Origin of the sequence: Shewanella sp. SM87 (assembly GCF_025653705.1) — a bacterium.
In the GTDB taxonomy this organism is placed as follows: domain Bacteria; phylum Pseudomonadota; class Gammaproteobacteria; order Enterobacterales; family Shewanellaceae; genus Shewanella; species Shewanella oncorhynchi.
Genome location: NZ_JAKKSC010000022.1, coordinates 1 through 57671 on the forward strand (window position 1 = coordinate 1; position 57671 = coordinate 57671).

Sequence of the window (57671 nt, forward strand, 5' to 3'; positions counted from 1 at the left end):
GCTTTTAACCAATTGGTCGAAGGTTCGAATCCTTCACGACCCACCACTTATTATTCGCATTGTTGATGCCAAAATAAGTGAACATTTTTATCGTAATACCTAGATGGGTCGTTAGCTCAGTCGGTAGAGCAGTTGGCTTTTAACCAATTGGTCGAAGGTTCGAATCCTTCACGACCCACCACTTATTATTCGCATTGTTGATGCCAAAATAAGTGAACATTTTTATCGTAATACCTCGATGGGTCGTTAGCTCAGTCGGTAGAGCAGTTGGCTTTTAACCAATTGGTCGAAGGTTCGAATCCTTCACGACCCACCACTTATTTTTCAGCTGTATCTCTCTCGAATTTCTCCCTGAATGTCCCTCGTTAAACTCCAATACTGAGTACCGAATTTAATACCTTCGTTTTACTTATTCCACTGCAAAATATTTTTCTAACATAATTATTGGCATTAGCAAGTTCGACTAATGCAGCATCTTTAAAAAGAAATGTATCTTGAGTTTGGCGATTATATTAAAGCTGACATTATGTGCAGTGATGATGACAATGGTGCGTATAATTCTGGGGGGGTCTAGGCAGTTTATGTACCGAGCACTATTTATGGAAAGCTCTAATCCCACTTGGTTGTGATAAAGACTAAAAAGGAGACCTTAGGTCTCCTTTTGCATTAAGCGGATCACATATCTATAGAGTTTAATCTAACAGATTGTTTTCGCGAACATATTGTTCGAAATCTGTGCAGCCACCTATGTGCTTCTCATCGACAAAAATCTGCGGTACGGTTTCAACTGGCTTACCGACAGTTTTTTCTAAATCTGCTTTAGAGATGCCTTCTGCATGGATATCGACATATCTGAACTTAAAGTCATCACGTTTTTCAACGAGTTGCTCAGATAATTGCACAGCACGAACGCAATAAGGACAGCCTGGACGGCCAAAAATAACAACGAACATAATAGCTCCTTAGGATTACTTTAGTCGTTTTATACCATAGGCCTAAGTGAATTGATAATGTCAGCCACGTTTATTTTCAGTTTGATAGCGACCTTGATAATCAAAATAGCTTTCGAGCAGATCCCAGCCTTTTTTATGTTTCTTCAGCAGCAAGAGATCGGGCATGCGGAATTTATCCGCGTCGCTGATTAACTCTGTCACCTTAGTGTATTTTTTCGGTTTTAATCCCGGTGTACGGCTATGGGGAAAGATGAATAAGGCATATAGGGCTCGCCACTGGGCCGGTGTTTGTAATTTAAAGCGGCGATTGAATTCATTACCGTCGATATCGAGGTACTGCACTTTCAGATTGCCGTCATCGTCGATGAGGCTCATATGCTGGCAGCGGAATAAATGATGGTGCTGCAGGCTGAGCACTTGGCGTAGGCGTTTATCGGGATCGATGAGGGTCGATTGGCAGTGCTGGCAAATGCGCGCCGCGATATCATTCTCTTCGCCGCAATCAGGGCAAGATTTAGATCTAAATCGAAAGTCGCACTGCAGCTTTTTACCTTGCAGTTCGACTATGCCCTGACAGCGGCGACCAAAGTGTTCGATAATGTCGCCATCGTCGTCCGTGAGTCCCCAGAATATATTGGCAAAATCGCATACTGGGCAATGCACTTGCACGGGGACCGATTTACTGTTGGGTTTCGCTTGGCCGACCTCAGGGAAATACAAGTCATAACCATTGGCAGCATAGTCGATGATAAGACAATCTTTTTTGCCTTCAGCGATTCGCAATCCACGGCCGATCATTTGTTGAAACAGACTGACTGAGGCGGTAGGGCGCAAAATTGCAATCAAATCCACATGGGGCGCGTCGAAGCCTGTCGTCAACACAGCCACGTTGACTAAAAACTTAAGCTCTTGGGCTTTAAAGCGTTCAATCGTCGCGTCACGTTCATTGTCGTGCGTTTGTGCTGTGATAATGGCACTTTGTGCAGCGTGAGCTTGGTTGAGTAGGTCAAAAATCTCATTAGCGTGGCGCACCGTTGCCGCAAAAATGATAATACCTTTTCTATGTTGGCTCAGTTCAATGAGTTGTTTCACAATCGCAGTGGTCGCGCGGCCGTAATGTCCCAGTAAATCGTTAACCTCGGCTTCGGCATATTCGCCATTCTCGTTTGCTTTAAGTTGGCTGAAATCGTACTGGGCACTGAGGCCATCAAACAGGGTTGGCGCTGTGAGGTAACCTTGCTTAATGAGCGGCCTTATGGGCAGCTCGAACACACAATGTTTGAACACGGCATGTTCGGGAGACCCCACTTTGCCGTGATAGTGTTGCTGATAAATCCAGCCAGTGCCAAGGCGATAGGGCGTGGCGGTGAGACCGAGCAATCTTAATTGGGGATTTTTCGTGCGTAAATGGTTGAGTACTTGCTGATATTGGCTGGTTTTTTCTAGGCTGACTCTGTGGCATTCATCAATAATGACTAACGAGAACGGCTGATCGAACTGCGTTAATCCCCGCGCTGCCGATTGAATACTGGCAACGACGGTTTTTCCGTCGGTGGCTTTTTGATTGAGTCCCGCCGCATAGATACTGGCTTGTGCTGTGAGGAGGCCGACTTTCTCGGCATTTTGCGCAACTAATTCTTTCACATGGGTGAGCACTAAGACTCTGCCTTTGGCGATGCGCGCCAGTTCGGCGATCACTATGCTTTTGCCGGCGCCTGTGGGCAATACAAGTACGGCGGAAGCTTGGCTTTGCCTAAAATGGGCGATGGCGGCATTAACCGCTTGCTGTTGATAGTCTCTGAGTTTGACTGACACGCTGATAAAAAATCTATGCTGAATAAAAGTGAAGTTGCAAGCTTAACATAACAGGCAAAAAAAATGCCCCTGGTTGGAGGGGCAAGCTAGAGAAAGGAGCAATCACACACACTCTCTCAACAGGGTTCACTTTTAACCTGAGGTTTAAAAAGGGAGGTTCAGGTTACGCTTAACCTATTGGGCATAGACTAAGCGTTGTGGACGTTATTCTTAACTCGGATATTACTCAGTACGATTTAAACGTGATTCAATCAAGGTCTCGATCACAGCTGGATCGGCCAAGGTTGATGCATCCCCTAAGTTGGTCACTTCGTTAGCGGCAATCTTACGCAGGAAGCGGCGCATAATCTTGCCTGAACGTGTCTTAGGTAAGCCCGTCGCCCATTGGATGAGATCTGGGGTGGCCAGCGCACCAATTTCTTTACGAACCCATTGACGCAGCTCTTGACGTAGTTCTTCGGTTTCTTCAGTGCCGCGGGTTAGCGTGACATACGCATAAATACCTTGGCCTTTAATATCGTGTGGGTAGCCAACTACCGCAGCTTCTGCAACCAGTTCGTGTGATACCAGCGCACTTTCGACCTCTGCCGTACCTAATCTGTGGCCGGACACGTTGATCACGTCATCGACGCGGCCAGTGATCCAGTAGTAGCCATCTTCATCACGGCGTGCACCGTCACCGGTAAAATACATGCCGCGGAAGGTTTTAAAGTAGGTCAGTACAAATCGTTCATGGTCGCCATACACAGTACGCATTTGGCCCGGCCAAGAATCGAGTAACACTAAGTTACCTTCGTTCTCACCTTCTAAAATATTCCCCATGTTATCCACTAAGGCGGGTTGAACGCCAAAGAACGGGCGGGTAGCTGAGCCGGGTTTAGTATCGGTCGCGCCTGGCAGTGGGGTGATCAAAATGCCGCCCGTTTCAGTTTGCCACCAAGTATCGACGATAGGGCAATGTTCATGACCTATGACCTCATGGTACCAACGCCACGCTTCTGGGTTGATAGGTTCACCTACCGAGCCCATGATCCTCAAGCTGCTACCATCGAACTTATCGAAGTGTTGCTTACCTTCTGCCATCAATGCGCGAATTAACGTTGGCGCTGTATATAGAATGTTCACTTTATGGCGGTCAATCATTTCGCCTAAACGGGCAGGGCTTGGATGATTCGGCACACCTTCATGGATAAGCACAGTCGCACCATTGGCGAGCGGGCCGTAAACCATGTAAGAGTGGCCAGTGATCCAACCCACATCCGCGGTACACCAGTACACTTCACCCGCTTTGTAGTCGAACACATATTCATGGGTCATAGACGCATAAACCATGTAGCCGCCAGTGGTGTGCAATACGCCCTTGGGATTACCGGTTGAACCTGAGGTATAAAGCAAGAATAACGGTGCTTCGGCGTCCATTTCTTCTGGTTGGCAGTGCTCTGATGCGGTTTCCATCAGTGAATGCCACCACACATCACGGCTTTCTACCCAATCTACTTTGCCACCCGTGCGTTTAAGTACGATGACTTTTTCAACCGTAGTGACATCAGGGTGCTTTAAGGCATCATCGATGTTGCGCTTCAATGGAATAGCACGGCCACCGCGCATACCTTCATCGGAGGTAATAATGACTTTGGATTTTCCGTCAATGACGCGAGAGGCGATAGAATCAGGTGAGAAACCACCGAAGACCACAGAGTGCACAGCGCCGATACGGGCACAGGCGAGCATAGCCACTGCGGCTTCTGGCACCATAGGCATGTAAATTGTGACTATATCCCCGCGGCGCACGCCTTGGCTGCGCAGTGCGTTGGCAAACTTACACACATCTGCATGTAATTCACCGTAGGTGATTTTGCGTTGTTCGCTGGCGTTATCGCCTTCCCAAATAATCGCCACGCGATCACTGTGCTCGGCTAAGTGACGGTCTAAACAGTTGGCTGAAGCATTCAAGGTGCCATCGTAAAACCAATTGATCGATAAGTTATGGTCATCAAAAGAGGTTTTTTTAATTTTGGTATAAGGTTTAATCCAATCAATACGCTTGCCGTGTTCTCTCCAGAAACCTTCAGGATTGACAATCGACTCTTGGTACATTGTTTTATATTTATCGTTGTTTACAAGTGCATTGGCAGCGATATTGCCGGAGACTTTGTAGAGAGACTGCGAGCTCATAGGGCTTCCCTTTTGAAAAATTGCGTGGACTGAGTATGGTATGCAAGGGGGCGGCAACTCCATTAGACCTTGGTCTAGTGTTAAATTTTCCTTTATATTTAGTCTGTTGCATTAAAAATCCGGCTAGATTTTAGACAGGTTTTATCGCACAATAATCAGAAAAAAGAGCAAAGTATGAATTTAACCTTAGTCGTTGCTGTTATTGCCGTCTGTTATGTCTCGCTTTTATTCCTATTGGCTTGGGGGGCGGAGCGTTGGTTTACTCAGATCACTAAAAAGCTTCAGGTCGTTATCTATGGTCTGAGCTTAGCGGTTTATTGCTCCTCGTGGAGTTTTTTAGGCACAGTTGGGCAATCGGCTAAGGATTTTTGGTCTTTCTTACCGATTTTTATCGGCCCTATTCTGATTTTTACTTTAGGCTTTGGCATGTTACGCAAGATGGTATTAGTGTCTAAGGCGCAAAATATCACTTCCGTGGCCGACTTTATTGCCGCCCGTTATGGCAAATCTCAAACCTTAGCCGCCTTAGTCACCTTAATTGCCTTGTTTGGCATCATGCCCTATATCGCCCTGCAGCTTAAGGCGATGGTGTTCAGTCTTAATTTGTTTCAACCCGCTGACGATCCCCTCGATGGCGTGACGATTCCGTTACTGATCACTTCGCTGTTAGCCATATTTGCCATTTTATTTGGTACTCGCAAACTCGATGCGACCGAGCATAATCCCGGCATGATGCTCGCGATTGCCTTTGAGTCTCTGGTGAAACTTGCCGCATTTTTGTTGGTCGGCATCGTCATTAGTTTCGGAGTGTTCGATGGTTTTGGGGATATTTGGCAGCAGGCCAATGCGCAGTCACTAATTAATTATCCTAATCCACGTATTGAAGCCTTAATGCCTGAGTTACTCGTCGGAATGGCGGCCTTTTTATGTATGCCAAGGCAGTTCCATGTGATGGTGGTGGAATGCGCCGATGAGTCTGTGTTGTCAAAGGGGCGTTGGCTGTTTCCCATCTATTTAGCGCTTTTCGGTTTATTCGTTGGACCGCTAGCCTTGGCGGGGAAGCTCATCCTCGGAGACTCCGTGTCGGCCGATACCTATGTGATTAATTTGCCGCTGGCGTTAGATCAACCCTTGTTGGCTGTGATTGCTTTGCTGGGCACCTTATCTGCGGCAACGGGTATGGTCATTGTTGCTGTAGTGACTATCAGTGTGATGGTAAGTAACGAATGGCTGGTGCCAGTGATGCTGCGCACGGGTCATATCCGCGAGAAAAACTTCAGTCAGTTCTCGCACCTGTTGCTTAATGCCCGCCGCTTGGCGATCGTGATTATTCTGGGCTTAGGCTATGGCAGCTATTTGGCATTATCAGACAGTGATTCCTTGTCCCATTTAGGCATGTTGTCTTTTGGTGCGTTTGCCCAACTCGCGCCAGCTTTAGTCGGTGGACTCTATTGGAAACACGGCAATCGTGCTGGGGTATTTTTAGGACTCGGCGTGGGCTTTTCGCTGTGGTTCTACATCATGTTGCAGGGCATGACAGATGTGCAAAGCTCATCGGCGTTCTTGTCTAGTGTCGCGAGCGAGAAAGGCCTGCTAGATGCGATAACGCCCAATGTGCGTGATGCGCTGACGGCTCTTTTTGCCAATATTGCCTGTTATATTTTGGGTTCTATTTGGTTTAGAGCGGGTGTGGCTGAGCGTATTCAGGCCAGTGCTTTTGTGAGTCCGGGTAAATTGAAAAACAGCGCCAATAAGAAAAATGGTCCGATTTCACAGCAGGACTTACTGATACTGGCGAGTCGTTTCGTTAGCCCAACACGCGCCTATGAGAGTTTTAGCCGTTTCTCGATTGATGCGGTAAAAAGTGATAGTTGGCATAAAGCGGCGCCGCCGGAGTTGATTTCCCACACTGAACGTTTATTGGCGGGGGTGCTTGGCGCTTCAAGCGCAGCGCTGGTGATGGATTCCGTGCTGCAAGGGCGCGATTTAGCGCTGGATGAAGTCTTTAGTCTGGTCGATGAAGCCTCATCGAAAATCATGCTCAGTCAAGACATGTTGCGCGGCGCGATTGAGCATGCCTATGAAGGCATGAGTGTTATCGATAACGATCTCAATCTTGTGGCATGGAATTACAAATATGTGGAGTTGTATCAATATCCCGATGGATTTTTACAGCAGGGCATGCCCATCAGTGAAGTGATCCGCTTTAATGCGGCGCGGGGTTATTGTGGTGAAGGGGAAATAGAACAGCAGGTTGAGCAGCGGGTGCAGCATATGCGTAATGGCACACCGCACACTTCTGAGCGCCATCGCAGAGACGGCAAAGTGATTAAAATTCAAGGCAATCCTATGCCAGATGGCGGCTTTGTGATGACCTTTACCGACATTACTCAGTATCGCGAACAGGAGCGCGCGCTGCTCGAAGCCAATGAAACCTTAGAAAGCCGCGTTAATGAGCGAACCTATGAATTAGCCATGTTGAACAGTGAGTTACTCGAGGCTAAAGCGCAGGAAGAAATCGCCAACGCCTCTAAGAGTCGCTTCTTGGCTGCTGTTGGCCATGATTTAATGCAACCGCTTAATGCCGCGCGGCTGTTTACTGCGTCGTTATCTCAGTATCCCAATCTAGATCGTGAGGCCAGAACCACCTTATCCCATGTGAATAGCTCGCTAAAAATTGCCGGCGAGTTGCTCACCGACCTATTGGATATTTCTAAACTCGACTCAGGTATGGTGGATGTAAATCGCCGTGACTTTGCGATTTCAGAACTGATCAATGGCTTATCTGTTGAATTTGAAGCGATGGCAGCGGATAACCAAATTCGTTTTAAGATGGTCCCATGCAGCGCAACCGTTAATTCTGATCCTTCGTTACTGCGCAGAGTATTACAAAACTTTTTAACCAATGCCTACCGTTATGCTCGCGGTGGCAGAGTGTTATTTGGTTGCCGTCATCGAGGTCATTACCTTGAAATCCAAGTGTTAGACACGGGTTGTGGTATTGATGAAAAAGAAACTCAAGAAATTTTCAAAGAATTTAAGCGGTTGAATAATCCTAAGAGCAACAATGTTAGCGGCTTGGGCTTAGGTCTGGCGATTGCTGATCGCATCAGTAAAGTGTTAGAACACGGTATTCAGGTTTCGTCCCATTTAGGGCGCGGCTCGGTCTTCTCCATTTGTGTTCCGCTTGGAGAAACTGTGCGTCAACCACAAGTGAAAGCGTTGCCGTCGCTGCTGCAGCCGTTATCGGGTATCAAAGTGTTGTGTATCGACAACGAAGAGGCCATTTTAGCTGGATTAGAAAGCCTATTAAGCCGCTGGCAGTGTGAGGTTATCTGTGCAAAAGATTTATCCGATGCACGCATTAAACTAGGACTGAAAGGCGTCGCGCCTGATATTGTGCTCGCGGATTACCATTTAGATGATGGCCAAAATGGCGTCGATGCGATGGACGGTATTCGTGCCCTGTATGGCAAAGATCTACCCGGCATTTTGATTACCGCCAATACCCGCAAAGAGTTGGTGGAAGATGTGCAACGCCGCGGCTATCACTATATGGCGAAAATGATAAAACCTGCCGCGCTACGTGCCTTGATTTCTAGCTTGGTAAAATAAGCTTGGTATGCGTGTTCGGTAACATGAGTTTAGTGACGTCGGCACGTTTAACGAAATGCCAAGATAATCGCGTAATTTTTTATGCGGCTTATCTTGGCTAAACGGTTTGACACAGGTTTGTGGGTGTAACTAAATACATGACTAGAGTTTGAATACGGCCAGTTTATTGTTTAAATTCAGTGATAATTCGGCCAAACTTTCACTTTCTTGAGCCAAATAAGTTGCCGATTCAGAGACTTCGAGCGCTGAGTTATTAATCCCGCACACGTTTCTGTTCATGTCTTCTGCGACCACACTTTGTTCTTCTGCGGCGGTGGCGATATGGGTTGCCATGTCACTCACATGTTTTATATGAGCAACGATAAGCGATAAATCCTTCCCCGCTTTTGCCGATTGACTCACACTGTTTTCTGCCAAAGCTCGGCTTGCATCCATTGCCTTAGCGGCGCTCACGGCCCGTTGTTGCAATAATGAAATCGTGTTTTGAATTTCTTCGGTCGATTGCCTAGTGCGACTTGCGAGTTGCCTCACTTCATCGGCGACTACAGCGAACCCTCGCCCTTGCTCGCCAGCGCGGGCGGCTTCAATTGCCGCATTCAGTGCCAGCAAGTTGGTTTGGTCTGAAATCGCGCTGATAACAGAGGTGACCTCGCTGATCTGCATGACTTCCTCTTTAAGCATATTCACTTGATCCGTCGCTTGCTCCACTTCTTTGGCAAGAGCATGAATACCATCTACGCTGGCGTGAACATCTTGGTCGCCAAGGCCAGCTTCCCAAGTGGCTTCTTTGGTATCTTTGGCTGTGCTCTCCGCATTATTCGCGACATCGGCGATAGTGGCGCTCATTTCATTCATGGCGGTGGCAAGTTGGGCGAGTTGATCCCGCTGATTATTTACCGCTTGATTGGTTTCCTCTGCAGTTGAGGCGATACGAGCCGAGGCCTGTGCAACATTGTCAGCGCTATGACTCGCTTGAAGTAAAGTGCTACGAATTGAGTCTATGCTTTGGTTTATATTGTGGGCTAAGATGTCAAGTTCATCTTTACCATAGATTTTTAGCTGAGTCGTTAAATCACCTTTTGTGATGGCGAGCATAGCCAGATTCACATCATCCAATGGCTGCGTAATAGAGCGACTAATGGCATATCCTAGCCAAGCCATAAGCACAATAATGGCAAATGTAATGCCTCCCATGGTGAGGTATTCATTCCAAATGGTGGCTTCGATATCTTGGAGTAACATACCTGAGCCTAAAATCCAGCCCCAAGGTTTAAATCCCATGACAAGTGAGATTTTTTGCGCTGATTTGCCATTCGCCGTCGTCCAGCGGTATTCGACTAATCCTTGTTTGCCATCACGGCCGAGTTCGACCATTTCGAACCAATAATTCTCTTCGCCTCGATTACCCATTTGTTGGCCAACCAGTTCTTTTTTGATGGGATGAACGATAACGTGCCTCGATTCATCAATCACAAACAAGTAGTTATCACCATCAAAACGCATGTCGTTTAACATGTCTTTAGCGGCTTGCTGTGCTTGCTCTAGGGGTAGCGATTGCGACAACGCTTGGATACGGCTACTGGCGAGGGATAATACGGCATTAAGTCGTGCTTCACGCTCTGCCATCAGGTTGTGCTTGAGGGCTGTGACGGAAATAGTGAGTAAAATTAAGGCACCTGCGAGGGCGATAATGAGCTGTAGTGCGAGTTTTCGATTAACGGGGATGTCAGCGAGTTTGAACATATGCTCTCCTTTTCTTTGTGTAGCGATTTAAGCCATTCCCTCTGCTCAAGTTGTTGTCAGCTTTTGGCGAAAGATATGTTGTGTAAAGTGAGTGATATAAGCATCGTTGGCTTTGATAAAATTTCCAGTTGGCGGATTAAATAAATGCACTAAATTACAGGGTTTTAATGGAAATTGTGAGCAATATTGCAATTGCAACCTTAGCGCGTTTATCTATCGAGAGGATGCGAGATTCGAACAAGGGAAGGGGCTGCTGAGTACTGATATAAGCCAGGCAGTTCGAACCCCTAGCGCACAGTGCGCAGGGGTTCGTTTATTTGAGAGCCTATGTAAGTTGAAGGCTTATTGAGTTGAAAGAGCGTTAAGCTAAAAGATGGTCAAGCGCTAAAGCATTAACCGTGGCTGATAAGCTGCGGCTCAAGACTTTTTGATACCGCGCTAATACCTGCTGCGACTTGCTTCATCGCACTGGTGAGTTGGCTTAATTGTGCTGAGCTAATGATATAGGGCGGCATGATATAGATAAGGTTGGCGAAGGGACGCACCCAGACGCCTAAATCGACAAATTGCTGCTGTAACTCAGCGGTATTGACGGGTTCGTGCATCTCTAACACGCCGACAGCGCCGAGCACGCGCACATCTTTTACGCTTGGCAAATCAATCGCATCGTTAAGTTCAACGCGCATTTGCTGCTCGATAGCGGCCACTTGCGCTTGCCATTCATTACGGTTAATTATGTCTAAGCTTGCACACGCCGCCGCGCAGGCCAGCGGGTTGCCCATAAATGTCGGACCATGCATAAACACGCCCGCAGGAGATTGGCTGATTCCTTGGGCAACTTTATCGGTACATAGCGTTGCCGCTAGGCTGATATAACCGCCAGTTAGCGCTTTGCCTAAACATAAGATATCAGGGGTAATATTGGCGTGTTCATAAGCAAAAAGCTTGCCTGTCCGACCAAAGCCAGTGGCTATTTCATCTAAGATCAGCAGGACATCAAATTCATCACATAGGGCACGAAGACCCGTTAAATAATCTGCGCTGTAGAAACGCATACCGCCAGCGCCTTGCATTATCGGCTCTATAATCACAGCGGCAATCTCATGGTGATTAATGCTTAATATGTCGCGCATTGCGGTTAAATCATCGGCTTGTAAGGCTTCGCCAAAGGCGGTTTGTGGCGCGGGCACAAATGATTGCTTGGTTACTGCATCGCCAAACATAGTGTGCATGCCGCCTTCGGGATCGCATACGCTCATCGCGGCAAAGGTATCGCCGTGGTAACCCCTCTTAACGGTAAGAATGCGTTGTTTTAGCGGTCGCTCTTCTCCATGTATACTTTGCCCTTGCCAACTCTGACCTTGCCAATATTGCAGCGCCATTTTAATTGCCACTTCGACTGAGATAGATCCAGAGTCGCACAAAAAGACCTTTGTCAGCGGTTCGCAGGTCATAGCGATAAGTTTTTTACACAGTTCAATGGCGGGTTCATGGGTGATACCGCCAAACATCACATGGCTCAGTTGATGCAACTGTTTTTCCATCGCGGTTAATATCTTGGGATGTGCATAACCGTGCACACAGGCCCACCACGAGCTAGTCCCATCGACCAGCTTGCGGCCATCGATGAGTTCAAGCTCGCAGCCTTTGGCGCTGTGTACACCAAAAACAGGAAGAGATCGGGTCATTGAGGTGTAAGGATGCCAAATATGGGCGCTATCAAAGTCAAAATCGAGTAAATTGCGCATAAATGCTCACTTTTTTGGTGATAAAGTAGCCATTAGTAAACTGGGTTCACTGGTTGGCGTTGACAGTTTAAGGGCTGAGGTTATCCTAGCCAAGATAAAAAACAGAATAAAAAGGGTGTTCAATGTCGCAGTTGCAAGTTCGTCATGATTGGAAGCGGGAAGAAATCGAAGCCTTATTTGCGCTGCCGATGAATGACTTATTATTTAAAGCCCACTGTATTCACCGTGAGGTATACGATCCTAATGAAGTGCAAATTAGCCGTTTATTATCGATTAAAACCGGTGCTTGCCCTGAGGATTGTAAATATTGCCCGCAGAGTGCTCGCTATGACACAGGTCTAGAAAAAGAGCGTTTGCTGGCAATGGAAACTGTGCTGACCGAGGCACGCAGTGCTAAAGCCGCGGGTGCCTCTCGTTTCTGCATGGGCGCTGCTTGGCGTAATCCAAAAGAAAAAGACATGCCGTACCTTAAACAAATGGTGCAAGAAGTTAAAGCCTTAGGTATGGAAACCTGTATGACGCTTGGTATGCTGTCTGAAGATCAAGCGAACGATTTAGCCAGTGCTGGCTTAGATTATTACAACCATAATTTAGATACTTCGCCTGAATATTACGGCGATGTGATCACGACACGTACCTATCAAAATCGTTTAGATACACTGACACATGTGCGCGCTTCTGGCATGAAAGTGTGCTCGGGCGGGATTGTCGGCATGGGTGAAAAGGCGACGGATCGCGCAGGCTTACTACAACAGCTGGCTAATTTACCGCAGCATCCTGATTCAGTACCGATCAATATGTTAGTTAAAGTGGCGGGCACGCCGTTTGAGAAGCTTGACGACCTCGACCCACTCGAATTTGTGCGTACTATCGCCGTGGCGCGTATCTTAATGCCGCTTTCCCGCGTACGGTTATCGGCAGGCCGCGAAAATATGAGTGATGAGCTGCAGGCCATGTGTTTCTTTGCTGGCGCTAACTCGATTTTCTATGGTTGTAAATTGCTGACCACACCAAACCCAGAAGAAAGCGATGATATGGGGCTATTTCGACGTTTAGGCTTACGTCCCGAGCAGGGCGCAGCGGCAAAACTGGAAGAAGAAAGTGCTGTTTTAGCAAAAGCGGCGGCCTATCAAGATAAGTCATCGGCACAATTCTATGACGCGGCTGCTTTGTAATACCACTGAGTGCATGTTGTCCGACAAACAGGTCGAATAGCCTGTAAACCTTGTTGGCTGCAGCCTATTTTGATTGCGGCCGATAGCTTTATTGGCCGCACTCCATTTTTCAAGCAGCATTTTTAAGACAATCATTCTTGAGGCTAAATCGATGAGTTCTCTGCTCGAGATGAAAATTGCCGCCCGTCAGCAAGCCTTACGTGAGCAAGGTTTATTACGGCAACGTAAAATGTTGAGTGTTGATCACAGCTTTGATATTAACGCACCCACTTCGAGCCCGTGCTTTGTGTTCGAAGGGCGATCCTATGTTAATTTTAGCAGTAATGATTATTTAGGCTTATCCCGCGTTCCTGAGTTGGTTGAAGCGCTGCACCTTGGCGCGCAGACCTACGGTGTGGGTAGCGGCGCATCGCCCTTAGTGACAGGGTACAGTGATGCGCATGTCACACTTGAACGTGAACTCTGCGCCTTAACGGGGCATGAAGCGGGATTACTATTCTGCTCGGGCTTTAGTGCTAATACGGCGTTAATGAAAACCTTGTTTGATCAGCAAGATACTGTGATTGCCGATAAACTTGTGCATGCCTCAATTATCGATGGTTTGCAGGACAGCGGTGCGCAGTTAAAACGTTTTTTACATAATTCGCTTGAGAGCGCTGAGCGGCTTCTGACTCGAAATCACGCATCGGCGTTAATCACAGAAAGCGTGTTTAGCATGGACGGGGATTGTGCGCCGATCGTGCAGTTATCGGCGCTTTGTCGTCAACAAAATACTTGGTTGATTGTTGATGATGCCCATGGTTTTGCGGTGCTTGATGGCTATCAAAATAGTGATGTAAGAGATAAAGCCGCCAAGCTTATCGATGTGCAAGTGGTGACCTTTGGTAAGGCATTAGGTTGCCAAGGCGCAGCGGTTTTGGGGAGTCAGGCGCTGATCGACTTTTTGGTCAGTAATGCCCGCGAATATATTTATTCGACCGCCTTATCGCCCGCCAATGCCGCATTAGCGTTAGCCGCGACTCGGTACTGCACTGCACATCCTGAGTTACAGCTGAAACTGCTTGAGAATATTTCGCTATTCAAACAGTTATGCCTCGATGCTGCCGTGCCCCTTTTAGGTTCGGATACCGCAATTCAGCCGTTGATCATTGGCGATGCGCAGCAAACCCTGCAAGTCGCCGAAGCGTTAAGAGCCGCGGGCATTTGGGTTGGGGCGATTCGCCCGCCGACGGTGCCTGTAGGGTCGGCGCGATTACGCATTACCTTAACGGCGACCCATACCGCTGAAGATATTGCTGCTTGTGTTGAGCAATTAGCCCAAGTGCTCAGTCGTGTTGGTATCCCGCTTGTCAGTGAACGAGAATCTGCCGATGAGTACAGATAAATGTACCCTATAGATCGCGTTATTTTATTGAATGTTAAGTTTTTATGGTTGAGTGTTAGTTAAAATGCCAAGCCTGATAAAGTCTAGTGATCCAAGCTGTAGCGAGCCTGCTCATGAGTCAAACAAGTTTATAGCTTGCGATCTTAAGTTGAGTGAGCTTAATGCGGGCGTTTCTTATGGGGGCGTTCTCGCGGGGACTGTGTCCAATGTGCACGGGACTCAAATTGCTGAACGTTTTTCCGCAGCGGCCCATAGTTACCAAGATCATAATCAATTACAACGCCTGAGCGCTGCCAGTTTACTTAGTGAGTTTTCGGCAGCAGGTTATCTGTTAGACATAGGGGCAGGCCCTGGCACGGATTTTTCTGGGTATCACAGTGTGTCTCAACCAGCGGATCTCTCTACGCAAAATTCATCCACAACTGTATTTGCCGTGGATATTGCCCTTGGCATGCTGCAAAAGCTAAAACAGTCTTATCCCGATTATCTCGGCGTATGTGCCGATGCGCAGTGTTTACCTTTTACCAATGGCTGCATGGATGTTATTTACTCTAATCTAGCCCTGCAATGGTGTGCTGATTTTCCTGCTGCGGTAGCCGAAATGGCGCGGGTACTTAAGCCGAACGGTGAGTGTCATTTGAGCCTAGTAGCGCAGGGTAGTTTGAATCAATTAGCTGAATTAGGGTTAAGAGTGAATGACTTTTCGACGCTGAAGGTGCTAAAAGCTGCATTTAAACTCGATACATGGCAATTACTTGAAGTGCAACTCGTCCCTATGACAGTGTATTTTGACACTCTTAAGGCACTACTCTATTCAATTAAAGGTGTGGGGGCTTCTGTACATGTCGCCAGTTCAAAAACTCGGGTTTCAGGTTCAACAGTGAGTGCTTCAGAATTCACTCCACGGCTGCGTGGTCGTCAAGATTGGCAGGCCATGCAGGCCAAAGCTGAATCGCTACGTTTACCCCAAGGTTTGCCTTTAACCTACCAGATAGTTCAAATACGTGCTCGGCGTGGGTTTTAAAGTTCACATATTATGCCTTTAGTCATGGCATTATCAATTAGCACTAATATCTAGAAAACGTTGGATTTTTAACATTACGTATAGAGATCGTTAGCTATATGGACATTTAGCTTATGGAGAGTGGGCTTAACAAAGCAGAACTCATAGCAACAGATAAGGATCTAATATGTATTTTGTAACAGGTACAGATACCGATAGCGGTAAGACTTTGGTTTCGGCGGCATTATTAACCGCTGTGAATCGTTTAGGGCTCATAGCCAATGCTGACTCTGCTGTGAGTATTCTTGCAGCTAACACTATGTTGACTTTAGGTGTTAAACCCATCGCCTCGGGCTGCGCGCAAACCTCTGAAGGATTGCGTAATGCCGATGCGTTACAGCTGATGACGTCATCTTCACTAAAACTGGCCTATTCCGTCATCAATCCTTTTTCCTTCGAACCTGCGATTGCACCGCACATTGCCGCCGCCCAAGTGGGCGTGAGTTTAGCACCTGAAGCTATCATTGAAAGTTTAGATTTAGTGGCATTTGCTCAAGCGGATTTTTGCTTGATTGAGGGCGCGGGAGGCTGGCGTTTACCCTTAGGTGATGGCAGGTATCTTTCGGAAGTCGTACAGAGATTAGAACTGCCAGTGATACTCGTGGTTGGCATGAAACTCGGCTGCTTAAATCATGCATTGCTGACTCAAGAGGCGATATTGGCCGATGGGCTTAAGATTGCAGGCTGGGTTGCTAATCGTGTCGACCCGAATATGAGTATGTTTGAGGAGAATCTGACGAGCCTTAAAGAGATGATGACAGCACCTTTCCTCGGTTGTGTGCCATTTCTCGAGGATCCAAGTGCTGAAAACGCTGCTGACTATGTCGATATTGCGCCACTTTATCAAGGTGAGGAGAGCAATACTTAGCGACTACTTAATTGTTTAAGGCTTTCCCCTAAGCGGAACGGTTATTTTTCTTTTGATAAAAAATGAGCCTCAAATTATGTTGAGGCTCATTTCTATCAAGGCTGCTGACTAATGTTCGCAAAATCTCGCAAAATAGTGCCTGCACATTAAAGCTAAGCGCCGCTATTGATTTTCTGCTTCAATGCGGTTGAGGCTTTAAAGCTGGGCTGATTGTAACCGTCGATTTCTATGGCTTCGCCCGTTTGTGGATTACGCCCTGTTTTAGCGACATGGTATCTGAGTTCAAAGGTGCCAAATTGTGGCAGGAAAATTTTCTCGCCTTCGCTCAATGCGACGTGGATCTGTTGCAGTATCTGCTCAACCACAGGTTTAGTGCTCGCTTGCGATGCATTGAGCTCGGCGGCAATACGTTGGATAAGTTGTGCTTTGTTCATAGAAACCTCTGAAGTCAGCTTAGGTTCAATCGAAGGGGAGTTATAACAAGCTCGTCCCGAGATTGAAAGCCATAGCAAGCTCAGCGCGGTTGATTGGTGTTTTATTGACAGGCTTGTGAAGCTTTTGGTGATTGTGTGTTGCTAAAGTAAGTACAAGTTTGTCGGATTGAGTGGTGGGCTGATTTTACTGGGCGAAGTGACTGACTTAATTTAAAGGCTTATTGAAAGCCTTAGTTTAAAACCTTAGTTAAAAGGCCTAAGCGCAAGGCGTATTGCGCTTAGGCTATGGATTGAACACTATTCAACCGTTGGGTGATGAGAAATCCCTTTTAACGCTTGCCTATGAAAAGAGTGTTTCTTCCAGAGTGCGACCTTTCAGCAGCATCTTGTATTGCCATTGATGCTGATTGAAGAGGGCGAATAGGCGCATCTCAATATCACTGTTGTGCGCTTTTTCTGTATTTGTGTCTAGCTGGATAATAAACACATTGCTTTGTTTTGAGCTGATGTTCACCACTCCCGCCAGTTTTGCCACTTCCGCTTGCAATGCATCGCTGTCACAGTTTTGCATGGTTAACGTCAGGTAATCGCTGTCGGTCGACGCATGCATTGACACAGCTTGGCTCAGTTGGCCTTTATCTAAATACAACACTTGATCGCACAGCTTTTCGAGCTCATCGAGATTATGGGAGCTGATCATAAAAGTTGTGGTGGGTGATAAGGCTTTAACCAGTTCACGGACTTTTTTTGCATTGGCAGGGTCGAGTCCCGCCGTCGGTTCATCTAATAATACTAATTCTGGCGAGCCAATCAGCGCCTGCGCAATCGATACACGTTTACTCATACCGTGGCTAAGGCTAGGCGGTTTTTGTTCGGCAACATCAATTAGATCGACCAAGGCCAACACGCGCAGTGCCTCTTGCTTTGCTTGCTCCACGTTCATGCCCTGCAGGCGAGCGAAAAATATTAACTGGCTGACAATCGTCAAGTTGGGATCGAGCACTGCATCTTGGGGTAAAGCGGCAATCTTGCCTAAGAGTTTAGGGCTATTGGGGGCTTCACCGAGTAGGGTTATGGTTCCAGAGCTGGGTGATAAATAGCCGCATAACAGGCTAAAAAGCGTGGTTTTACCCGCGCCATTGGGACCGACAAGGGCGATGGGGGCACCCGCTTCAAGACTGAAGCTCACATCATTCAGCGCCTTTTTGCTGCCGTAAAGCTTCGACAGCCCTTGGCATTGGATCAGACTCATAGTGAGCTCCTTTGCATATAAATTCTGCCGAGCAAGAGGGCCACAGCGGTTTGTAACAGTGGAATCGGGGCATAGATTAAGCTATTGAGTCCATTGGTATTGAGCATGTCCGACAGTTGAGCACCGGGTAATACCCACTGGAGCTGTGCTAGTAGGCTAGATTGATTCGCTAACACCACGATAGTGATGGAAATCACCGTCCATAAAATGGTGGCAAACACCATAGCTTGGCGTGCCGTGCGCGCATACAGGGACAATAAAGTCATTACAGCCGTGTAGGGCAAGATCACTATGATGAGGTTAAGGCCCACTAAGGCGCCAGACGTTAACGCAGATAAAAACAGTTGGCTGTCGCGGCTGAGCGCGAGGGCGACAGTGGCGATAATCGTTAATAGGATCAGTAAACCTTGGATCAGAATTTGGCCGAGAAAACGGCCGAACAATAAGCTGTCACGGCTAGTGCGTATGGTTAAAAAGCGCAGCGTGCCGCGGGTTTTATCCGATGAGAACTGATCGGCGGCGATAAGAATACTGAACAGTGGAAACAAATACAGCGCAAAACACCAAAACACTGCCATTTCAGCCACGGGCCACTCAAAGAGCACATTGAGGGTATTGGCACCAAATAAGCTGTCGATGATATCTTTTACATTGGGCTGCAATAACATGGCCGATGCACTTTGAATGGGGTAAAGCAGAAGTACACCCCAAACTAAACCAAAGGCGACCAAGGCGATGATCCCGCGGGTATTAAATAAAAATTTGCGCAGTTCAAACATGGCGATAATAAACATGTTGTTGAAACTGCTGGGTGGATTATTGGTCATGTGCTGTCTCTATTCTTTTTTGCGCTAGGTTCAGGGGCTATGGTGCTTGGCGCGACTATGTTGGTGCGGTTCAGTTTCTCACCCTTGGGTAGACAGTGGATTGGTCCATAAGTGCCATGTTGCCCACATAGCACTTATTATCCATCGGTATTTATCAGTCATTATCTATCGCTAATTAGCTCAATGAGGCGATTAATTCATCGAGCTTTTGCGTCAGTTCGGCGACTTGTTGTTCAAGCTCTGTCACTCTGTTCACTAATTCAAGCGGCTCTGCGTCTACAGATACAGCGACATGGGCTAAGGTATGACTTGTGCTATGGGATTGACTAGCACTTTCGTGCGATGACGCTGCAGAGAATAATTCCACATAACGGGATTCACGGCGACCAGCTTCTCTGGGTAATTGTTTTAAGCAGGGCTTTTCACGGCTCATTAATTGGCGGATGCAATCTTCCACGTCGATCACGTCTTTAAATTCGTGTAGGCGGTTGCTGCGGGTCCGAAGTTCTCCCGGTGTTTGTGGGCCACGTAATAGCAACAAACAGACGATGGCGAGTGCGGCGGGGGACAGTTGAAGTTCGCTGAATTCGGTATTGCAGAATCTGTGCTTGTATTTAACGACGCGGCTGCCGAATCCCGACTGTTCGCTGATCAAACGTTTCCGATTTAGGGAATCAACGGCGATTTGCACTTGGGTTTCACTGAGTTCGAGTACGGGCTCGCGGCTGGTTTTTTGATTGCAGGCTAAGGTCAAAGAGTTTAGCGAGAGTGGATATTGCTCGGGGGTGGTGATTTCTTTCTCAAGCAGGCATCCGATGACTCTGGCTTCGTGTAACGTGAGTTCCATATAAGCTCCAAAGAAAAAAGCATGGCTTTGTTTATAACAGAGCCATGCTTAATATCCTAGGAGTTGTCAGTCAAACTCTGTCTTAGTGGCGGTAAACTGTACAATTTTAACGCTAAGTCCTGAATAGAGTTGATTATTCTGCTGTTTCAGTTAAACGCAGACCGTCATTATCGATGCTCAGTTGGCCATTCTTAAACAAGCCACCTATGGCTTTTTTGAAGGCCTTTTTACTCATGCCAAGCTGATCGTAAATGATTTCAGCATCGGTTTTATCGGTCAGGGCTAAGAAGCCGCCAGCCTGTTTGAGTTTGATCAAAATGATGTGGGCGTGCTTATCTAATTCTTGTTTACTGCCTTGTTGCAGCACAAGATCGATTTTGCCATCTCGGCGCACTTGTTTGATGAAACCTTTGAGTCTTTGGCCGAAACGCAGTTTTTGGAACACTTCGTTTTCGTAAATCACGCCCCAATGGGTATGATTAATAATGGCTTTGTAGCCTAAATCTGTGGTGCCGCCGATATATAAATCGACCTGCTCACCCACTGTGTACTCAGGCTCTGTCTTATCGAGGAACTTATCGATTTTTGAAGAGGCCATGATGCGTTCATCGGCGCGGTTAGCGTGTACATAGACCAAGTATGAACGGCCTTCTTCGATAGGCTTGTGTTGCTCGCCAAAGGGCAGTAATAAATCTTTATCTAAGCCCCAATCTAAAAAGGCGCCATAAGGGCCGGTTGCGACGGCTTTTAAGTAGGCGAATTCGCCTACCTGTGCCAATGGACGGCGCGTGGTGGCAATCACGATATCTTCAGAATCTAGATACAGAAACACGTCAAGCAGATCACCGACTTGGCAGTCTTTTGGGGTGACTTTGTTTGGCAGCAGTACTTGCCCTAATTCGTGGGCGTTTAAATACACGCCAAAGCTGACTTGTTTTACAACCTCAAGTTTGCAGGTTTTACCTATCTGTACCATGGATCTCTCTGTGCATAATGGAATGTGATTCGGTTGCGATTATACACTTCGGTGCTGAAACTGCAGCATTATTGTCTTTGAGCTTTATCTTAGCATGTGTGAGTCGTCACTCAGCGCAGGCTTAACCACGCATTGTGTCTCGGAGGAACCACTGATTTGTGGCGGGTTTGGCGCTGTGATATTGGTTGTTTGGCTTCGCTTAATGTTGGCAAATGTGCATCACTTGAGTGACACACAAAAATCAGGGATATTTGCAGGGGTAAATGTCAATAAAAGTGACAAAGGGGATATAAAAAATATTGAACAGACTTGTACGACGTTTATGGGTTAACTAACTAATATTACTCTATTTAAAACCAATGGGAGGCGGGTGGTTGTTAAGCAGGTGTTTATTATATTTTAATGTAAAAGATTAAATGAGATTCTTGCTTGCATTCTGTGACATTGCGCGGTTTAATTGCGCCGTTCAACGACTTTGCTCGTTGCAGACATTACAAATATTACGTGAGTAATAAAGGTTTTATGGTTCACCAGTCATTAACCGTGTAATTAACAGTAGATGTGGTTACATGGGGTTAAGAGGGTTTTTATTAGCTAATGCACAAGCATCCATTTTTTGCACTTTGCCTAAAAGTGTCACAATGCCAACGCTCGATTGTCGTACCATACGATGATACTGGCCTTAAGCATCTCACGTTGATCCGCATCAATTCTGGCCGCGAAGAAGCCAATAGTCCCCTGTTAAAATAATCTTGCCTAGCGATAAGCTGGTTTGGCGTTTTCGCTAGTTCAGTGTTATCGGTTTTCGTTTTCTACTTGTGTTATCGGTTTCTGAAGGTCTTAATCTCTTTTGAACGTCTTTAAGCTACTTATTAGCTTGATGTTTTAAGGATGCGACTCAGGATCTTATTTGGCTTTTTGGCGGTATTTGCGCCCTTTAGCCTGAGGATAAATGCAAGCGAGGCAAGTAAAGATAGCTTTACTGAGGTAAGGGAATAAGCTTTCCCTTCAATATGATACGATGTATTGCGCTAAGATGAGTTGTCTCTTGCGCTATTAATGAAAATCGCAGCAATGTCACTTACACTAGCGTGACGTTGCGGCATTAAGGAGAAGGTAAAATCTACCTTCGTGTATGTCAGGTAAGGTGTCCCTTTGCCTGGGTTTGTCGAACGGGCGGTTGTGCTATTAAGCCATAACCGTTTAACCCATTTTTTAATAGACGGGCTAAATAATAATGAATGATTGGTCTATTGATGATGCTCGTGCTGGGTACAATGTTACTCACTGGAGCCAAGGTTTTTATGGGATTAGCGATCAAGGTGAGGTGACTGTGTCACCGGACCCCAAAAATCCTGATTACAAGATTGGCTTAAATGAGCTAGCCAAAGACATGGTTAAGGCGGGAGTCGCTTTACCTGTACTAGTTCGTTTTCCGCAGATCCTGCACCACAGAGTGAACAGTTTGTGCCAAGCATTCGACCAAGCGATACAGAAGTACGAGTATCAGGCGGACTATTTGCTGGTTTACCCGATTAAAGTAAACCAACAGCAAACTGTGGTGGAAGAGATCCTGGCGAGTCAGGCATCAAAAGAAGTACCACAACTGGGTTTAGAAGCGGGCAGTAAGCCTGAGCTGATGGCTGTGTTAGCCATGGCGCAAAAAGCCAGTTCAGTCATTGTATGTAATGGTTATAAAGATAATGAATATATCCGTTTAGCACTGATTGGTGAAAAGTTAGGCCACAAGGTTTACATCGTTTTAGAAAAACTGTCTGAACTGAAAATGGTGTTAGCTGAATCTAAACGTCTGGGTGTGACACCACGTTTAGGTCTACGTGCACGTTTAGCATTCCAAGGCAAAGGCAAGTGGCAGGCGAGCGGCGGTGAGAAATCTAAGTTCGGTTTATCTGCTGCGCAAATTTTGCTGGTTGTAGAGCAACTTAAGCAACACGATATGCTGGATTCGCTGCAATTGCTGCATTTCCACTTAGGTTCGCAAATCGCTAATATCCGTGATATTCGCCAAGGTGTGAGTGAAGCGGGTCGTTTCTACTGTGAATTACGTGAATTAGGCGCAAGCGTTAACTGCTTCGACGTCGGTGGTGGTTTAGCGGTGGATTACGATGGCACTCGTAGCCAAAGTAATAACTCGATGAACTATGGCCTGACTGAATACGCTAACAACATAGTTAACGTATTGACTGACATCTGTAATGAATACGAGCAACCTATGCCACGTATTATTTCAGAATCGGGTCGTTACTTAACGGCGCACCATGCTGTGCTTATCACCGATGTTATCGGTACTGAAGCTTATCAGCCTGAAGATATTCAACCGCCAGCGGAAGATTCACCACAGTTATTGCATAACATGTGGCATTCATGGTCTGAGATCAGCGGCCGCGCCGATCAACGTGCTTTGATTGAGATTTACCACGATAGCCAAAGTGACTTACAAGAAGCGCATTCGCTATTCGCTTTAGGTCAATTGACCTTAGCGGAGCGTGCGTGGGCTGAGCAAGCTAACCTGCGCGTGTGTCATGAAGTGCAAGGGCTATTGAGTGCGAAAAACCGTTATCACAGACCTATCATTGATGAACTCAATGAAAAGTTAGCCGATAAGTTCTTTGTTAACTTCTCATTATTCCAGTCATTACCGGATGCTTGGGGTATTGACCAAGTGTTCCCAGTATTGCCGTTATCGGGCCTAGATAAAGCCCCTGAGCGCCGTGCTGTCATGCTCGATATCACCTGTGACTCTGACGGTATTGTCGATCAATACGTTGATGGTCAAGGGATTGAAACCACGCTGCCAGTGCCAGCATGGAGTGCGGATAGCCCATACCTGATTGGTTTCTTCCTTGTGGGTGCATACCAAGAAATCTTGGGTGATATGCATAACCTGTTTGGTGATACAAACTCAGCAGTGGTTCGCATCGAAGATAATGGTGTGACTAACATCGAATCTGTATTGGCGGGTGACACGGTTGCTGACGTATTGCGTTACGTTAACTTAGATGCGGTGGCCTTTATGCGCACTTATGAAGAGTTAGTGAATCTGCATATCGCCGAAGGTGAACGCGCACAAATTTTAGAAGAATTGCAACTAGGGCTGAAAGGCTATACCTATTTAGAAGATTTTTCTTAATTTCTAGCGTGTTAAAATAAATCAGCCTTGGGTAACCTCGGCTGATTTTTGTTTTTATAAGGACAGATTTTTCACTTTTATTGCCGTTTTAGTCGTGTAAAATCGCGTTGTTCTAGGATCAAGTAAAGGATGAGTGACGATCATGAGGTCAAAGGGTTGATGTTTTTTGAAGGTTCAGAAAAAAAACTCGAGATTATCGTGACGGCGTCTGCGCCGAATTTACGCGAACTCGATGTGAGTTTTTGGTCTGCCTTAGTCAACTGTGCCCACGCCGAGATACTGTCGCAGTTAAGTAATGCGGACTGTGATGCCTATCTGTTGAGTGAATCCAGCTTGTTTGTATGGCACGACAGATTTGTCATGCTCACCTGTGGTAACAGTACCTTAGTGGACGCCGCCTGTTACTTTATCGGCGCGCTTGGCGCACCTGCGATGGCCTTGGTGAGTTATCAGCGTAAAAACGAATACCAAGCTCATCTGCAAACCACGAGTTTTGCCGAAGATATTGGCAAACTGCGCCAACGTATTGCCGGTAAAGCCTTTCGAGTGGGCCATCTCGACAGCCATCATCACTATTTTTTCTGCTCTGACAGTGATTATCGAGCACCAAAGGATGATCAAACCAGTGAGCTGTTGATGTACCACATTCGTGGCGAATTTGCCGACTATCTTAATGGCGGCTCGCAGAGTAAAGATGAGATTTGCGCCGCACTCGAGCTTAACGATTTACTCCCTGAATTTGAGATTGACGCCCATTTATTTGATCCGTCAGGCTTTTCGATGAACGGTCTCTGGGGCAAATATTATGTTACCTTGCATATTACGCCTCAAAGCGAGAATGCGTGCGCTAGCTCCTATGTGAGCTTTGAAACGAATCTGGATTTAGCGCAGTATCCGCAAGATCTATTAGCGCGTCTATTAACCTTGTTTGCTCCTGTCAGTTGGGACACAATCCGCTTTAATACCGACGACTCAACGCAGGGATTTCCTGCCCATTTATGCTTAGGGCGGTGTTCATTAACGACCGAGCAAGGTTATAACATTGGTTTTAGCCACTATCAGCAGCTTCAGGCTGAAGTGCTGATCCCTGAACTCATGTGAATTTTTGGCGTTTGCTTAAGGAAACCCTATGACAGATCTCAGTGATATCCGCCGCGAGTATGCCAAAGGCGGCTTAAGACGTGCCGACTTACCGCAAAACCCGATGGACTTGTTTGAATTGTGGATGACGCAGGCGAGAGATGCTGAGCTTAGCGATCCCACCGCCATGTGTGTGGCGACTGTGGATGAGCACGGCCAACCTTTTCAACGAATAGTATTACTTAAGCGTTTTGATGACACAGGTTTCGTATTTTTTACTAACCTTGGCAGCCGCAAAGCACAGCAAATTGCTGCTAATAATAAAGTCAGTTTGCATTTTCCTTGGCATCCTCTAGAGCGTCAAGTATCGGTGCTCGGTGAAGCGCAGGCACTGTCCACCGCTGAAGTGCTTAAATACTTTATGACCCGTCCTAAGGACAGCCAAATTGCGGCTTGGGTATCGCAGCAGTCGAGTAAACTCAGCGCTAGACAAGTACTTGAAGGCAAATTCTTCGAAATGAAAGCAAAGTTCGCCAAGGGCGATGTGCCTTTACCCAGTTTTTGGGGCGGTTACTTAGTGAGACCTTCGAGTATCGAATTTTGGCAGGGTGGAGAACACAGGCTGCATGATCGTTTTATTTATTCTCGCCATGATGCAGAGTGGGAAATCGATCGTTTAGCGCCTTAGTACGGTGCATAGTTCGATAGCTCGGCATAAAACTGAGCTTGTGAACCTAACAACAGAGTTAAAAGACATTGAGTGATTATAAAATTTGGGTTGATGCGGACGCGTGTCCCAATCCTATCAAAGAAATCCTGTTCCGGGCGGCGGAGCGCAAAGCCCTGCCGCTGGTGCTGGTGGCTAATCAAATGATCCGCGTACCGCCATCTCCCTATATCAGCCAAATTCGAGTCGGTGCGGGATTTGATGTGGCAGATCAATATATTGTCGATCATGTTGAACCGACGCATTTAGTGATCACTGCGGATATTCCCTTAGCGGCTTTAATCATTGAAAAGGGTGCCTTGGCGCTCAATCCCCGTGGCGAGCTTTATACCGTCGATAACATAAAACAAAAACTGACGATGCGCGATTTTATGGAAGATTTACGCGGTTCTGGCGTGCACACCGGCGGGCCTGATTCGTTTTCTCAAGCGGATAAACAGGCTTTTGGCAATAGCTTAGATAAATGGTTAGTGCGCGTATGAATCATAGTTTACTGGTCGCTAATGGATAAACAGAGTATCTTTAGCTTAAGTTAGGTGATGTTGATCACGTTTAACTGAGCAGGATTTTAGCCTGTTGCGGATGTCGAATTTCTTTACGACATGGCTTTTAAACTCACTCTTTAAGGACGGATACGATGAAAAAATGGATGGGAATTGTCGCCTTATCTGCTATGGCCAGTTTTAGCTGTGCCGCGCAATGGCAAGTGATGGAACAAGATTCGCGAGTCAGTTTTATTTCGGTAAAGAAAGGTGATATAGGTGAAGTCCATCACTTTAAACAACTCAAAGGTACGCTAAAAGATAACGGTCAATTTGAATTAACAATTCCACTAATCGGTGTGGCAACGGGTATTGATGTCCGCGATGAGCGGATGCAAAATTTGTTATTTGAAGTGTCTTTGTATCCAGAGCTGAAACTGTCATCACAAGTAGACCCTAAGATACTAAAAAATCTTGGCGTCGGTGAGAGTAAAGTTTTTGATATTGATGGAAAAATTGCGTTACACGGCAAATCGCAAACTAAGGCTTTTTCGGTGATTATCACTAAAGTTTCTGATAACAAACTTTTAGTGAACAGTTTTCAACCAGTAATTGTTAATGCCAATGAGTTTGATCTTGTGGCTGGGATTGATAAATTACGTGAAATTGCGGGTTTATCGAGCATTAGTCAAGCTGTTCCTGTGTCATTTGTACTAACCTTAACTCAGTAACTTCAATAAGATTGGTATAGATCAATACGTCTGTTATCGAAGATAGGCTAGAGTTAAATAAGTGGCGTATGCGAGATCTTGATAAGAAGCCGAGCTTTTGGCTTCTTTGATATTTTCTGATGTGCTATTAATAGCATTACAATAGATATTAAGTTAATGAGTTTAAAGGGTAAAAAATGGTCACAGATAAAGATGGTTACATGCATTTGGTCCAGTATTTAACTGAACATCTTGGCTTATTTGAAACACCAAGTTCAGAGGTAGTTTCAGACGATACTGTGATGGAATTATTTGAAGAGCAATTGTCGGCACAGATCATTATGGTGTGTGGCCAAAATCCATCGTTGTCTTTTACGCAACGTAATGTGATTATCCGTGAAGTGGATGCAATTGTGTATGATTTAGAAGAGATTTTAGCTTCAGTTGCCAACCATAAAGCGACTCCCGCACAGACTTTATTTATTACTGAGTTTTCTAGTTTGATTAAGAATTTGTTCGATCAAGAAATCGCTAAACTTCAAGTGAGTGCTTAGTCAGAATAGCAATTAGATTATTTATTAATGCATGATTTTAGGTAAGTCATGACTAATACTATTTTTTAGCAGCGTAAATCACCATCGTTTGAGTACCATGTGTTTCCTCACACTTATTGTTAACCTCGAGCAGTAGCAGCCTTGAGTGTGAGGTAAATATCTGCTCTTTGCTTCACCTCATGTTATTTCGTATGGTCACCATTTTTCATCGAGTTCTGCGACTAAGTTTTGTTGCTGGGTTATGCGAGTTATCGCTGTGGATTCGCTCCTTTTGGCGTCATTTGCATTGCTAATGTGTATGTATAAAATGGTGTTAGCTTAAAATAAAAAGCCCATCTTTCCCGCATTTATGTCATTGTCTGTGTATCTTTAGTGTATGAGCTTTAACTATTTTTCCCTTCATGTATTGATAAGGAGTGTTCAATGCTAACGATTTCTTCGGGTCATGCTGATGATATATTGGCAGTGGTCGCATCTGGCCGTGTTAACCATGGGGATGTTGAAGGCTATTTGGTTCCCGCCATAGAAGCCAAGCTGCAAGACCACGCTAGTATTCGCCTTTGGTACGAGTTTTCCCCTGAATTTGAAGGTATATCCGTTGGGGCCCTGTGGGATGATGCGGTGTTAGGTTTATTTCATTTAAGTGATTTTTCAAGGGTCGTGATGATTGCCAATGCCACTCAAACAAATGCTATGGTTAATGCGCTAGCTTGCATGCTGCCATGTCCGGTAAAGGTATTTACCGCCGATGAACATAGCCAAGCCAAGGCATGGTTAGATCAATAACGCACCTTCATTTATTGCGGTTCTAAACCTGTACTCAGTGGCCAACGACATTGAATGTGTGTGCCTTGGTTCAAGTGGCTACTGATGCTAAGGCTGCCATTGAGATCATTTTTAAGCCACAGATTTATACAGGTCAGCGTTCCAAGGCAGAGTTCTTGCGCTAGTTCTTGCCGTAACTGTGCGAGTTGCGGCACTGTCATACCTATCCCATTATCGATAATACTGATGTGTAACTCTTCGCTCGACTTGTCGATATTAATGGTTATTTCACGCTGTTCATTGTGAGCTTTAAATGCATGATTCAACGTGTTGGTGATTAGACGATAAAACAGCTGCAAATATTGCCAAGAAGGGCCATCAATGATGATATTTTCTTCGCAATTTAACGCTATTTCCACATTTGTTTTAGCTAGTTGTACCTTTAGCAACCCTAAGAGATGACGCATAAATTGTGCGAGATGTAGTGGCCGAATGTCATTTTGATGATTCGTTAATAACTGGGCAATATGTCGCAGTTTATCTGCCTGAGTCACCATGATTTCGGTGATCTGATTTTGGTCGTTAGCATTATCTATTGGCTGAAGTTGGCACACTTTGGCGAGTAGCTGATCTTGTTCATGCATAATTTGCGTCATCATTTCAGCTAGAAAATTTTGCATTAGCTGTTGGCTTTGTTCACGACTGAGATTGAGTTGATGATGCTTCTCAAGTAATTGGGTTGATTTGTCTTGGAGCAGATGGAGTTCATGGTTATGTTGATTATTGAGGCGAACTTGTTCTTGTAGGTGATTAAGCGCCTCGACTTGCCCTAAAAGTAACTTTTCTTGTTCTTGCTCTTTAATTTTTTGTAAGGTGATATCAAAGGCGATAGCACCGACTGCAATAACGGTATCGTCATCATCTTTGATCTTAAATTTAGTCACGATATAAATAAGATTGCCTAGGGGCGATGGAATAGCTTCTTCGAAGTTTATGGCTTCATGATTATGCAGAACGCGTCGATCATTTTGTTGATACTCGTGGGCAAATTGGCTGGGAAATATCTCAAAATCAGAGGTGCCAATAATGCGTCTGCGTTCTATACCTAAGATTTCACAATATTTGTCATTGACGAGAATATATTTACCGTGAAGATCTTTGATATAGATGAGATTTTGAGAAAATTTAAGTAAAGCCCTCAATTGTTCTTTATGGCGCTTTAACTCCAGTTGAAACAGGTTTTGGCTCTGCAATTGCTGTTCTAGTGCCAGGTTACTCGCATCTAAGCTCGCCATTGCCACTTCAAGCTGTCGAGTACGCGACAGGAATGTTTTTGCCAATAAGCCAATTTCGTCATGGCTGTTATTGGCTTTGAGTTCGATAGAGGCGGAATCATTACGTTTTAAGGCTTGGACGATTTCAATAATGGGGGTGATAAATAGTCGGTGCTGGAGTAAGAATAATAGAATTAAGCCTAATAGTTGAATACAGACTAAATAAACGCCGACCTTTTCGATTAAATGTTTAGCGGTATCCTGCAGCGGTGAAATTGGGGTGACGACAAGTACCTTCCAATAGGTATTTGGCATGAGAAATACCGAAACGAGAGATGCCGTTTTAAGGATTGGATCATGGGTCAAAGTTACCGACGTCAGTAATTTCGGGGCAGTAAAATGATTTAAGGCATTGTTATTTACGATGGCCGCTAACATGTCACGCTCATTTTGATGACTTAGTCTCGTTAGATGCTGCATCTGTTCTTGGGTAAAAACGCGCTCGGCAATCGCCGCTTCTATAAAGGCTTTATCTGCACTCTGTAATGCGACTTCGACGGGGCTGAAATCTGGCTGTTGGCTGGCGAGATGATTGAAGGTGACGAAAGAATGATTGGTATTGGTTTGATGCTTAAGATCGTTATTGGCATCTGGATAGGCGAGTACTTGGTTTTGATGATCTAATGCTATGACATAGCCTCTGACATTAATCATAGTATTGCGTAATAGCACATTGAGCTTTTCTAAACTGATATCCACAGTGGCGGCACCAATAAACTGATGGTCCATCCACATAGCGCCTGAGGCTGTGATCATTGACTCATGGGTTGTCGGATCGAAATAAGATTTTGACCAGAAAATTTTACCTGCAGGAAAATAGCGCGTCGGGCGATACCATTCTTCGGTGTGGTAGCTTGGGAACGTGTCTTTGTTATAGGAATCAATGGCGACTAATTCATCGTTTACATTGTGTGCCCAAAACAGGCTATCTCGAAATTTTTGCTGATTAAACGCGCCGGGTTCCGGCCAGACGCCGCCACCAGAGATGATGCGTTGTTGACTATCGAGTTTCAGCAACGTGGGAATGGTTTTCACCAGTTGCTCATGATCATAGCGGTAAAGTTTGGCAATACTGGAAATAGAGTCGACTACGGTTTCAACCTGTGAAGTCATTTCTTGCAGTTTGGCAATAATCAACTGGCCATAGTTTTGGTTTAACACGGCTTGCTGATCAATAACTTGTTGGCGTTGAATGCTTAGCATCACCCAAGCTGTACTACAAATCAAAATAGCGGCAATGACGAGCTGAATAAGGCTAAATTTGAATGGCAAACTGTTTTGCCATTGGGTTAATGGCGTGTGTGGCTCAGATGTCGAACTTTTTCCCATAATCCCCAGTTTCCAAATCACCACTTTTCATTGAGCCAGTGTAGCGCTTTCTCACTGTTTTGCTATTGGCATATGTTTAAGTTGCGAGGATTGAATAGGATAAGTGGAATACAATCGTCAATAAAAAGGCAGGTTTTATGCCTGCCTTATCTCAAACTCGTTATTTATAAAGAGATGGTTTATTTGAACTACTTAGGACAGGCACAATAAAGAGTAACCAAGCGACTAAGAAGCCACTGAAAGCCACTACCATCCATTCGGGCATCGTTACCCCCATAAAGACCCAAGGTACATCAGTACACATGCCAGTAGGCATCATAACGGCAGGGAACCATTCGTGTAATGGCATCCAAGCTGGAAATTCAGGTAAGAATGAACAGGTTGAAAAAGGGGATGGGTTGGCTTGCATATCTACGAGCGATAAGGCTAGTTTTAATCCCCAAGTTGCACTGATGGCCCAGAGCACGGCAGCTAAGATCCTGACTATTCGATATTTGGGTGCTGTCATGCCAATGAGACCTGCTGCCAATAAACCAAAAATAGCGAGTCTTTGGTAAATACACATGACACAGGGTTCCAGTTTCATGACATATTGAAAATACAGTGCGGCTGCTTCTAACCCAAGGGCTGTGCCTGCGAGAATAAACCAAGATGAACGGGAATGGGCAAAGCGAGTCATTACAGTCAAAGTGAGCTCCATATCAACAAAAAACGCCCTCAGACATGGGGCGTTTTTTGGACTCTACTTATTAAATAAAGTTCAGTCAATAAAGAAGATTAATGTCCAGTCATCGGTTCTAAAACTTCACTAGCGCTGTGATGGATGATTATCTGGGAATCATAGAAATATTGGGTGGCTTGTTCTAAGAAACCCGTTTGAATCGCCATGACACCTACGATTGACAGCACGATAGTGTAAGGCAATGCCATCCATACCATTCTGCCATAGGATAAGCGGATAAGTGGTGCTAGGGCAGAGGTTAGTAGGAACAAGAACGCCGCTTGACCATTGGGTGTGGCAACCGAAGGTAAGTTAGTTCCAGTATTAATCGCAACGGCCAGCAAGTCGAATTGATCACGGCTGATTTGACCGTTAATCAATGCCGCTTTCACTTCGTTAATGTACACAGTGCCGACGAACACGTTATCACTCACCATAGACAGCAATCCGTTGGCGATATAGAAAATCACCAACTGAGTATTGCCTTGATAACTCAGTGCCCATTGGATCACTGGTGCGAATAAGTGCTGGTCGATAATCACGCCAACAACCGCAAAGAAGACAGCTAATAACGCGGTAAAAGGCAGTGCTTCTTCGAAAGCTTTACCGAGGGCATGCTCATCGGTAACGCCGTTAAAGGCTGTGGTTAAAATAATCACAGAAAGACCAATTAGGCCCACAGAAGCCAAGTGTAATGCAAGTCCTGCGATCAACCAGACACCCACTAAGGCTTGGACGATTAACTTCATGTTGTCTTTATTGGTACGGCGCGCATCTTCATGGGCGGCATATTCACATAAGATCCGATGAACGGCCGTTGGCAACTTAGCGCCATAACCAAAAATGCCAAATTTTTCAACTAAGTAACAAGTTAAGATACCCGAGATTAATACAGGAACAGTAACGGGTGACATACGCACGGCGAATTCACCAAATTGCCAATTTGCTTGCGCGGCGATAATAAGGTTTTGTGGTTCACCGACCATAGTACACACGCCGCCCAGCGCAGTACCCACACCCGCATGCATTAACAGATTACGTAGGAAACCACGGAATGCACTGAGTTCTTCTTCATTTAACTGATCTTCACCATCATCATTTTTACCTTCAGAGGTATGATCGTGATCGGCGCCGAAATCTTTTCCAGAAGCGACCTTGTGGTAAATAGAATAGAAACCCACAGCGACCGCGATAATGACGGCAATAACCGTTAACGCATCTAAGAAGGCTGATAAAAAGGCTGAAGCCAAACAAAACATTAATGACACTAAAATTTTAGAGCGCACTTTAGTAATGATTTTTGTGAAGCCAAATAGCAGCAATTGCTTCATGAAATATATACCAGCGACCATAAACACCAAGAGTAATAATACTTCGAGGTTGGCTTCTATTTCATGTAAGACTTGGCTTGCCGATGTCATTCCGATCGCGACGGCTTCAATTGCCAATAATCCGCCAGGCTGTAATGGATAGCATTTTAATGCCATTGCTAAGGTAAAAATAAATTCTAGAACCAATACCCAACCAGCCACAAAGGGGTCGACATAGAAAAAGAGTATTGGATTGATAATTAAAAATGACAGTATTGCGGTTTTGTACCACTTAGGAGAATTTCCTAAGAAGTTCCCAATAAACGCCTGACTCATTGTCGCCGGCATGGCAGCCTCTCTTCTAATTATGTTAAAAATTGCACGTGATTATTATCAATACCTGCGTTAGTTAAATGAGTCTAGCCTAAAGAGAAAGCTAATGTAATGAGTTACTGATACCGACATTTCAAAAAGCGGAGCTAAGCGGCAAAATTGGCCCATCCTGTATTGACCTTGGTCGTTTTTTTGAACGATTCTGTGACATTTACACGGCGATAACACAGTGATTTTAAGTGAATGGTTTCCATTTTTTACCGCTCTGGTATGATCAGTGACCATTACGACGCACAACAACTGGATAAGTGGGCTGATGATTATCAATGCCAAAGGACCTGCAAGTTTTGCAGAGAAGTATATTGTGAGATCAATTTGGGAAAACAAATTTCCTCCAGGGTCCATTTTACCGGCTGAACGTGAGCTTTCAGAATTGATTGGTGTGACTCGCACCACTCTGCGTGAGGTGCTACAGCGCTTGGCGCGTGACGGTTGGTTGAAAATTCAGCATGGCAAACCAACACGGGTTAACAACTTTTGGGAAACCTCAGGCTTAAACATCCTTGAGACTATTGCTGATTTGAATCCCGAGGGTTTTCCGGTATTGGTTGACCAACTCTTGTCAGCTAGAACGAACGTCAGTGCTATCTATTTTCGCGGTGCTTTACGTTATAACCCGGATACCGCTGTGGAGGTACTTGCAAAGATTCACCAGCTTGAAGATACGGCTGAATCCTATGCTGAATTTGACTACTTACTGCATCACACCTTAGCGTTTTCGTCTGGAAATCCACTTTACGTTTTGATATTAAACGGATTTAAAGGTTTGTATAGTCGAGTTGGGCGTTATTACTTTACCAGCTCAGATGCGCGTTTATTAGCATTGAACTTTTACAAAGAATTAGAACTGTTGGCTCAGGCGAAAAATTACCTCGATGTCTCTGCGCTAATGCGTACCTATGGCATGAATAGCGGTAAGATGTGGTTACAATTACGCGAAGATATGCCAGCTTCTATTGCTCAAGATCATTAATCTCTGTGAGTGATATCGTGTTAAGATAGCGCTAAATAAACAAAAAGGCCGTTTCAATTGGAAACGGCCTTTTTATTGTGCTTATTATTCTGGTTTATTGGCTTCAGGGCAGGATGCTAAGACGCTAATACTCGCATCTGCATTTTTTTGCTCTAAGGTGACAGTGAAACCCCATAATCGATGTAAATGCTTTAATACTTCTTTATGGCTATTGGCTAAGGGAATATCGTTATTTGGCACATAATGTAAGGTTAAGGATCGATCACCGTTGATTTCCACATTATGTACTTGGATATTTGGCTCAATATTAGACAGGTTATATTGTTGTGATAGTAACTGGCGAATATCTTGATAGCCCCGTTCATCGTGGATCGCGGATACCGAAAGATAATTGCGTTTCTCATCATCATGGATACCAAACAATTTAAATTGGCGGATAACTTTAGGTGAGAGATATTGGCTAATAAAACTTTCATCTTTAAAGTTTTGCATCGCAAAATGCAACGTTTCTATCCAATTACTGCCAGCAATGTCGGGAAACCAAGCTTTATCTTCATCGGTTGGATTTTCACAAATACGCCGAATATCGGTGAACATGGCAAAGCCTAAAGCGTATGGGTTGATGCCACTGTAATAACGACTGTTGTAATCGGGTTGGGCAACAACGCCTGTATGGCTTTGCAAAAACTCGATCATGAAGCGGTCAGTAACCACGCCATCGTCGTATAAGTGATTCAAGATAGTGTAATGCCAGAAGGTTGCCCAGCCTTCATTCATCACTTGAGTTTGTTTTTGCGGATAAAAATATTGCGCCATTTTACGCACAATACGGATTATTTCCCTTTGCCATGGTTCAAGCAAAGGAGCGTTTTTCTCGATGAAATATAAAATATTTTCCTGCGGTTCGGCGGGGAAACGACGTTTTTTAGATTGAGACTGCTCATGTTGATGGGTCGGAATCGTGCGCCATAAATCATTTACTTGGCTTTGAAGGTAAGCCTCGCGATCCTTTTGTCTTGCTTGTTCTTCCCTGAATGAGATTTCAGAGGGACGTTTATAACGATCGACACCATAGTTCATTAGCGCATGACAGGAGTCTATGACGCTTTCGACTTGTTCTACACCGTATTTTTGCTCGCAGTCACTGATGTAGTTTTTAGCAAAGACAAGGTAGTCAATAATCGAGCTCGCATCTGTCCATGTCTTAAATAAGTAATTGTTTTTAAAAAAGCTGTTATGTCCGAAACAGGCGTGAGCTATCACCAGCGCCTGCATTGTGATGGTATTTTCTTCCATTAAGTAAGCGATACAGGGGTTAGAGTTAATCACAATTTCATAGGCGAGCCCCATTTGGCCACGTTTGTAACCTTGCTCGGTTTCGATAAAACGTTTGCCGAAAGACCAATGGGTGTAACCTATGGGCATGCCTATGCCAGCATAAGCATCCATCATCTGTTCAGCAGTGATGACTTCAATTTGATTTGGGTAAGTGCTGAGTTTATAGAGCGCTGCCACCCGCTCAATTTCCTTGAGGTAGTCTTGCAGTAGCTCGAAGCTCCAGTCGGGACCATCGCTCAGTGGTGTCCAAGGTGTTGATTTAGTTATCCCCATAGTGCCCCCTTAAACCGCTTGTTTCTTGAATAGCTCCCTAAAGACAGGGTAAATATCTTCGGCTTGACGTATGTGCTGCACGGCGATGTTGTCGTAATGCTGTTGCAGGGATTCATATTCACGCCACAAGGTTTGATGGGCGCGATTGGTGATTTCGATGTAGCTGTAATAGCGCACCAGTGGCAAGATTTTTTGTTCTAACAATTGCCTACAGGTAGGTGAATCGTCGGCCCAGTTATCACCGTCGGATGCTTGGGCTGCGTAAATATTCCACTCATCGGCGGGGTAGCGGGCTTGTTGAATTTCATGCATTAATTTCAATGCACTCGATACTATAGTGCCACCCGTTTCTTGGGAGTAGAAGAACTCATGTTCATCGACTTCTTTAGCTTGGGTATGGTGACGAATATAGACCACTTCTAAGTTTTTATAGGTACGGGTGAGGAACAGATACAGCAAGATATAGAAGCGTTTTGCCATATCTTTAGTTGCCTGATCCATAGAACCAGACACATCCATCAAGCAGAACATCACAGCTTGGCTAGAAGGGATTTCCCGTTTGGCATAGTTATTAAAGCGCAGATCGAAGGTATCGATAAACGGCACTCTGGCAATTTTTTGTTTTAACTCCTCAATTTGAGCTTTTAAATCCAAAATCAACTCCGCCTTAGTACCTGGAATATTTTCCAGTTCAGCAAGCTCTTGTTCTAACTCTTTTAATAGTTTCTTTTTACTGGCCGACATAGCAATGCGACGAGCAAGGGATGAACGTAATGAACGGACAATATTGATGTTAGCGGGAACGCCATCATTGGTGAACCCAGCACGGTAGATTTGGTATTCCACCAGTTTATTGAGGCGATTTTTTTGTAGATTGGGGAGTTCTAAGTCCTCAAACAATAACTCTAGATACTCGTCTTTAGAGATTTCGAACACAAAGTCATCGTCGCCTTCACCCGAGTTTGAGGCCTCACCTTTGCCCGAACCGCCGCCTGAACCACCAGGTGGTCGGTCAATTTTATCGCCACGGGTAAATTGGTCATTACCGGGATGCACTCTATCCCTGACACCGCCTTTGCCTTGGTGAAACATAGGTTCACTGATATCCCGTGTTGGGATACTGATTTTTTCGCCTTTATCTACATCCGTTACGCTGCGACGAGTCACTGCATCGCTGACGGCTTTTTTAATTTGTTGCTTATATCTATTGATAAAGCGTTGGCGGTTGACTGTGCTTTTTCCTTTCGCATTCAACCGTCTATCGATAAAGTTCGCCATACGCACCTCCCAAAACCCAGCGAAGGCTTTGGCAACACCAAAGCCCTGTACTTAGTTAGCGCAAGTTTAAGAAGATTTACGAACTCGTAAATACCACTCAGACAAGAGTCGGACTTGTTTTTTGGTATAGCCTTTCTCCATCATGCGATTGACGAAATCATCGTGTTTGCGTTGATCGTCGTTCGACGTTTTGGCGTTAAAGGAAATAACAGGCAGTAAATCTTCTGTGTTGGAGAACATTTTCTTCTCGATCACTGTGCGAAGTTTCTCGTAGCTGGTCCAGAGTGGATTGTTACCCTCATGATTCGCGCGGGCGCGCAGCACAAAGTTGACGATTTCATTACGGAAATCTTTAGGATTACTGATCCCCGCGGGCTTCTCAATCTTTTCAAGTTCAGCATTGAGGGCGGCGCGGTCGAATAGCTGACCCGTTTCTGGGTCGCGGTATTCTTGATCTTGGATCCAAAAATCGGCGTAGGTAACATAGCGGTCGAAGATATTTTGGCCGTATTCAGAGTAAGACTCTAAGTAAGCGGTTTGAATTTCTTTACCGATAAACTCCACATATTTAGGGATCAAATAACCTTTTAGGAATTCAAGATAACGTTCGGCGGTATCGCCGGGGAACTGTTCTTGTTCAATTTGTCGTTCGAGGACATAGAATAAATGTACTGGGTTGGCGGCGATCTCTGAATGGTCGAAGTTAAATACCCGCGACAAAATCTTAAAGGCGAAACGGGTGGATAGTCCATTCATGCCTTCATCGACACCTGCGTAATCACGGTATTCTTGGTAAGACTTAGCCTTAGGATCGGTATCTTTCAGGCTTTCACCGTCATATACCCGCATCTTAGAGTAGATGGAGGAGTTTTCAGGCGGCTTGATGCGTGACAACACACTAAATTGCGCTAAGGTTTCTAAGGTGCCGGGAGCGCAGGGCGCTTTCGATAACTCAGAGTTGATTAGCAGTTTTTGATAGATTTGCAGCTCTTCTGAGACCCGTAAACAGTAGGGCACTTTGACTATGTAAACACGGTCGAGGAAGGCTTCGTTGTTTTTGTTGTTTTTGAAGGTTGACCACTCGGACTCGTTTGAGTGAGCCAGAATAATCCCGCTATAGGGCAGGGCCGATAAGCCTTCAGTGCCGTTATAGTTACCTTCTTGCGTCGCAGTCAGTAGTGGATGCAGCACTTTAATTGGTGCCTTAAACATCTCGACGAATTCCATCACCCCTTGGTTTGCACGGCACAATGCGCCTGAATAGGCGTAAGCATCGGGATCATCTTGGGAGAAATGTTCGAGTTGCCGAATATCGACTTTACCGACAAGGGACGAAATATCTTGGTTGTTTTCATCACCAGGTTCAGTTTTCGCTATTGCCACTTGGTCCAGAATGGATGGAAAGACTTTTACCACGCGAAATTTGGAGATATCGCCACCAAACTCATGCAGACGTTTTACCGCCCAAGGCGACATGATGGTTTTCAGATAACGGTTGGGAATGTTGAATTCCTCTTTTAACAGCTGTCCATCTTCTTCCACATCAAACAGGCAGAAGGGGTGATCGTTGACTGGGCTGCGGACTCCATTCGCGCTCAGAATGTAAATGGGCACTTTTTGCATTAGGGCTTTGAGTTTTTCGGCGAGTGATGACTTACCGCCGCCCACTGGGCCCAGTAGGTATAGAATTTGTTTGGATTCTTCTAATCCTTGAGCCGAGTGCTTTAGGTAAGCCACAATTTGCTCTATGGCGTCTTCCATGCCGAAGAAATCTTTAAATGCGGGATAGCGTGAAATAAGTCGATTCGAAAAAATACGGCTAAGTGTTGGATTTTTTGCGGTATCAATGACTTCTGCTTCACCAATTGCAAGCAGTAGTCGCTCTGATGCTGACATGTAAGCGCTGCGATCTCCCTTGCAGATGTCCAGAAACTCCTGCAAAGAATATTCTTCATCGAGTTTTTGTTCGTAGCGCTTTTGGTAATGCTCGAAAATGCCCATATAAACCCCCTGAAACGCCAGTGATGTCATGGAACGGATAACTGGCTAGCCAGCCTCCTACTCTAATCTTAGACACAAACTCACTATCTGTGTCAAAAAAATATCAAATAAAAACAATAACAAATAGTTGCAAACGCAATTATTGCACTTGTAGTTAGCGGAGGATAAATCGGTAGGATAAGGGATGGGCGGCAAACGAGTGGCATAAAAAAAGAGCCACTAGGGCTCTTTTTACTGGGATTAACCCACTGCTCATTCGGCAGTAAACAACGTTAGGTTAAATGAATTAACCTGCGAAGTTTTGGTTAACGAAGTCCCAGTTAACTAATTGCCAGAAGTGGGCAAGGTAGTCAGGACGCACGTTACGGTAATCGATGTAGTAAGCGTGTTCCCACACGTCAACTGTCATGATTGGTGTTACTGTGCTGTCAGTCAGTGGCGTCGCTGCATTGCTAGTGTTAACGATAGCAAGAGTGCCATCGGCTTTTTTCACTAACCATGTCCAAGCGCTACCGAAGTTGTTTACTGCTGAATCAGTAAATTGCGCTTTGAATGCGTCGAATGAACCGAAAGCGGCATTGATTGCATCAGCAACTGGGCCTGTTGGTTCGCCGCCAGCATTAGGGGCTAAGCAGTTCCAGTAGAAAGTGTGGTTCCACACTTGAGCTGCGTTGTTAAACACGCCACCCGTAGAAGTTTTGATGATATCTTCTAAAGATTTGCCAGCGAAATCAGTTCCTTCGATTAAGCCGTTTAGCTTCACAACATAAGTGTTGTGGTGCTTGCCGTAGTGGTATTCTATGGTTTCTTGAGAAATGTGTGGTTCTAGTGCGTTCTTTGCATATGGTAATGCGGGTAATTCGAAAGCCATTAGTATCTCTCCATGGTCTTAGGTTATCGTTTCTTAAACGTGCTCACTTAGGACTATTGTACCGATAAAATTTGTGATGTGAATCATTGTTTAGCTAATTGACTAGATAGACGCCATCGAAAAATCAAATGTCGACATAACCTTACAAACTGTGGGATTTTGTTCTGCGTCTAGCTGACGTACAATAGTCGCATTGAGTCAACGTCATCCTACTTAGGAATCAAAATGGAAACAGTAGAGAAAATTAAGCAGCAGATCACGGAAAACCCTATCATTGTTTATATGAAAGGCTCTCCTAAGTTACCAAGCTGTGGCTTCTCGTCACAGGTAGCTCAGATCATGATTAACTGCGGCGAGCAGTTTGCATTCGTGGATATTCTTCAGCATCCAGACATTCGCGCAGAATTACCTAAGTTTGCTAACTGGCCGACTTTTCCACAATTGTGGATTGAAGGCGAGTTGATCGGTGGGTGTGATATCGTAGTGGACATGTTCCAAAAAGGCGAATTACAACCTTTGATCAAAGCGGCTGCCGCTAAGATCAAGACTGAAGAGTAAGAGTTAATTCTTACTTCATAAAAATATTGCTTCATAAAAAAGCCGCCGTGATTGATATCACGGCGGCTTTTTTATGGTGGTTTCTTAAGAAACGATCAATTTTATAAAGTGGTCATTTTTCAATGACCTACTTCGAAATTGATCGTGTCTTCAAGCCGTGATTAATGAGGCGTCACATCAGACTCGTGGTGTTTATTGTGTGGCTTAGTCGCGGGTAATAGTAAGTTCATGGTAATAGCGACAATACCGCACAAGCTAATACCGGTCAGACTGAATGAACCTATGCCAAATGCCATGCCGCCGATACCAAAGACTAAGGTAACACCGACAATACTTAAATTACGTGGCTCTGATAAATCCACATGATTACGAATAAGGGTGTTGAGGCCAACTGCGGCAATGGAACCAAATAGCAAACACATGATACCGCCCATCACTGGGACGGGGATAGTTTGCATCAGCGCACCTAGTTTGCCAACGAAGGCTAAAGTGATGGCGGTAATGGCAGTCCAAGTCATGATCTTAGGATCAAAATTTCGGGTTAAGGTTACTGCACCTGTCACTTCAGAGTAAGTTGTGTTCGGTGGACCACCAAAGGCTGCGGCTGCAATTGTGGCAATCCCGTCACCCGTTAGCGTGCGATGCAGGCCGGGTTTTTTCATAAAATCTTTACCCGTAACGTTGGATATCGCCAGAATATCACCTATATGTTCTACCGCAGGGGCGATTGCCACTGGGATCATAAATGCGATGGCATACCAGTTTAATTCTGGCGCGACAAATTTAGGAATAGCAATCCAACTTGCAGCGGTCACGACTGCAAAATCAACAATGCCAAAGGCTAGGCTTAAGCTGTAACCTACTATAATACCTGCTAAAATAGGCATCACTTTGAGGAGGCCCTTTGCGAAAATGGCCACCGCGATAGTGGTACCAAGCGATGCGAGCGAAATAAATAACGCCGTATTTGTAGCGACTAAAGTCAAGCTACCATCACCACTCTTGCCTAATGCCATATTCACCGCCACGGGGGCTAAGCCAAGGCCGATAATAATGATCACAGGTCCCACTACGACTGGGGGCAATAGTCTGTGAATAAAGTCAGTGCCGCGCACTTTAACCAAGGCGCCGAGCATGACGTAGACCACGCCCGCGGCCATAATGCCGCCCATTGTGGATGGAATTCCCCAAGTCTGCACGCCATAAAGTATGGGGGCAATAAAGGCGAAGGAAGATGCGAGGAAGATAGGCACTTGGCGTTTAGTAATCAATTGGAAGAGTAGGGTACCGATACCTGCGGTAAACAATGCCACACTGGTGTCGAGCCCTGTAAGTAGCGGCATTAGTACTAGGGCACCGAAGGCCACAAATAGCATTTGCGCGCCCTGTAGGGGGATAGCGAGTCGTCTCATTTATTATTCTCGTTAATTTAGGGTAAACCGCCAAATGATAACAGTTTGTTGGATTTTGAGCAGGAGAAAATCGCCTGTTTTGCCGACGTTGATCACTGTTTGGGTTTTCTGTGCTATGGCTGGCACGGAAATGGGGCTAAATTTTGGCAAGACTCGCTTAAGGCGCTAACTATGGTACAATTTGCCTCATCTGACGCTACTTCAACTACTCAAAGATGCTGAAATTCCTATTGAAGCCGAGCTTAATTGCATTTCTATATTGTCTGTTCACGATTAATAGCGTCAATGCTGTTGAGGTGAGTAAATTAGATGAGGCCAATGTGCCTGTGTCTTCGCGCGCAGTTGCTGAACGCGACAAAGCCTTAAAAAGTGCACTTGAGCAAGTCATTATCAAGAACACTGGGACGGCGCGATCCCTCGATAACAGCCTAATCCAATCTCAGCTCAGTAATCCTGATACCTTGCTGAGCCAGTATGGTTATATCGAGCAAAATGGCCAATTGCTGTTGACCGCGAGTTTTGAGCACCGCCGCATAGTGGCGTTACTGCGCCAGGCACAATTGCCTGTTTGGGGAACTCAACGCCCGCTGACCTTATTTTGGGTCGCTATGCCTGGTGATGGCGACACTATGATATTGGGTGACTCATCTGCGTTAGCCGAACGTAAGATTTTTAGCGATTTTTCCTATGCCCGCGGTATACCTGTACTCTTGCCTATCTTAGATCTTGATGAGTTGATGGGTATAAATCCTAACGATATTAAAGGGATGTTTGCCGACATAGTAGCGAGTGTATCTGGCCGTTATCAAGCTGACTTTTTGGCGCTAGTGGCAATTGATGCCGCCGGGAATCAGGTTCGTTATCGTTTAAATCTTTATACTAAGGCTACCATTGACTCTTTGACGCCACCGTTATTCAGTTACAACGGTACTGCTGAAAATTCGGCCCAAGCGATTACCGCTATGATGGCGGCGTTAGGTGAATACTATTTTACTAAGTATGCGATTGCCGATACTGGTACTCAGCTTGGTGCGAGTGTTACCTTCGTTAATATCCAAAAAATGGCGCAATTAGTTGAAGTTGAAAAATATTTGAAGCAACTCAGCGCGATTAAAAATGCCACGTTAACGCATATTCAAGGTAATACTGTGACTTTCTCGTTAGATTTATTTGGCTCAGAGACGGATTTACAACGCTTATTAAGCTTAGAGCCGCGTATTTCTGTGGTCGCACCTGTGAGTGCAGGTGAATTTAGCCCTGTCTCTAATCAAACTGGCAAACCTGTGTATGAATGGCGTTTACATTAAGATGTTATCGGCCGTGCTTAGTTAAGCACGGCATTGTTTTTATTTAATATTGAGAAGACCGAGTGCCCTTAAACTCACCTCTGCAACTCTCGTTACCTGTGCATTTGCCAGACGACGAAACCTTTAATAGTTATTACCCCGCCGCGGGTAATGATGAACTTATTCAAAAATTGAGAGCGAATGCCGAAGGGCATGGTGAAGCCGCCATCTATTTGTGGGGCCCAGTTAAATCGGGTCGAACCCATTTAATGCACGCTGCTTGCGCGCACGCTAATGAAGTGGAGCGTCGCAGCTTTTATATTCCCTTAGGCATACATGCGAGTATTTCGACCGCATTGCTTGAAGGCCTAGAACAGTTGGATTTGGTTTGTATCGATGATGTCGATGCCATCGCCGGCCACCCCGTTTGGGAAGAGGCGATTTTTGATCTCTACAATCGCGTCGCAGAAAATAAGAATTGCGCCTTAGTAGTCAGCGGCAGCTCGTCTCCTGCGGATGCTGGGTTCCTCTTGCCAGATCTTGTTTCACGTATGCAATGGGGGTTGAATTACCAACTGCAACCCATGGCAGATGATGAAAAACTTGCCGCACTGCAACGCCGCGCCGCTATGCGTGGCCTGCAATTACCGGAAGATGTCGGGCGTTTTTTACTGAACCGTATGGCGCGGGATTTGCGGACCTTGTTTGATGTATTGGATAAGTTAGATAAAGCCTCATTAGTGCATCAGCGTAAGCTCACGATTCCGTTTGCCAAAGAGATGCTACACCTTTAGATACAGCATGGTTTGTGTTCGTTCTGAAGATACAAAACCTACTGGCATTAAAGCCAAAAAGAGTAAAGCCCGTCATGTTTAATGCATACGGGCTTTTGTTTATCTAAAATTTAAAACGCTATTGTTGTGGATGCTGGTGACGATCACCACTTAAGCGAAGTTCGGCTTCAAAACGAGACTCGGCATTAATTGCAGCTGCATTGCTTTGGCCTTTGAGATGCGTATTCGCAGGCGATATTGCCAGTGTTTGACGCCAGCTTTGACCTTGCACCATATTAATTGGCTCGGGTAGGCTTTCGATCAGACTGATCCCATTAAGCTCTGGCAGCATTTCATCAATCACCAACGCGGCGCGATTTTCTAGACTGTCTTGCGCAATTCTTCCCCTTTGTCCCCAGTCAATAATCAGCGAATCCGCAGTTAATATCGCAGGTTTATTGGTGACGGCGACATCACGCAATATTTGATAGCGATAACTCATCATGGCTTCCTCAAATAACATGGCCGTGTCTTCACGGGTACTGGAATAGGCATAGAAGTCGCTGGCGATATCGGCAGAAAAGAAAGTACTGACATCCGATGCCTGATAGGTCTTTTGCACATTACTCGCCGCTGCGCCGAGGAAACTAACATTGGCAAGTCCCATCATTTCAGTACTCGTTAATGGGTAGGTTTTGCTGACTTGATCTGAAATTAGACTCTTGTTGGCATTGCGGCGGCTGTAGTCATCTAACAGTCTTGGCCCTGTGAGTGTGGCATGCACGCTGCGTGGAAAAAAGTCATTGGCATGGGCGAGCTCGTGATACAACAAGGAGGCCAGATCGGGGTTGATTTGCGCTAATGTGCGGTTTGCTCTGACGGTGATAGGCACGCCAAGGGAGGCATATTGGTTATCTTTTACATAACGCCAAGGCATCACAAAGTTAAGATCATTTCCAAAATTACTGCGGTAATCCGGCGCTTCATTAATAGTGTCGCGCTGGGTAGACGTAAGCCATAAATCATTGGGATCGAGATAAATTGCCCCTGTGACTACCCAGTAAAAAGAAGGGCGTACATCATAGCTAATCACCACGGCTGTAACGGATTGTAACAGGCGGGCAAAGTCGCTATTTGGGTCCATCTGGGCTAAGAAAGCGGCAAAGTTATCACCCATCCAATCGTGGGAAACCAGTACTCGATTTAGAATCGTCTCGTGATTGAGATCGCTTGAGGTTTGACCTATCAAAGGTAAGGTATTGATAGTGCAGCTATCATGAAGCTGATTGGAGTAAACACAGTTTGCTAGCACATTGGCGTAAGGTGAAGTCGGACGATAGGCATGGGTGCGCGCAACAGGGGTATCGAAGTATGGTGAGCTGATCGCTGGCGCCGAGGTTGTTAGCACAAAGACATCATCGCTAAGCTGATTGCCATTGACGTTGGCATTCACTTTGAGCCGAGTGATTGTATCCTGGGTGACCGTTGGCGCGGTAAACAAGGGTCTAAACGGATCGCTCACATCGACCATTAAATCTGGGCCAGATGCTATACACCAAGAGATATTTGCTGCACTTAATTCCGATTGTTGTCCGAGTCTTAAGCTCACATTATTGCCTTCAACCACTTGGTGATCTTGACGGACGTTTAGCATACCCGTCGATGCGGGATCGACATTAATGCCAATTTCTCCGGTGACATCTAGATTACTGCCCGTCACATGCAAGCTAAAACGGTAGCCGCCTGCGGTGGGAGTATCAAAGGCTAATACAGGGCTGTTTTGACTGACGAGTGCTATGTTAGGGCCATCGATTTGCTGCCAACGGAAGGTTAAGTCTTGGCTGTCACGATTTAGGATATTGGCAATGATAGTACTAGATTGACCCGCCACATAATTTTGCTCGGTTTGAAAGCGAATTGAGGATGACGTGGTGGTAATGAGTGGCGAAATGCTATCTGTGCAGCGTGCTAGTGAAGTGGATGGTGGCGTGACTACACTATCATCTGGTTGACTATCACCATCACCATCACCATCGCCTCCGCATGCCGCAAGTAGGCCCGAGCAGGCCATAAATCCGAAAAATTTCAGTGGTATCGACATTCCCATTACACCATTCTCCCTTGTTAACTCTGCTGTGCTATTTAGACTTTTGTGGCGTCATGGGACGCTTATACTGTGAGAAACTGACTATAACACGGGCACTTAGTTGCAAAAAGTCAGTGTAAGTATAATAAGTGTTAATTTTGTCGTGATGGGAATTGACGTCGGAACGGAGGTTAGAACTAAGGTTAAAATGGGTATTCAGACTGAGATCATAAGGGATATTTGAGCCAAGGTTTGGCCTTCTAATATAAAAAATGCCGCCATACCTAGCAAGGTGAGACGGCACTGAAAATACATTGAACGGACTATTCTTTAGATTTTTTCTTCAGGCCTAATCCCAGTTCACGACCACGTATGCGGGCATAAAATGGGAAAGCGATTAGCAGTACGCCAATCAATAATACTTCGATTAAGGCAAAAGCGAAGGCATCATTGGTGACATAAAGCAGGGTGAGCCCATGTAACATATATAAGCACAGAATAAAACTTGCCCAAGCGTAAGTGTATGGATTACCTTGGAAAACTCCCTTTGCGGGTAGTAATAACGGCACTATCCATAAGAGGCTAAATAGCAGGGTGTATTCACCGCTAATCCCTTGGCCAACAAACCAACCGCCTAACAGCAGCACTAGCGCAAAGTAGCCTAAACGGCTAAGGATAAATAAGGTGTTGGATGTCATAAGTCTACCTAAGGGTTGAAAATAAAAGCCATTTTTGTTTAAAAATTATGGGTTAAAGAATAGTAAGCACATTCTCAGGAGGACGGCCGATGGCTGCGCTTTGATTGGCGAGCACAATTGGCCGTTCGATGAGTTTAGGTGTGTTGACCATAGCCTCAATCAACTGCAATTCTGTTAGTGATGAGTCTGCAAGTCCCAAGGCTTGATATTCTGCTTCCTTGGTGCGCATTAATTCGCGAGCACTGATGCCTAATTTAACCAGAATGTCGCCGATGTCTTTAGCCGTAGGGGGATTTTTTAAGTATTCCACTAGGGTAATGTCGCAGCCTTGTTGCTCGAGTAAAGCTAAGGTTTCACGGCTTTTTGAACAACGTGGGTTATGGTAAATCGTCGCTTGGGTCATAGTACTAGAGGCTCAATACGGGCTGAAATAACAATGGCGCGGATAATAACAGAAAAAACCGCGCCCCGTCAGTGTGTTCGGGGCGCATAAATGGGTAATTGTCTTTAATCTATTTGTAAAACAACTTATTACTTAAGCGCATCCATCTCTTTATCAGCCATTTTAAACTGGCGAATACGTGCTTCAATACGTGCAAGCTGTAATGGATTATTTTCGGATGCACGGTAGGCGAAGTTAAGTTGATCGATTGCGCCCTTATAATTAGCACCTAAGGCCATCAGCTCTGCGGTGGAAAAATATTCCAATGCTTGATTGCCGATTTTTTTATACACCATAGTCAACAATTGATAGGGCAGTTCATTTTGTTTATCGAGGAAAATCATATCTTCCAGCAAAGGGATTGCTTTGGGGGCTTGATCGGCTTCGATATATATATTGGCTAAGTTGGCATTGATCACTTGAGACGTTGGTTTCATTTTACGCTGGGCTTCGAGCATAGTAATCGCTTTTGCATAGTCCTTACGTTCGATCAGTAAATCAGATTTAGTGTCTATATAAAACAGGTTGTTATCATCGATTTTTAACAGCTCATCGACGATTTTTTCTGATTCATTAAACTTCTTCAATCTATATAAAGCCAGCGCTTTGCCATAAAGTGCCGCCTCTTTGAAGCTATAGGTCTGTTTGTTGAGTTGCCGATCAAACATGCTTAATACTGCTTCGTCGCTATAGCTGGAAAAACGGACTTGAATACGGGCTTTTGCTAGCTGAAAATTAAGATTATCAGGGATATAACGTTTAGGGTATTGCTCGGCACGGTTACGGGCTTCAGTGATCCGCGATTCAGGTAATGGGTGAGTTAATAACATTTGTGGTGGTGTTGTGGTAAAGCGATAACGACTGGCTAATTTACCAAAGAAATCCGCTGCAGCATTAGGATTAAAGCCTGCATCCACTAGAATTTGCATTCCGATGCGATCGGCTTCCTTTTCATGCAAACGGGTGTAGTTGATTTTCGATTGTGTCGCCATAGCTTGGGTTGTCGCAAGTGCCGCCATACCTGCTTGTGGTACAGCAATAGTTAACAAAATGGCACCGAGCAAACCGGCAATTGTTGCAGGATTACTTTTTTGCTGTGCTTCAAGGGAACGGGCAAGGTGACGTTGAGTAACGTGAGTCACTTCGTGGCCTAATACTGAAGCCAGTTCGCTTTCATTGTCGGCATTGAGAAATAAGCCTGTGTGCACGGCAACATGGCCGCCAAAGAAGGCGAAGGCGTTGATTTCATCATTTTGTAATAGGAAAAAATAAAACGGCGTTTTTACTCCTGTGGCATGGGCGACCAGTTTATTGCCAAGCTCGGTAAGATATTGACTCAACACGGGGTCATTTAGCATAGGTGCCGATGAGCGAATGATGCGCATATAAGCATCACCGTAAACCATTTCTTTTTCAAGGCTGAAGGTGTTAACTGCGGCCGTACCTAAATCCGGTAAGTCATTGTTGGCAAAGCTTTTGGCGGCGAAGGTTAGCAGCATCAAGGAGAGTGCGCCTGCAACAAAAGGTTTGAATCGAGTCAAAAAAGTCAAGTTACGCAAGCGGATCCTTTTATTTCTAATTATCTCAACTAAAGGCAGATACTGCACTTAGCTTGTAGTTTGAGGTGCAACTTAGGATAATGGCCCAAGTTCGTCTATAGCAAGTTCATTATGATTTTTATTGATTTAACGCTCTTTCGTTGTCCAGTACCCTTAGTGAAAGTGAAGCTTGCATTGAAGCCAATGCGAGTGGGTGAGCAGTTGCATATCTTACTCTCAGACTCTGGTTCGCGGCGAGATGTTCCCCAATATTTAAAAAAACAAGGGCATGTCGTGCAAGAGTTGCGTAATGATGCAGGTCTGTTAGCCTTGATGGTCACCAAAGTTGATCTATCTCAGGGATAAATTGAGGATTTTTATGTTTAAATCCTCTTAGACTAGCATCAAGCGCCTAATTCTGAGCCAGAGTGCCGCTCAGGCTAAGTTGTTTACTCCTATCAGTTGATTTTTTGATTTAGCTGACGTGTAGAAGCGAAAGTCTAACTGAGTAAAGTCTCGAATAACATCATGATAAATAAACTTTCCTGAGCGTTTGGGAAGCATCGCCAACCATCACTATTGGAATGATCCATGTTTACTGTTTTTTCTCGTTGGTATCAAGAGCGCTTTAGTGATCCACAAGCTGTGACCTTAATGGCTATTCTTGTCGGGCTCGCGCTAGTGATTTATTTTGCGGCAGGTTTACTTGCTCCGCTGTTGGTCGCTCTTGTGTTGGCATTTCTATTGGAATGGCCTGTGGCGCAAATGCTTAAATTGGGGATTAATCGCACCGCTGGTGCGTCCTTGGTTATTGTGTTGTTTTTGGGAATCGTGGTTTTACTGATATTTGGCTTAATTCCGAGTGTGTGGCGTCAAGGTGTTAGCTTAATTGCCGACTTGCCTAGCATGATAGATAAAGGCCTGCTGACAATACAAACGCTGATCAATCAATATCCACGATTTATCAATCCAGAGCAGTTAGATCTGATGGTTGGTGAGCTTAAAAAACTGCTCGATACTCAACATGTGTTGGATATTGCTAAGCAATTAATCGGTTATTCAGCTTCTTTACTCGTCTTGATGGTGTACGCGATTTTAGTGCCCTTACTGGTGTTTTTCTTTTTAAAAGATAAAGATCAACTGATTCGCGGCAGTAAGCGATTTTTTCCCGCAAATCGCCAGCTAGCGCGTAAAGTGTGGTTTGAAATGCACCAACAGATTTTTAATTACATTCGTGGCAAAGTGATCGAAATCGTGGTCGTTGGTGTCGCAACTTATATTTTGTTTGCCTTGATGGGACTGCGATATTCGGTGTTGCTCGGTGTGTTAACTGGGTTATCGGTATTGATCCCTTATGTCGGTGCAACCTTAGTTACATTACCTATCACCCTAGTGGCATTTTTTCAGTGGGGTTTTAGTTCTGAATTTGGCTATTTAATGTTGGGTTACGGTATTATTCAGGCGCTCGACGGTAATTTACTCGTGCCTATTTTATTCTCCGATGCGGTGGATTTGCATCCGGTGATCATCATAGCGGCCGTTTTAGTCTTTGGCGGTTTATGGGGTGTATGGGGAGTATTCTTTGCCATTCCATTGGCATCGTTGGTCAAAGCCGTGATTAACGCTTGGCCTAAAACAGAGCTTGAGGCTGACAATAAACTTGATGCGAGTTGATGCTTACCTGTCTAACCGCCATTTGTATCATTGGTTATAGTGGGCGAGTTAACCGTTATCGCTAATTCCTTCTGGCATTTGAATTAAGTGCCAGAGGTGTTTTGGTTGAATGTTGTGCCTTCACTATTTAAAGCATCCTCGTCTAGTACTCTGTACCCATTCACTTATTGTCATTCCTTTTTATTATCACTTTGTCTTAAGTATCACCATGAATCGAGCTTTTAGTTTTAGATTAAGGGGGATTTATTCTGTTGCTTGCCAGTTTAGGGATTTACATTATGTAGCCTCTAGGTTAGGTAGATGTAAAACTCTTATATAAGCATGTGGTTACATGATGCAGCGCACATTTTACCCTTGAGTATGTTGATAAAGTTGTGTCGCTTAGTTTGGGTTTGCTTATTCGTTCATCCTTAGCTAAGTTATATCGAGTCGTGCTATTTATTTTGGTTGAGAGATGGAAGTCACCCTGACAAGAATTTCCACTGACAATCGCCATTGGAGGATACTATTGTGAGCAAAAAACTATTAAGTGCGCTTTTCGGGGCAAGTCTTGCAGCGTTAGCGCTGTCGCCAACTGCATTTGCTGCAGATCAAAAATTGTCTGATTTCCATGCTGAGTCGGGTGGATGCGAAAGCTGTCATAAAGATGGTACACCTTCTGCGGATGGTGCCTTTGAATTTGCACAGTGCCAAAGTTGTCATGGTACCTATGCTGAAATGGACGCTGTGCATAAGCCACATGACGGTAATTTAGTCTGTGCAGATTGTCATGCGGTACATGATATGAATGTCGGTCAAAAACCTACCTGTGAAAGTTGCCATGATGATGGTCGTACCCCAGCAACTGTTCTGAAAAAATAATCTCAAAAATACGTTTAGAAAAGTTGGTATATACCTTCATGTCTAAATAAATAACGCCAGCCAATGCTGGCGTTATTTTTATCCGTTTACTAACCGATTACTCGTCTTTTGGCTGACCTTGGATGATCTTCTTGCCGGAGAACATGGCTGAAATAATCCCAGGTTGACGTTTTACTTCAGTATAAATCACCGCGAATACATGTAATAACATCAGCAGTAACAACACATAAACCGCATAGACGTGCACTTGACCTGCCAATCCTTTCATTGGTTTAAGTGCATCCGCTTTTTCTGCGTTCACACCCGTTGCATCATAGGGTTTTAAGCTTGTAGGTTCGACATTGGTATCGGCAAGATAGCTTTGTACAGCACTACCTAGCGGCGGATAATAAATATCTGTACCTGCACGCAAAAGTCCAGTGATCATTATGGTCACTAATAGCAACATGATGGCCATCACGGCAAATTTACCTTTAGGGTTATGACCTAAATACTGCGGATTTTTCCCCGCGGCTAATTCAGTTTTATAAGCTATTAATTCGCTTTTGCTATTAGCATTGGGAAACATGTGGCTGAAACGCGCATATTTGTTACCGATAAAACCCCACACAAGGCGGACGATGAGGTTTATTGCAAACGCATATCCTATGCACACGTGTAAAGTTTTCAAGCCAATTTTACCTGTTAACTCAGATATGCCTAGCTCAGTGCGATACATCATGATGCCACCGACTAAGATGAGTGCGAGTACAAGAATGACATTAATCCAATGAAATAATCGCGTCGGTTTGTCCCACACAGGATAGGATTTTATTTCAAAAGCGGTGGGGTTACTGCTGGACATGGAATTTCCTTATTTTTTGTGTTGGTATGATCTTACGCTTTTATCCTAAAATTTCAGTAACTTTTTTCAGTTTCAATTAAGACTTCTGATTGATAGTGTAGTCAACGAAAGTGTTAGAAGTTTTTGATTTGCGTACGGTAAATATTTTTTACGTAAGTCTTTTTAATCTGTTTTATCTAATGCTAATATCGTGACCACGGTAGACTTGGAAGTCTATTGAACGGATGTTGAAGTCGTATTTGGAGGATCTTAGATCCTTAAAGTGAATAATCGTTAACCAGACAGGGAGTGAGCAGGATGTTCAAAATATTACATTGGATTGTAGTGTCACGATCGCAAGTATTGATGGAATTGCTCGCAGGACGTTGGCCGCAGGAGTTTCTCGTTAAGTTGACCCAAGTCAGCCCTGATGAGATGTGTGAGAAAATCAAAGATAATAATGCCTCCATGGTCGTGATCGATTTAGCGACTGTTGATCTTCAAAAAGCCCATCAATTTCAACGTTTACTTGCCCGTGAGCAACCGAGTGTGCGGGTTGTCTATTTGCAGTTCCCTAAACAAGTGGATGCACGTTTTTTAATGCAAGCTGCCACAACTGCAGGGGTATTTTATCTTGATGCAGGTTTAACTGAAATAAGCCTCGGACTCTCGAATATTTTACGAGGTCATAGGGTCATCCCAATTCAGCTCATTAATGGGGTAAATGATGATTTTGGGTTGTTCGAAGACACTGAACCGTTAACTATCCGTGAGCGTGAAGTATTACAAGCATTGTTGACGGGAAGTACTAATTTAGATATCGCCAATCAGTTGTTTGTCAGTGAAAGCACGATAAAAACCCATTTGTACCGAGTATTCCGTAAAATTGGAGTGTCTAGCCGTGGTCAAGCGATTGCGTGGGCACAAACCTATTTGCACGATGTGGTGGTTTAAGTCGCTATCAGTATTGATATACACACGGATATACATTTAAGTTAAGTCTTATCTCAGATAAAAGGGGCTAAAGCCCCTTTTATTATTTCTCAAAAGTAGTCTTAAGCCGAAAGCCTATTAACGTCCAAGCCAAGCCGCTATTTTGCTTTTGTCACGAATGGATAGGGCGACAGTATCCTTAGGCGCGGCAGTTATCATCAATTCACCCGTCATCAATTCATCCCGTCTAAACCAATGTAAATCCAACGATTCACCCAGCGGATACTGCTGTAGCTGCGCCTCAAATTGTCCTGTGACTTGTAGGTTATCCGCGGCAATTAACACATCACCTGCACTTAACCCTGCAAGGTGTGCAGGGCTGCCTTGGGTGACAGTCACGATTTTTAATCCAACAGGTGCTGCTTGGGTTTTCGCGCCGAATGCAATCTCATAACCTTTCGCTTGCCCGCCGCCCACATCTTGCGCACCTTGACTGGATCGAAGACTCAAGTTGACCCCAAATTCGGCGAGTAAAGCCGCTAACGGAATATCGTCCGTACTATCTAAGTAGGCAAACAGATCTTGGCAATCACGACCAAGGAGTCGTTCAACGATGGCTTGATGGCAAGTATCTGTGGTGCCTTTATCTTGCAGAGCATATTCCTGCCATAAAATCTGCATAACATGGTCGAGATTGTATTTGCCCTGGGTTTCGCTGCGCAGGGTTAAATCTAAATACAGCGCAAACAGAGCCCCTTTAGTGTAATAACTGATGATGGCATTTTGTGCGTTTTCATCCTGCTTGTAGAACTTAGTCCAAGCATTAAAGCTTGAGTCCTTAACACTTTGTTTAAAGCGTCCCTGGCTGCGATAGACACGGGTGAAGGTTTCACTCAGCATATCTAAATAGCTTTGTTCATCTACCAGACCTGCACGATAGGTAAGAAAGTCATCGTAATAGGAGGTGATGCCTTCATAGGCCCATAATTGTGGCGTATAGGTTTCTGCATCAAGTTTATAGGGTAAAAAGCATTCAGGCTTAATGCGCTTAACGTTCCAGCTGTGGAAATACTCGTGGCTGCACAGGGATAAATAAGTGCGATAGTCGTTATTGACTGGCGCATCGAGCGACAGTGGTAAGTCTTTGCGTGAACACATTAATGCAGTAGAAGCTCTGTGCTCTAAACCGCCAAAGCCATTGTCTAATATTGTGGTCATAAACAAATAACGCTTAAACGGTGCAGGCGTACCAAAGAAGTTAATCTGATACTCACAAATGGTCTTTAAATCTTGGCAGAGCCTTGGCATGCAAGCACGGTGGCGACCATTGAGTACGATATCATGCCTCACGCCACAGGCATCAAAACTTCCTAAGGTGAATAAACCCATTTCCACCGGATGATCTATGAGCTCGTCATAGCTTTTAGCTGAAAATTGGCCGAAGGCAAAATCGTCACCACTGGTGCGAGTCATGCTGGTAGCAAGGCGCCAGTCACTTAATGTTGACTCTGTTGGTGGATCTATAGAGACGGTGTGTAAAGTGTCTTCAAAATCATGGGCAGATAAAAACACGCTACTGCCGTTAAAGAAGCCGTGGGTCATGTCCAAATGCGCGGTGCGCACCGACAGATCCCAAGCATACACTTGATAAGTCAGAATGATTTCGCTGCTATTATGGTCAACCGACCAAGTTTGCTTATCTAGTTGGGTGAGCTTAAGCGTTTGGCCTTGTGCATCTTGTGCCTTGAGTTCAATGATATTTTTGGCAAAGTCGCGCACCATGTAACTGCCTGGCAGCCAAGCGGGTAGGCTAAAGACCTGCACTGGCTTGGGTTGTGATAATGTCATAGTGACAGCGAATAAATGGGCTTTCGGATCGACGGGGATTATCTGGTAATGGATCATATTTATCCTGCAAAACCTGAGTGTTTTAATGGTGGCCATGCTGCCAAAAATGCCTGCAACTGGCAAATGAAAAGCAAAATATCTGCAGACACAAAGTATTTAATTGTTAATATACCCAAGCAACCTGAAGATACGATTTCAGAGCGCCTAGGGTGCTTCAATTCAAGGCGCATCAATGACAGAATGTCGGCCACCTTTTGAATTGATGCAACACGGGAGTGGAGTACCCTAGACGCTCCGTCCCGGCGGGTTTTAACGCACTTTATGCTGTGTTGGTTATTTTTAACTTAGCCCACTAGGTCCGCAAATAACCGCCTTGCCTAAAGTGCGTTAAACTCCCGCTGAATCATGCATCTTCAAGTTGTTTGGGTATATACTATGCCAACTAACCCAAGGAGGACGCCCCATGGCCGAAGAAACGATTTTCAGCAAAATTATTCGTCGCGAAATTCCCGCGGATATTCTGTATCAAGATGAACTTGTGACTGCCTTTAGAGACATTTCCCCTAAGGCGCCAACGCATATTTTGATTGTGCCGAATCATTTGATCCCAACGGCGAACGACATGAAAGCCTCTGATGAGCCAGTACTTGGCCGTATGATGACGGTTGCGGCGAAATTGGCGGCGGAAGCGGGTATCGCTAAAGATGGCTACCGATTGATCATGAACTGCAATCAACATGGTGGACAAGAAGTCTATCACATTCATTTCCACCTTGTGGGCGGGGAGCCTCTGGGGCCCATGTTGAGCCAAGGCAAATGAAGGTCAATTCGGATTTTTTCCCGCTGACCCAAATGGCGCAGCGGTTTGTGGATCAATTAGCTCAGTGTCGTCGCCTCGGTTTAACGGTACTGGAGGCGAGTGAGCATCATGTGTTGATTGAGTTACCCTACAGCACTGAATTAATTGGGTATCCCGATACCGGTGTTATCCATGGTGGGGTGATCACTACTTTAATGGATACCGCGTGTGGTAGTGCAGTCGTGAGCGCAATTTTTCATAAATTCAAACTATTAGAAATATCACCTACGCTCGATTTGCGGGTGGACTACATGAAGCCCGCTCAGCCCCATAAGCCAGTGTTTGGATTTGCTGAATGTTACAAGTTGTCTTCTAATATTGCCTTTACCCGTGCAATTGCTTACCAAGACAGTATCGACGATCCCATCGCCCATGCCGTCGGCTCTTTTATGCGGATCAGCCCTGAAATGGTCGGTGATGCCTTTAGGCAAGCGTTAATGGGTGAAGCCGTGCCTGCGATAGGAGAGAGTGATGAGCGCAAATAATTCGATACTAGATGCCGCCAGTACAACTCAAAACGCACAGGTTAAAGCGCCTATTGATGTGCAAGGCATAGTTAAACGCGCCACTGAACTTAATGATTTTGGCCATTTACTTGAGCACGTTCCCTATGCCAAATTTATTGGCATGAAGGTGGAGCGTTTTGGTGATGAACTGATTTTTAAATTGCCCGCTAAAGACGACAATATCGGTAATCCTGTGTTGCCCGCCATTCATGGTGGCGTGATTGCGGGCTTTATGGAAATGTCGGCGATAGTGCAGTTAATGGTATTTATGCAAACGGCAAAGGTGCCTAAAGTCGTTGATTTTTCAATCGACTATTTACGTGCAGGCCTGCACAAGGATAGTTTTGCTGAGTGTCGTATTACCCGTCAGGGTCGACGAGTCGCCAACGTGAATATTGATTGTTGGCAAACCAATCGTAAGCAGCTTATTGCTACGGCACGGGCACATTTTTTGATTGATTAATCTGATTAAGTTTAGATTGATGAAGCATGACTGATTCACTATTTTAGATTGAGAATGCTTTATTTAACCTATGTTATTAAGCATGAGTTCAGCACTGTTCGATTAGTTTGTCGTTTAATGGGAAATGATGCGCTAGCTGCGTATTTTGTGGCGTGACTAGGAGAAATATATGAAACAAGTTTATACAGGGTTATTACTGGCCGCAGCGCTTACCTTAGGTGCTTGTGCCTCACATACCGCAGGGATTTCAGTGAGTTCACTGGGTGAAACCCGCGTCGATAATTCCAGCTTTGCCCGAGATATTGCGGTACAGAGTGTGGATGCACGCCGAGTCGGTGATTTAGTGCAGGGCTCAGCGTTGATTGTTAGCAAATCCTCTTCCGATATGCGTGTGCAATATAAATTCACTTGGTACGATGCCAGCGGCTTTACTATCGAAGATGAAGCGACCAGCTGGAAATCGGTGAAATTACACGGTAAACAGCAATTGCAAGTCGGCGCTGTTGCACCTAATGCCCAAGTGGTTAAATTTGATGTATACGTGCGTGAAACCTTTTCAAACTAAGCTTGAGTTTGCTTCTGTTTAGTTTATTCCGTGTTTAATTGATTTTTTGATATTAAACCCGTTCTAAAATGGCTTACTTCTTTTAAGGAGTAAGCCTTTTTATTCGTTTTACATCAACTTTCAATGACCTTAAGGTCACTCAAATGTTATTAGCTTTCGTCTTTTTGACATTGAAAGTTGC

50 protein-coding genes and 2 tRNA genes are annotated in these 57671 nt (G+C 45.0%); 28 read left to right on the forward strand and 24 right to left on the reverse strand.

Going from position 1 to position 57671, the window contains the following annotated elements; genetic code table 11:
* The first annotated feature begins 105 nt into the window (after positions 1–105).
* Positions 106–181 (forward strand) — tRNA-Lys (locus tag L5M11_RS16415).
* Between the two features lie 59 nt (positions 182–240).
* A tRNA-Lys gene (locus tag L5M11_RS16420) sits at positions 241–316 on the forward strand.
* A 376-nt stretch (positions 317–692) separates the two neighbouring features.
* Here L5M11_RS16420 and L5M11_RS16425 read toward each other — a convergent pair.
* The 3 genes from L5M11_RS16425 to acs form a co-directional block, all read right to left on the reverse strand.
* The gene (locus L5M11_RS16425; RefSeq protein WP_028760344.1) at positions 693–953 is read right to left on the reverse strand and encodes a GrxA family glutaredoxin; all 261 of its coding nucleotides are present in this window, start codon (positions 951–953) and stop codon (positions 693–695) included.
* 60 nt (positions 954–1013) lie between these two features.
* A complete protein-coding gene (locus L5M11_RS16430; RefSeq protein ID WP_263185939.1) occupies positions 1014–2768 on the reverse strand; it encodes a DEAD/DEAH box helicase in 1755 nt (584 codons plus the stop codon).
* A gap of 222 nt (positions 2769–2990) precedes the next feature.
* On the reverse strand, positions 2991–4943 hold the full coding sequence (acs, locus tag L5M11_RS16435) for an acetate--CoA ligase (protein WP_198572683.1): 1953 nt from the start codon (positions 4941–4943) through the stop codon (positions 2991–2993).
* 174 nt (positions 4944–5117) lie between these two features.
* Here acs and L5M11_RS16440 point away from each other — a divergent pair, with 174 nt between their 5' ends.
* Positions 5118–8558, forward strand: coding sequence for a PAS domain-containing hybrid sensor histidine kinase/response regulator (locus tag L5M11_RS16440; protein WP_263192763.1), 3441 nt, complete (start codon positions 5118–5120; stop codon positions 8556–8558).
* A 141-nt stretch (positions 8559–8699) separates the two neighbouring features.
* Here L5M11_RS16440 and L5M11_RS16445 read toward each other — a convergent pair whose 3' ends face one another.
* Together L5M11_RS16445 and bioA are read right to left on the reverse strand one after the other, a co-directional pair.
* A complete protein-coding gene (locus L5M11_RS16445) occupies positions 8700–10301 on the reverse strand; it encodes a methyl-accepting chemotaxis protein (protein ID WP_263192765.1) in 1602 nt (533 codons plus the stop codon).
* Between the two features lie 392 nt (positions 10302–10693).
* Positions 10694–12049: an adenosylmethionine--8-amino-7-oxononanoate transaminase gene (gene bioA, locus L5M11_RS16450; RefSeq protein WP_263192767.1), complete on the reverse strand. Its 1356-nt coding sequence runs from the start codon at positions 12047–12049 to the stop codon at positions 10694–10696.
* Positions 12050–12171: 122 nt separating this feature from the next.
* Between bioA and bioB the strand changes: the two genes are divergently transcribed.
* The 4 genes from bioB to bioD all read left to right on the forward strand — a co-directional run bounded on the left by bioB (position 12172) and on the right by bioD (position 16539).
* Complete coding sequence (gene bioB, locus L5M11_RS16455; protein WP_263163134.1) at positions 12172–13224, forward strand: biotin synthase BioB; 1053 nt, start codon at positions 12172–12174, stop codon at positions 13222–13224.
* 151 nt (positions 13225–13375) lie between these two features.
* Positions 13376–14608 (forward strand): aminotransferase class I/II-fold pyridoxal phosphate-dependent enzyme, encoded by a 1233-nt coding sequence (locus tag L5M11_RS16460; protein ID WP_263163132.1) that lies wholly within the window; start codon positions 13376–13378, stop codon positions 14606–14608.
* Between the two features lie 64 nt (positions 14609–14672).
* On the forward strand, positions 14673–15632 hold the full coding sequence (locus L5M11_RS16465) for a methyltransferase domain-containing protein (RefSeq protein ID WP_263192769.1): 960 nt from the start codon (positions 14673–14675) through the stop codon (positions 15630–15632).
* A gap of 166 nt (positions 15633–15798) precedes the next feature.
* Positions 15799–16539, forward strand: coding sequence for a dethiobiotin synthase (bioD, locus tag L5M11_RS16470; RefSeq protein ID WP_263163129.1), 741 nt, complete (start codon positions 15799–15801; stop codon positions 16537–16539).
* A gap of 152 nt (positions 16540–16691) precedes the next feature.
* Here bioD and L5M11_RS16475 read toward each other — a convergent pair whose 3' ends face one another.
* The 5 genes from L5M11_RS16475 to L5M11_RS16495 form a co-directional block, all read right to left on the reverse strand.
* Positions 16692–16973 carry an HU family DNA-binding protein gene (locus L5M11_RS16475; RefSeq protein WP_219250550.1) on the reverse strand — a complete coding sequence of 94 codons (282 nt, stop codon included), beginning with the start codon at positions 16971–16973 and terminating at the stop codon, positions 16692–16694.
* 340 nt (positions 16974–17313) lie between these two features.
* Positions 17314–18225 (reverse strand): ABC transporter ATP-binding protein, encoded by a 912-nt coding sequence (locus L5M11_RS16480; RefSeq protein WP_263192771.1) that lies wholly within the window; start codon positions 18223–18225, stop codon positions 17314–17316.
* Positions 18222–19052, reverse strand: a complete 831-nt coding sequence (locus tag L5M11_RS16485) for an ABC transporter permease subunit (RefSeq protein ID WP_263166536.1) — start codon at positions 19050–19052, stop codon at positions 18222–18224. The genes L5M11_RS16480 and L5M11_RS16485 overlap by 4 nt, the downstream gene beginning before the upstream one ends.
* A 175-nt stretch (positions 19053–19227) precedes the next feature.
* The gene (locus tag L5M11_RS16490; protein ID WP_263192773.1) at positions 19228–19899 is read right to left on the reverse strand and encodes a YceH family protein; all 672 of its coding nucleotides are present in this window, start codon (positions 19897–19899) and stop codon (positions 19228–19230) included.
* A 133-nt stretch (positions 19900–20032) separates the two neighbouring features.
* Complete coding sequence (locus L5M11_RS16495) at positions 20033–20875, reverse strand: S1 RNA-binding domain-containing protein (RefSeq protein WP_263192774.1); 843 nt, start codon at positions 20873–20875, stop codon at positions 20033–20035.
* Positions 20876–21472: 597 nt separating this feature from the next.
* On the opposite strand from L5M11_RS16495, the gene L5M11_RS16500 reads away from it, so the two are divergent.
* From L5M11_RS16500 to L5M11_RS16535, 8 genes are all read left to right on the forward strand, one after another.
* The gene (locus L5M11_RS16500; protein WP_011846564.1) at positions 21473–21625 is read left to right on the forward strand and encodes a hypothetical protein; all 153 of its coding nucleotides are present in this window, start codon (positions 21473–21475) and stop codon (positions 21623–21625) included.
* 487 nt (positions 21626–22112) lie between these two features.
* The gene (gene speA / locus L5M11_RS16505; protein WP_028760330.1) at positions 22113–24026 is read left to right on the forward strand and encodes a biosynthetic arginine decarboxylase; all 1914 of its coding nucleotides are present in this window, start codon (positions 22113–22115) and stop codon (positions 24024–24026) included.
* Positions 24027–24185: 159 nt separating this feature from the next.
* A complete protein-coding gene (locus L5M11_RS16510; protein ID WP_263192802.1) occupies positions 24186–25127 on the forward strand; it encodes an S-adenosylmethionine decarboxylase proenzyme in 942 nt (313 codons plus the stop codon).
* A 28-nt stretch (positions 25128–25155) separates the two neighbouring features.
* Positions 25156–25794, forward strand: coding sequence for a pyridoxamine 5'-phosphate oxidase (pdxH, locus tag L5M11_RS16515; RefSeq protein WP_131523902.1), 639 nt, complete (start codon positions 25156–25158; stop codon positions 25792–25794).
* 68 nt (positions 25795–25862) lie between these two features.
* Positions 25863–26315, forward strand: coding sequence for a YaiI/YqxD family protein (locus L5M11_RS16520; protein WP_263192775.1), 453 nt, complete (start codon positions 25863–25865; stop codon positions 26313–26315).
* Between the two features lie 155 nt (positions 26316–26470).
* Complete coding sequence (locus tag L5M11_RS16525; RefSeq protein ID WP_028760327.1) at positions 26471–27046, forward strand: YceI family protein; 576 nt, start codon at positions 26471–26473, stop codon at positions 27044–27046.
* A 176-nt stretch (positions 27047–27222) separates the two neighbouring features.
* Positions 27223–27579: a DUF3802 family protein gene (locus tag L5M11_RS16530; RefSeq protein WP_113938764.1), complete on the forward strand. Its 357-nt coding sequence runs from the start codon at positions 27223–27225 to the stop codon at positions 27577–27579.
* Positions 27580–28002: 423 nt separating this feature from the next.
* Positions 28003–28365, forward strand: coding sequence for an STAS/SEC14 domain-containing protein (locus tag L5M11_RS16535; RefSeq protein WP_028760325.1), 363 nt, complete (start codon positions 28003–28005; stop codon positions 28363–28365).
* A gap of 11 nt (positions 28366–28376) precedes the next feature.
* Here L5M11_RS16535 and L5M11_RS16540 read toward each other — a convergent pair whose 3' ends face one another.
* The 3 genes from L5M11_RS16540 to nhaB all read right to left on the reverse strand — a co-directional run bounded on the left by L5M11_RS16540 (position 28377) and on the right by nhaB (position 33386).
* Positions 28377–31007, reverse strand: coding sequence for a PAS domain-containing protein (locus tag L5M11_RS16540; RefSeq protein WP_263192777.1), 2631 nt, complete (start codon positions 31005–31007; stop codon positions 28377–28379).
* Positions 31008–31167: 160 nt separating this feature from the next.
* Positions 31168–31695, reverse strand: coding sequence for a disulfide bond formation protein DsbB (gene dsbB / locus L5M11_RS16545; RefSeq protein WP_113938979.1), 528 nt, complete (start codon positions 31693–31695; stop codon positions 31168–31170).
* 89 nt (positions 31696–31784) lie between these two features.
* Complete coding sequence (nhaB, locus tag L5M11_RS16550; protein ID WP_028760322.1) at positions 31785–33386, reverse strand: sodium/proton antiporter NhaB; 1602 nt, start codon at positions 33384–33386, stop codon at positions 31785–31787.
* 301 nt (positions 33387–33687) lie between these two features.
* Here nhaB and fadR point away from each other — a divergent pair, with 301 nt between their 5' ends.
* Positions 33688–34404 carry a fatty acid metabolism transcriptional regulator FadR gene (gene fadR, locus L5M11_RS16555; protein ID WP_028760321.1) on the forward strand — a complete coding sequence of 239 codons (717 nt, stop codon included), beginning with the start codon at positions 33688–33690 and terminating at the stop codon, positions 34402–34404.
* 84 nt (positions 34405–34488) lie between these two features.
* On the opposite strand, the gene L5M11_RS16560 is transcribed toward fadR, so the two are convergent.
* From L5M11_RS16560 to sodB, 4 genes are all read right to left on the reverse strand, one after another.
* Positions 34489–36015 (reverse strand): SpoVR family protein, encoded by a 1527-nt coding sequence (locus L5M11_RS16560; RefSeq protein ID WP_028760320.1) that lies wholly within the window; start codon positions 36013–36015, stop codon positions 34489–34491.
* Positions 36016–36024: 9 nt separating this feature from the next.
* Positions 36025–37293: a YeaH/YhbH family protein gene (locus tag L5M11_RS16565; RefSeq protein ID WP_063883574.1), complete on the reverse strand. Its 1269-nt coding sequence runs from the start codon at positions 37291–37293 to the stop codon at positions 36025–36027.
* A gap of 66 nt (positions 37294–37359) precedes the next feature.
* Positions 37360–39294: a PrkA family serine protein kinase gene (locus L5M11_RS16570; protein WP_105253139.1), complete on the reverse strand. Its 1935-nt coding sequence runs from the start codon at positions 39292–39294 to the stop codon at positions 37360–37362.
* 286 nt (positions 39295–39580) lie between these two features.
* On the reverse strand, positions 39581–40165 hold the full coding sequence (gene sodB / locus L5M11_RS16575; RefSeq protein WP_028760317.1) for a superoxide dismutase [Fe]: 585 nt from the start codon (positions 40163–40165) through the stop codon (positions 39581–39583).
* A gap of 225 nt (positions 40166–40390) precedes the next feature.
* On the opposite strand from sodB, the gene grxD reads away from it, so the two are divergent.
* Entirely contained in the window at positions 40391–40723 is a 333-nt protein-coding gene (grxD, locus tag L5M11_RS16580; protein ID WP_011846572.1) for a Grx4 family monothiol glutaredoxin, read from the forward strand.
* Positions 40724–40884: 161 nt separating this feature from the next.
* Here grxD and L5M11_RS16585 read toward each other — a convergent pair whose 3' ends face one another.
* Complete coding sequence (locus tag L5M11_RS16585; RefSeq protein ID WP_028760316.1) at positions 40885–42135, reverse strand: uracil-xanthine permease family protein; 1251 nt, start codon at positions 42133–42135, stop codon at positions 40885–40887.
* 215 nt (positions 42136–42350) lie between these two features.
* Between L5M11_RS16585 and L5M11_RS16590 the strand changes: the two genes are divergently transcribed.
* A complete protein-coding gene (locus tag L5M11_RS16590) occupies positions 42351–43442 on the forward strand; it encodes a DUF2066 domain-containing protein (protein WP_105252829.1) in 1092 nt (363 codons plus the stop codon).
* Between the two features lie 62 nt (positions 43443–43504).
* Positions 43505–44215 carry a DnaA inactivator Hda gene (hda, locus tag L5M11_RS16595; RefSeq protein ID WP_168823935.1) on the forward strand — a complete coding sequence of 237 codons (711 nt, stop codon included), beginning with the start codon at positions 43505–43507 and terminating at the stop codon, positions 44213–44215.
* Positions 44216–44333: 118 nt separating this feature from the next.
* Here hda and L5M11_RS16600 read toward each other — a convergent pair whose 3' ends face one another.
* From L5M11_RS16600 to L5M11_RS16615, 4 genes are all read right to left on the reverse strand, one after another.
* Positions 44334–46301 carry a hypothetical protein gene (locus tag L5M11_RS16600; protein ID WP_263192779.1) on the reverse strand — a complete coding sequence of 656 codons (1968 nt, stop codon included), beginning with the start codon at positions 46299–46301 and terminating at the stop codon, positions 44334–44336.
* Positions 46302–46603: 302 nt separating this feature from the next.
* Positions 46604–46978, reverse strand: coding sequence for a DUF2069 domain-containing protein (locus tag L5M11_RS16605; protein ID WP_028760312.1), 375 nt, complete (start codon positions 46976–46978; stop codon positions 46604–46606).
* A gap of 52 nt (positions 46979–47030) precedes the next feature.
* Positions 47031–47381 carry an arsenate reductase (glutaredoxin) gene (gene arsC, locus L5M11_RS16610; protein WP_168823940.1) on the reverse strand — a complete coding sequence of 117 codons (351 nt, stop codon included), beginning with the start codon at positions 47379–47381 and terminating at the stop codon, positions 47031–47033.
* Between the two features lie 128 nt (positions 47382–47509).
* A complete protein-coding gene (locus L5M11_RS16615; RefSeq protein ID WP_263192780.1) occupies positions 47510–48979 on the reverse strand; it encodes a M48 family metalloprotease in 1470 nt (489 codons plus the stop codon).
* Positions 48980–49090: 111 nt separating this feature from the next.
* Here L5M11_RS16615 and L5M11_RS16620 point away from each other — a divergent pair, with 111 nt between their 5' ends.
* The 3 genes from L5M11_RS16620 to cctA all read left to right on the forward strand — a co-directional run bounded on the left by L5M11_RS16620 (position 49091) and on the right by cctA (position 51493).
* Complete coding sequence (locus tag L5M11_RS16620; RefSeq protein ID WP_263192781.1) at positions 49091–49324, forward strand: sulfurtransferase TusA family protein; 234 nt, start codon at positions 49091–49093, stop codon at positions 49322–49324.
* 225 nt (positions 49325–49549) lie between these two features.
* Positions 49550–50632: an AI-2E family transporter gene (locus L5M11_RS16625; RefSeq protein ID WP_263192782.1), complete on the forward strand. Its 1083-nt coding sequence runs from the start codon at positions 49550–49552 to the stop codon at positions 50630–50632.
* 510 nt (positions 50633–51142) lie between these two features.
* Positions 51143–51493, forward strand: a complete 351-nt coding sequence (gene cctA, locus L5M11_RS16630; protein WP_105252823.1) for a tetraheme c-type cytochrome CctA — start codon at positions 51143–51145, stop codon at positions 51491–51493.
* A gap of 97 nt (positions 51494–51590) precedes the next feature.
* Here the strand turns inward: cctA and L5M11_RS16635 are convergent, their stop codons facing one another.
* On the reverse strand, positions 51591–52337 hold the full coding sequence (locus L5M11_RS16635; RefSeq protein ID WP_028760306.1) for a cytochrome b/b6 domain-containing protein: 747 nt from the start codon (positions 52335–52337) through the stop codon (positions 51591–51593).
* Between the two features lie 297 nt (positions 52338–52634).
* On the opposite strand from L5M11_RS16635, the gene L5M11_RS16640 reads away from it, so the two are divergent.
* Positions 52635–53270: a LuxR C-terminal-related transcriptional regulator gene (locus tag L5M11_RS16640; RefSeq protein WP_028760305.1), complete on the forward strand. Its 636-nt coding sequence runs from the start codon at positions 52635–52637 to the stop codon at positions 53268–53270.
* 117 nt (positions 53271–53387) lie between these two features.
* On the opposite strand, the gene L5M11_RS16645 is transcribed toward L5M11_RS16640, so the two are convergent.
* A complete protein-coding gene (locus tag L5M11_RS16645; protein ID WP_263192783.1) occupies positions 53388–55154 on the reverse strand; it encodes a M61 family metallopeptidase in 1767 nt (588 codons plus the stop codon).
* Between L5M11_RS16645 and L5M11_RS16650 the strand changes: the two genes are divergently transcribed.
* The 5 genes from L5M11_RS16650 to L5M11_RS16670 all read left to right on the forward strand — a co-directional run bounded on the left by L5M11_RS16650 (position 55146) and on the right by L5M11_RS16670 (position 57490).
* A complete protein-coding gene (locus L5M11_RS16650) occupies positions 55146–55355 on the forward strand; it encodes a hypothetical protein (protein ID WP_263192785.1) in 210 nt (69 codons plus the stop codon). The genes L5M11_RS16645 and L5M11_RS16650 overlap by 9 nt on opposite strands.
* A 205-nt stretch (positions 55356–55560) precedes the next feature.
* Positions 55561–55917: a purine nucleoside phosphoramidase gene (hinT, locus tag L5M11_RS16655; RefSeq protein ID WP_006081303.1), complete on the forward strand. Its 357-nt coding sequence runs from the start codon at positions 55561–55563 to the stop codon at positions 55915–55917.
* Positions 55914–56441 carry a PaaI family thioesterase gene (locus L5M11_RS16660; protein WP_028760303.1) on the forward strand — a complete coding sequence of 176 codons (528 nt, stop codon included), beginning with the start codon at positions 55914–55916 and terminating at the stop codon, positions 56439–56441. The genes hinT and L5M11_RS16660 overlap by 4 nt, the downstream gene beginning before the upstream one ends.
* Complete coding sequence (locus L5M11_RS16665) at positions 56428–56925, forward strand: PaaI family thioesterase (protein WP_168823948.1); 498 nt, start codon at positions 56428–56430, stop codon at positions 56923–56925. Before L5M11_RS16660 ends, L5M11_RS16665 begins: the two co-directional genes overlap by 14 nt.
* A 169-nt stretch (positions 56926–57094) precedes the next feature.
* Positions 57095–57490 (forward strand): YcfL family protein, encoded by a 396-nt coding sequence (locus L5M11_RS16670; RefSeq protein WP_028760301.1) that lies wholly within the window; start codon positions 57095–57097, stop codon positions 57488–57490.
* The last annotated feature ends 181 nt before the right edge of the window (positions 57491–57671 follow it).

Excerpts from the sequence above, each read along its gene's own strand:
- L5M11_RS16425 (WP_028760344.1), bottom strand. The coding sequence starts at position 953 with ATGTTCGTTGTTATTTTTGGCCGTCCAGGCTGTCCTTATTGCGTTCGT.
- acs (WP_198572683.1), bottom strand. The coding sequence starts at position 4,943 with ATGAGCTCGCAGTCTCTCTACAAAGTCTCCGGCAATATCGCTGCCAAT.
- L5M11_RS16440 (WP_263192763.1), top strand. The coding sequence starts at position 5,118 with ATGAATTTAACCTTAGTCGTTGCTGTTATTGCCGTCTGTTATGTCTCG.
- L5M11_RS16445 (WP_263192765.1), bottom strand. The coding sequence starts at position 10,301 with ATGTTCAAACTCGCTGACATCCCCGTTAATCGAAAACTCGCACTACAG.
- bioA (WP_263192767.1), bottom strand. The coding sequence starts at position 12,049 with ATGCGCAATTTACTCGATTTTGACTTTGATAGCGCCCATATTTGGCAT.
- bioB (WP_263163134.1), top strand. The coding sequence starts at position 12,172 with ATGTCGCAGTTGCAAGTTCGTCATGATTGGAAGCGGGAAGAAATCGAA.
- L5M11_RS16460 (WP_263163132.1), top strand. The coding sequence starts at position 13,376 with ATGAGTTCTCTGCTCGAGATGAAAATTGCCGCCCGTCAGCAAGCCTTA.
- L5M11_RS16465 (WP_263192769.1), top strand. The coding sequence starts at position 14,673 with ATGCCAAGCCTGATAAAGTCTAGTGATCCAAGCTGTAGCGAGCCTGCT.
- bioD (WP_263163129.1), top strand. The coding sequence starts at position 15,799 with ATGTATTTTGTAACAGGTACAGATACCGATAGCGGTAAGACTTTGGTT.
- L5M11_RS16475 (WP_219250550.1), bottom strand. The coding sequence starts at position 16,973 with ATGAACAAAGCACAACTTATCCAACGTATTGCCGCCGAGCTCAATGCA.
- L5M11_RS16480 (WP_263192771.1), bottom strand. The coding sequence starts at position 18,225 with ATGAGTCTGATCCAATGCCAAGGGCTGTCGAAGCTTTACGGCAGCAAA.
- L5M11_RS16485 (WP_263166536.1), bottom strand. The coding sequence starts at position 19,052 with ATGACCAATAATCCACCCAGCAGTTTCAACAACATGTTTATTATCGCC.
- L5M11_RS16490 (WP_263192773.1), bottom strand. The coding sequence starts at position 19,899 with ATGGAACTCACGTTACACGAAGCCAGAGTCATCGGATGCCTGCTTGAG.
- L5M11_RS16495 (WP_263192774.1), bottom strand. The coding sequence starts at position 20,875 with ATGGTACAGATAGGTAAAACCTGCAAACTTGAGGTTGTAAAACAAGTC.
- L5M11_RS16500 (WP_011846564.1), top strand. The coding sequence starts at position 21,473 with ATGCACAAGCATCCATTTTTTGCACTTTGCCTAAAAGTGTCACAATGC.
- speA (WP_028760330.1), top strand. The coding sequence starts at position 22,113 with ATGAATGATTGGTCTATTGATGATGCTCGTGCTGGGTACAATGTTACT.
- L5M11_RS16510 (WP_263192802.1), top strand. The coding sequence starts at position 24,186 with ATGTTTTTTGAAGGTTCAGAAAAAAAACTCGAGATTATCGTGACGGCG.
- pdxH (WP_131523902.1), top strand. The coding sequence starts at position 25,156 with ATGACAGATCTCAGTGATATCCGCCGCGAGTATGCCAAAGGCGGCTTA.
- L5M11_RS16525 (WP_028760327.1), top strand. The coding sequence starts at position 26,471 with ATGAAAAAATGGATGGGAATTGTCGCCTTATCTGCTATGGCCAGTTTT.
- L5M11_RS16530 (WP_113938764.1), top strand. The coding sequence starts at position 27,223 with ATGGTCACAGATAAAGATGGTTACATGCATTTGGTCCAGTATTTAACT.
- L5M11_RS16535 (WP_028760325.1), top strand. The coding sequence starts at position 28,003 with ATGCTAACGATTTCTTCGGGTCATGCTGATGATATATTGGCAGTGGTC.
- L5M11_RS16540 (WP_263192777.1), bottom strand. The coding sequence starts at position 31,007 with ATGGGAAAAAGTTCGACATCTGAGCCACACACGCCATTAACCCAATGG.
- nhaB (WP_028760322.1), bottom strand. The coding sequence starts at position 33,386 with ATGCCGGCGACAATGAGTCAGGCGTTTATTGGGAACTTCTTAGGAAAT.
- fadR (WP_028760321.1), top strand. The coding sequence starts at position 33,688 with ATGATTATCAATGCCAAAGGACCTGCAAGTTTTGCAGAGAAGTATATT.
- L5M11_RS16560 (WP_028760320.1), bottom strand. The coding sequence starts at position 36,015 with ATGGGGATAACTAAATCAACACCTTGGACACCACTGAGCGATGGTCCC.
- L5M11_RS16565 (WP_063883574.1), bottom strand. The coding sequence starts at position 37,293 with ATGGCGAACTTTATCGATAGACGGTTGAATGCGAAAGGAAAAAGCACA.
- L5M11_RS16570 (WP_105253139.1), bottom strand. The coding sequence starts at position 39,294 with ATGGGCATTTTCGAGCATTACCAAAAGCGCTACGAACAAAAACTCGAT.
- sodB (WP_028760317.1), bottom strand. The coding sequence starts at position 40,165 with ATGGCTTTCGAATTACCCGCATTACCATATGCAAAGAACGCACTAGAA.
- grxD (WP_011846572.1), top strand. The coding sequence starts at position 40,391 with ATGGAAACAGTAGAGAAAATTAAGCAGCAGATCACGGAAAACCCTATC.
- L5M11_RS16585 (WP_028760316.1), bottom strand. The coding sequence starts at position 42,135 with ATGAGACGACTCGCTATCCCCCTACAGGGCGCGCAAATGCTATTTGTG.
- L5M11_RS16590 (WP_105252829.1), top strand. The coding sequence starts at position 42,351 with ATGCTGAAATTCCTATTGAAGCCGAGCTTAATTGCATTTCTATATTGT.
- L5M11_RS16600 (WP_263192779.1), bottom strand. The coding sequence starts at position 46,301 with ATGGGAATGTCGATACCACTGAAATTTTTCGGATTTATGGCCTGCTCG.
- L5M11_RS16605 (WP_028760312.1), bottom strand. The coding sequence starts at position 46,978 with ATGACATCCAACACCTTATTTATCCTTAGCCGTTTAGGCTACTTTGCG.
- arsC (WP_168823940.1), bottom strand. The coding sequence starts at position 47,381 with ATGACCCAAGCGACGATTTACCATAACCCACGTTGTTCAAAAAGCCGT.
- L5M11_RS16620 (WP_263192781.1), top strand. The coding sequence starts at position 49,091 with ATGATTTTTATTGATTTAACGCTCTTTCGTTGTCCAGTACCCTTAGTG.
- L5M11_RS16625 (WP_263192782.1), top strand. The coding sequence starts at position 49,550 with ATGTTTACTGTTTTTTCTCGTTGGTATCAAGAGCGCTTTAGTGATCCA.
- L5M11_RS16635 (WP_028760306.1), bottom strand. The coding sequence starts at position 52,337 with ATGTCCAGCAGTAACCCCACCGCTTTTGAAATAAAATCCTATCCTGTG.
- L5M11_RS16640 (WP_028760305.1), top strand. The coding sequence starts at position 52,635 with ATGTTCAAAATATTACATTGGATTGTAGTGTCACGATCGCAAGTATTG.
- L5M11_RS16650 (WP_263192785.1), top strand. The coding sequence starts at position 55,146 with ATGGATCATATTTATCCTGCAAAACCTGAGTGTTTTAATGGTGGCCAT.
- L5M11_RS16645 (WP_263192783.1), bottom strand. The coding sequence starts at position 55,154 with ATGATCCATTACCAGATAATCCCCGTCGATCCGAAAGCCCATTTATTC.
- hinT (WP_006081303.1), top strand. The coding sequence starts at position 55,561 with ATGGCCGAAGAAACGATTTTCAGCAAAATTATTCGTCGCGAAATTCCC.
- L5M11_RS16660 (WP_028760303.1), top strand. The coding sequence starts at position 55,914 with ATGAAGGTCAATTCGGATTTTTTCCCGCTGACCCAAATGGCGCAGCGG.
- L5M11_RS16665 (WP_168823948.1), top strand. The coding sequence starts at position 56,428 with ATGAGCGCAAATAATTCGATACTAGATGCCGCCAGTACAACTCAAAAC.
- L5M11_RS16670 (WP_028760301.1), top strand. The coding sequence starts at position 57,095 with ATGAAACAAGTTTATACAGGGTTATTACTGGCCGCAGCGCTTACCTTA.